The following is a 57,671-nucleotide window of genomic DNA, read 5'->3' as shown; positions in this document are numbered from 1 at the left end:
AGTTCCGTACCCCGGGTTTAAATACAAATATCAGCGCCATAGATCCAGATAATGCCAGCGCTGCTCAAGCCTTTAAATGGGATAACTTCAAAGATTTCTCTAACCAATTACAGTCTCAACCCCATGGTGTAATGCACTGTGCAGTAGGTAAAAACTGTGTGCTACCAGATATGGGATTTGTACCTATTGCAGGCTTAGACCCCGTATTTTATATGCACCATGCAAATATAGATCGCTTGTGGCAATGCTGGTTAAATAAAAAAGCAAATGGGCAACCGATTACACTTGAGTGGGCCAAGAAAAATTTAGGTATGCCAGATAGTTGGTATGACACTCGATATACATTTGCAGATGAAAACGGCAACAAAGTCACCATGACCATTGCTGATGTATTCACCCCTGGTAAAATCCCAGTTCGATATACCAATGAAAATGCTTGTAAAGTTCAAGCACCAGTTATGAGTAGTAAAGGTGCTGAAAAAGCAAACCTATTTAAAATGAATCATAAACCAGTCAGCAGTAATAAAACCATTAAACTTATGGGTGTAACCCAAAAAGTAGCCTTAGCCCCTCAAACTGCAAGTTTCTTAGAGAACTCAAGTCAACTTACTCAAACAACGCTTTCATCAGGACAAACCTATTTAATATTAGATAATGTCCAAATGATTGGTAATCCAAATCTAACCTATAAGATTTATCTATCTCCAAAAAATAAACCTGACCAAAAAATTTATGTTGCCACAATTAACTACTTCGGTGTGTTAGATCATGACCACGGCGGGCACCCAGGTCATATTGGTCAATTGGTCTACCAAGTCAGCGATCAGGTTAAGCAATTAGGCATGCCTGCTGAAGACTTAGAAGTTCAGTTTGTTGCTACTGATTTAACGCTTGATCAAGTTAAAGAAAAAGTAAGCTCTCAAGGACTCAGTATTTCTCAGGTTCGCTTAGAAACTTCAAAATAATAATTTAAGGGAGAGGCCTGATTTTTTCAGGCCTATATTCATTATGAAAATAGCTCATTTAATATTGTGCACGCCTCTAACTTTGCTTAGTTGGTCTGCATCAGCAAATGATTCTTCTGAACGTGTATTAGAAGATCCACCCGATATGGCTGTTGCGCGTAATCATGTCGCATTACTTGCTGCACCGAATCCTACAAAATCATTAACAAATGCACCGCAAATGCAATCTTCAAATGAAGCATTGTTTACTTGGGAAGTTAAAAAAACGAGGAACAGACTTTGGAACCCAGCGACAAATCGTTATGACGAAGTCCTTTTACGTAGTTATCAAGGTACAAATACGCAACCCAATACGCCTTATATTGCTCCGAAGATTGAAGTATTTCCCGGAGAAACTGTACGGGCAAATTTAGATAATCAACTTGATATAGATCCGATTACTCACAAAAAATTTCCTAAAGATCCAAGTTGTACTGGCGATCATTTTGATGTGAATAAACCGCATTGTTTTGATGGCACGAACATGCACACTCACGGTTTATGGATTAACCCAGCAGGAAATAGTGATAACGTTTTAATTTCGATTAATCCGGGTGTTAATTTTCAATATGAATACAACATTCCATCCGATCATCCCGCGGGAACATTTTGGTATCACCCACATCGACATGGTTCAACTGCTATTCAAGTTGCAAGTGGCATGGCAGGTGCGTTAATTATTCGCGGATATCGCCAGCCTACCCCAAATAAGTCAGGTGATTTAGATTTACTCACCTATGGTTTCAAAGAAAGAACTCTGGTTTTTCAGCAAATCCAATATGCTTGCTACGATGCTAACGGAAAAATCGAAACCGATCAAAATGGCAACTATATTTGCCAAAACAATCAAATTGGTGAAATTAGAGATTATCAAGGTTTTGGCCCTGGCGATTGGGGAAAATCAGGACGATATACGAGCATCAATGGAGAAGTTCAACCCTTCATCAGTCAAGCGGTTGCAGGACAAGTTGAGCGTTGGCGAATGGTACATGCTGGTGTCCGCGACAGTATCAACCTGAGCGTTCGTCAAATGCAGAATATTCCATCCAAACTCAATTTGACACCAATGGGTGAAAAGAAATTATTAAGTGAAAGTTGTACAGGACCTATTGTAAGTCAACACATCATCGCAGCCGACGGTCTAACCCTCAAACAAGTTATGGACAAAACAGTTACCGTCTTTCAACCAGGTTATCGTTACGACGCATTAATTCAATTCCCTCAAGAAGGTCGTTATTGTTTAATTGATGAAGCGGCGTCAGCTTCGGCTAACGTAGACCGTACATTTTCGCAAAGACGCTTACTGGGTATCATTCAAGTTAATAAAGCCACTTCAACACCTCAGTCTTTAACAACGGCATTAAGCAATAATGCAGCACGCAATATTGCCCCAGATATGCGTCCTGCTGTGCTTCAAGATTTACAACAAAATCTGAAATTTAGTCACTTTGTTCCTCATCAGGACTTACCAGCTACACCGTTTAAACAATTTCTAGAATTTAATATTGATACAAATGCTGATCCAGTTCAGTTTCAGGTGAATGGAAAACCATATCAACCAGATCGAATTGACCGTACGCTCGAGTTAGGCAAAACCGATGAATGGATACTCACCTCTAAATTAGCCAGTCACCCTTTTCATATTCATGTAAACCCATTTCAAGTCGTGGCAGTGTATGACCCTAACGGTAAAGATGTCAGTGATATAAACGCCGTGGATGACTATGACAAAACAGCTGCCCCTGACCCACAATATCGCGGTCTAAAAGGGACATGGAAAGATACTATCTGGGTTAAAAACGTACAAGGAGCCAGTTATAAAGTCATTGTTAGAACCAAGTACGAACGCTACATCGGTGACTTTGTATTGCACTGCCATATTTTAGATCATGAAGATCAAGGCATGATGCAAAATATTCGAATTAGTCTTTCAGATGGGAATGGTGGTATTTCCCAAGGCCATCATTAATTTGGGACTGTATACAATTTTATTCTAATAAAACCGCTTATCCTAAAATAAGCGGTTTTTTAAATATTAATTGATATTTGGATATCATCCGTTCTTTTAGAGAAACACACTATATGAATCAAGATTATTTTAAATAATAAGTTATGCAATTATTAAATATGCTTTGTAAATAAGATCTTAAAGAGCACATAAAAAATATATAATTTACCAAGTAATAAAAACTGTCTAATTAATGGACCCAACCGTATACCTAAGCACTACTCAAATAATTTAATAGCGCTTACAACTCAATCAACATCAAAAGAAATAAGTCGTTATAATCCAGCCCAAAATCTGACAAACATTCTCTTCTGATGCTGACCCAATCATCCTTCTGGCGTAGTCTTTACCGTTTAATTCATATTTATGCTGGTATTTTTATTGCGCCATTTATCTTGTTCGCAGCAGTCACTGGTTTACTCTATGCCATTACGCCTCAAATAGAGCAAGCGATTTATAAAGATGTTCTATATGTTGAGCCACTGAAGCAACCGCCACATATGCTAAGCCAGCAAATTGAAGCCGCAAAGCAAGTCATGCCTAAGTCCGCACAGGTGATTGAAGTTAGACCAGCCCCAAGTGCTGACCAAACAACTCGTGTAATTTTTTCAGATCCTCTACATCATTTTACCAGCGAAGCCGTTTTTATTGATCCTTTTACGCTTCAAGCCAAAGGTCATCTAGCTGTCTATGGTACCAGTGGGGTTCTGCCGTTTCGAACGATGCTCGATCAATTACATAGCAATTTATTACTCGGAAAATGGGGTCGCTTTTATAGCGAACTGGCAGCAAGCTGGTTAGCCATTTGGACTTTAACCGGACTGTATAATTGGTGGAAACGTCGTCAAAATCTTAAAATTAGGCAAACACAAAAAAATAGATTATTGAAATGGCATAGCACGTTGGGTTTAGCGTTATTCCCTCTCCTATTAATAATCGCGATTACGGGGCTTACATGGTCTGAGTGGGCCGGAGATAATATTCGGGTTGCTCGTCAATGGCTTAACTGGCAAACCCCAACATTGGCAACTTCTCTTCAAGAAGATAATTTACCTACAGTGATGCACCATGAACATCACGACATGCCACACAGTGAAAACCTTAATTTAAATATTTTTCCAAGTGAATTTGATAGCGTTCTTTCAATAGCCAGAGCACATGGCATTGACGCGGCACAAATACAAATCAAACCACCTACCAGTGGTAATCAAGCTTGGGAAGTCGCCGAAATTCAGCGTAAATGGCCAACTCAAGCAGACAGTATCGCAATTGATATGGAACACCACAAAGTCATCGATCAACTTGCGTTTAAAGACTACTCGCTGGTGGCAAAGCTTACTCGTTGGGGAGTAGATGCCCATATTGGGATTTTATTTGGCTGGATTAATCAATTAGTTCTCGCACTTTATGCGCTTGCACTTTGTACGATGATTATTTATGCATATAAAGCTGCGTTTAAAAACTCGAACTTAAAGCACATGACAACTCACTTTGTTGGGCAAAGCCTATTAGTTTGGAGTCGTGCAACTGGCTCACAAAAATTATCATTAACATTGGTGAGCCTCGTGTTAGGGCTAAGCCTACCTGTTTTTGGATTTAGTATGTTATTTACGCTATTTATCTTTGCTCTGCGTAAATACATACCTTCTAAATCGTAAACCTTAATAAGGAGCTAGGCTTAAAATTTGCCTAACTCCTTATTCATCAGAAGTTCCAAGTCAAAGATAAAGTTGCCTTCAGCGGCTCTCCGGGTTGCACCCATTCATCTGTATAACTCGAAACGTAATAGTCCTTATCGAACACGTTATCAATATTCAATTGTGCCCGTAAATCAGGACGAACTTGTACATAGCCTCCAATATTCACCACCGTAAATTCCGGTAAACTGGTTCCATTGTCTATGTAGTTAGCACTACGCTTGCCAAAATAGTTGATTGTGCCGACCAAGCCAGCCGCTCTTCCTAATAACTCAAACTGGTAGTCCGTATTTAAGTTTGCCGTATGCTTCGGAATATTTTTAAGACGAGCACCTTTTGTATCAACTTCACTTTCAATCACCGATGCTTTTGTAAAAGTATAATTTGCTCCTACACGAAGATGATCATTAAATTGATGTTTTAATTCGACCTCTAGCCCATGACTCTGTACACGTCCACTGTCGACATAGGTGTCTGTTATACCTTCGGTCAGTAGATGTTGTTTATCTAAATCAAAATAGGTGAGTCCAAACCAGCTTTGTGGTAGATATTCGTATTTTGCTCCAATTTCCCAACTTTGAGTTTTCTCTGGGTCGTAAAGTTGATTCTCTTTATTGAGACCTGTATTTAACTCAAAAGATTTGCCCCAATTGCTATACAAAGCAAGCTTTGTCGTTGGTTGATAATTCACTCCAACGCGTGGACTAAACGGGGTAAATTCCTGTTGAGCCGTTAGGCCTGTCTTGTAATCATCAATTTGTTGATCCAGACGATTAAAACGCCCACCTATTAATACATTCCATTGATTATTCAAGAAAATCTGGTCTTGTAAATTCACTCCCAGCATATTTTGAATTTCTTTCGTATTTTTTGTTGTTCTAGCCAGCGCTAAAATATTTTGACCATATACGGGATGATAAATATTAATCGGGCTTGATGTGCCAACTGCGTTACGAAACTGAATTTGATCGATCGTATAGTGTCCAGCTTCGACATTTGCAACAAGTTCGTGCTTTAGCAATCCTGTATTAAATTTACCCCGAAGAATCGATTGGAACTGAACTGTCTCTGTTTCAAATTGACGGTAGCGCCTAAAACGGTTTGCAGTTTGCCCATCAGCAGCAATGCTCGAAATTTCAGTGGAGGTTCCTGCCCGCTCCCCATGACCATAGCTTAAAGCTGTAGTGTTATTCCAGTTTTCATTAAATTGGTGATTCAATCGTAATTGATACATCTGATCTTTGACGTTAATGTCACCATCCGATGGTTCACCTAAAAAGGTCTTTTTATTGACAACAAACTGCCCATTAACCATCGGAATACCACGGTCAAATACACCCTGATGTTCTGAAAATTCACTATCCAGATTGAGCTGTGTTTGATCCGAGATTTTCCATGTAAGCTGAGGAGCAATAAAGTAATGCTGACTATCGACATGGTCTCTAAAACTCTGGCTATTTTCATAAGCCAGCCCAAGTCTATAAGCCACCGCATCGTTAAATGCACCTGTACTATCTAGAGAAGCCCGATATTCTTCTAATGTGCTACCACTTAAACTCACCTGATTTTTTTGCGTCCACTCGGGTTGTTTCGTTGTAATGTTCATAATGCCACCAATAGCACCTTGCCCATACATAGCCGCCATTGGCCCTTTTAAGAAATCAATTGCCTGAATATTTGCCATATCCCTTGGGGTGTGAATCCCACTTAAAGCGCTCAAACCATTACGCAAATAGCTTGTGCCCATATTGGGATCTGTACTAAAACCACGAAACGAGTAGTTATCCCAAAAACCTCCACCGTAGCTGTCCTGATAAACCACACCATTCACCAGTGACAATGCATCACTCACACGCTGAATATTATTATTTTGGATATCTTGAGCTGACACATGTGACTTGGTAAATGGAACACTCAATAAACCATGTTCAAATTGAGTTAATGCTGTTGAAGAAATAGAGGTCTCTGTAGCATCTTCCGCTTTGATCGTAATTTTTTCTAACACCGCAACCTGTTGATCAGTTTGGCTTTGTGCCATTGCAGACATAGAAAATTGAGCAAACAAGATACTCCACGCCAGTGGATTAAGTAAAAATTTAGACATGACAAACTCTGTTTAGTAATGAAATAGGAACAGATACGGACCTAGTAACAAATTAAGCAAAACAAAGTTGTTGAGGTGGAGCTCGTCCTTGCGGTGAGAGGAATAAGCGCCGTAAATAAAATAATATATAGCTGATTGTTGCCAACATACTTAAGCGAACAATCACACCCACTTCAAATAAAGATAATTTGAAGCCATCAATTGTTGCAATATGGCTATATAGATAACAAAAATGACAACCTGTGTTTGAATCGTGGTGAGTGCTTTTTTCTAGAAGCTTTTTATTAGAATCGTTTTTAAGATGATGAGATGAATGTTGCTCAGAATTCATTTTTGAATGATTCATCACTTCTATAATTTGTACACATACCGCTTGCTGATGCATTTCATTGGGTAATAGGCTTTGCCAGAACACTAAGTTCTGTAGCAATATTGCTAGCAAGCCGATTATGGTCCCAAACCGATACATGAAAAATCATTCTCATCAACGTCGACTGAAAAATAACATAATTCAGCTTAGAGAATTAGCGTTTTTTATTTGAACCTACACTCAAGCAAGAAATGATCAATATCACTATGCAAATACAATCAAAGACTTACATAGTCTGTGCCAAAAAATAATCTAGTAACCTTTTCCTGTCATCCACACTATTTGAATCTAAAAGCTGAACCATTGCCCCATCAATCACAAATAAAAACATGTGCGCATCTTGTTTTGAAGCATTCGTGTTGGTTGTTAAAAACAGTTTATAAATTTCATTGATCAACCAATTTCTATAATCAATTACGAGCTGATAAGCCTGTGGATGTGTTTTCGCAATTTCAAATATGGCTTTAAACGGTAAGTGGTAAAGCCCATCTAAGTCTGCATGTAGAAAGTAAATCTTACGAAGCTTTTCAGTTACGCTTAAGTCTTTTTGGACATAGATAATCGAGATGACTTCTTGTGTAAGGCCATCTCTCTGAAAAGTTAGACTCATTTTAATAAGACGTTCTTTTGAATGAAAATAGTTATAAAAAGTCGCTTTTGGGATTTTTGCCGAGTCAATAATTCGGTCTACACCGACATTATGAAAGCCAAAGTTATTAAAAAGATAGCGTGAGGTATGTAATACACTTAAAGCACGTATTGGAAGATCTGAATATGGCATAGTTTTACCGTTATAAAAAAATTATTGTTGTATATAAATGAGATATAAAAACTGCTGCCTTTTTAGGGAGAAACAAAAGGCATAGCAAAGCCGTAAAGACTGTGCCAGCACATCTCAAGTTTTAATTGTCTAAGTTTTAAGTAATAACGAGCTAAAGCCTGAAAAAGCCTTACGGCGATCAAGCTGCGTTAAATGTTTTAAGCTGTGTTGTTATAGCTTTTGGCAATGGTTGCCAAGAAATAATGGATATGCAAAGCCAACTCCTTATATATGGAGTTCTGCCAAGACATTAGAATTATGGTGGCAGAACGAGCAAGGGTTCGCAGACTGATAGTAAAGAATCAGCACACCCGAAGGTGTCCCTCACTCGTCCTACCGCAACAAGCGAGGGACGATCGATATACACAAGAATACTCCTCAGAAGGAATAATCTGATGCACTTTACTAGACGGTCTGCGACGACCGACTGGCAATGTAGGCCAGCCCGCAAATGGTAATCTTGAATATTTAAGGTGTCAATGTGATATTGGCTAGAAAATATTTAAATAATTATTGTTTTTCATTTAATTACATAATTAAGAAAATTCTTAAATATCAGCTTAATAATATTGTCTTGTTTAGAGAGTTTTTGAGCTGTGCACCCTAATGACAGAATGCACAGCAAAGTTCAAACAAAATTAATGATCAGATAAAGTTTTCATATCAATCACAAAACGATACTTAACGTCACTCTTTAACATACGCTCAAAAGCTTCATTGATATTTTTCATATCAATCATTTCTACTTCAGAAACGATGTTATGTTCACCACAGAAATCAAGTAACTCTTGTGTTTCTTTAATTCCACCAATCACCGAACCAGCAATTGACTTTCTACCCAAAATCATAGGCACTGAATTTGCGCTAATTTCACCTAAATATCCAACCAGCACAATCGTTCCATTTAGAGCTAGTGTTGGAATATAAGGCTTCAAGTCATGGTTATAAGGCACAGTATCAATAATTAAATCAAATTGATTTAACACTGATTTCATTTGAGTTTCATCTATTGATAACACAACATGATGCGCACCGAGGTGTTTTGCATCTTGCTCTTTATTAGCTGAGCGGGTAAATAATGTCACTTCAGCACCTAGAGCATTGGCAAGTTTAATTGCCATGTGCCCTAAACCACCTAAACCGACGACCGCGACTTTACTGCCCTTTCCAATATTCCAATGGCGAAGCGGCGACCATGTGGTAATGCCTGCACAAAGTAACGGCGGTACAGCTTGAGCATCCAGATTTTCAGGCACTTTTAATACGAAATCTTGGCTACACGTAATGCTTTTAGAATATCCGCCATAGGTTGGTCGTTGATCATGACGATCTACGCCACCATAAGTCTGAATATTACCTTCTTCACAATATTGCTCTAGTCCTGAATGACAAGCAGAACAAGTACGGCATGAATCGACCATACAGCCAATACCGACTAAATCACCGACCTTATATTTTGTGACTTTAGGACCGATTGAGGTGACACGCCCGACAATTTCATGGCCCGGAACTAATGGATAAGCACTAAATCCCCAATCATTTTTAGCTTGATGTAAATCTGAATGGCACACACCACAATATTCAATTTGAATGACAACATCATCTTCACGTGGGGTTCTACGTTCAAACTTAAAAGGAACTAAAGGAGTTTCTGATGACAGCGCGGCATAACCTAAAACTTCAATTGTCATATTTTTTCTCTCATGTTTAATGTGTAAATAAAGACGATTTCTTTGCTGGACATTCATTGATGGCGATTAGTTTTGAAAGCACATGAATACATTTTTGAAAACGATGACCCAGCAGACTTTAAGCAATCGACTTTTTGCCATGTTCATCAGTATAAAAATGAAAGTTGTAAGCTGTTGTTCTATTCCTCTTGCAGATTTGCCCAATCCTCCGAATTGTTGCACTTCTCTCTATTTTTCTGATTTGAAATGCCTACAATAAAAACACAAACGGTAATCGGTGGAATCTGAATGGCGAATAGGTCTCTAAACCATAATCAAGAATTAGTTCAACTTGTCGATCAATGGACCCGAGAAAAAGGTACATTCGAAACATCTATTATGGGGCTGACTTTATATCGTGCAGAAACATTGACCCAACCAAGTAGCAGCATGATGGATGCAAGTCTATGTATGATTGCTCAAGGGAAAAAACAGGTAATTCTTAGCGAAGAAACCTACACCTACGACTCTAACCATTTCCTTTTTACAGCAATTGACCTGCCTGTCATTGCTCAAGTACTTGAAGCTTCAGTTGAACGACCTTATCTTTCAATAGTGCTACGACTAGATCCCTATATTCTTGCCCAAATCATGCTTGAAGCCCATATTCCTTTTAAAGACGTAAACACTGAAAAAAAAGGAATGGCTGTTGGAGTAGTCAATTCTGAGCTGAATGATGCTTTTATACGATTAATAAAACTACTCGATACGCCACAAGACATCCCCATCTTGTCTCCCCTTATTATTAAGGAAATTTTTTATCGTTTATTAATGAGTCCGCAAGGTGACCGACTTAAACGCATTGTGGCGGCAGGAACTACAGGCCATCGAATTGTGAAAGCGATTGAATGGCTGAAAACAAATTTTGCAAAATCCTTTAGTGTTGAAGAGCTAGCAAGCACAATGGGTATGAGTGCTTCTAGTTTTCATCAACATTTTAGGGATATAACCTCGATGAGTCCCTTACAGTATCAAAAGAGAATGAGGTTAACTGAAGCACGGCGTTTATTGATGACCGAAGAATGTGATATTTCAACGACTAGTATTCAGGTTGGTTACGAAAGTTTGTCTCAATTTTCCAGAGAATATAAGCGTTTTTTTGGAGCACCACCTTCAGTGGATATAAAAACTATATAAATAAAAAAGCCCTGAATATTCAGGGCTTTTTTATTTATCGCTTATTACTCAGGAATAATATTCACAGCACTTGGACCTTTTTGTCCTTGAGTGATATTAAATGTTACTTTCTGACCTTCATGTAAAGTTTTGAAGCCAGAAGACGCGATTTCTTTGAAATGAGCAAATACATCTGGACCAGATTCTTGTTGAATAAAACCGAAACCTTTAGTTTCGTTAAACCACTTTACTGTACCAGCATTTGTATTAGACATAATATATCCTTGAATCTTAATCAGTTGAGTCATTTTAAAATGACAAATATAACTTGAAAAAATGGTAACGAATTGAGCTTAATATCTGAAAAAACGAAGGATTATGACTAAAACTACGATACTTAAAGAAGATTTACTACAAGTCTTTTTTCTAGTTAACTTAAGCATACATGAAACCCACATTAATTCAAGATTTTCGTATGTAATATTTATTTTTTTATAATAAAGAGAGATACATCACCTACTTAGTAAAGATAAATATCTTTACTCCTCCATAACATTTCTCTTTTACTGTCTGCTCAAGCTAAACAAGAGACCAATTCATACCCTATTTTTAATATCTATATTTTTCATAAACAAATCAACCATATACTCAACCCAAGAACTAATTTCACTATCAGAAATTGTATAATTAGGATGTGTTAAACATTTTAAATGGGCATCACTTCGTAATAATGCCAAAAATATATTTGCTGCTATGTCGGCAGAGGAATTTAACTCAATTTCACCATTTTTAGCTGATTTTTCTAAATAACCCGCAATAATATTTGCAAGACGCTGTGGGCCAACTTGAAAGAACTTTTCAGATAACTCGGGAAATCTGACCGCTTCTGCAATACAAACTCTAAAAAATGCCAAACCTGAATGCGACAATATAAAACACAAATAAGTTTTTCCAATCTCGGTTAAAGCTGACCGTAAGTTTTCGGCTTTTGTCTCGACTAAAATAATTTGCTCTTGCATGTTCGTGCACTGGCGCTCAATGACCGCAGCGAACATCACTTCTTTATTCTTATAGCAGCCATACATGGTGGCTTTTGAAACACCCGCCTCTTTTTGGATCATGTCTGTTGTTGTGCCACTAAAACCATGAGTCAAAAAAAACTTGGTTGCTGCATCCAGAATTTTTTGATCTTTTTCATTGGCTTTAGTTGTGACAGACATAGTGACCTTATAAAAATTTTAGCGATTTCGTTCTAAGTGTAACTCATCGAAAAGTTCAAAATCGAGAATTGACCTAAATTTAATTAGAGAGTACAGTACCGATCGGTACAGTATAGTAAATATCCGCTCCGTGCAATGAATTGATGTTTAAGATTTAAGGTAAAAAATGAATACAAAGCCACTCATCGGTTTAGCAGGTGCAATATTTGCTGCAATGACTGTTGAATTTAATAATCGAATTACAAGTATTGCCTTAGTCGACATTCGTGGTGCGATGGGAATTAGTGTTGACTCGGGTTATTGGTTCAACAGTATTTACGCGAGTGCTATGATTATTGGCATGATTCTGTCCACGAGTTGGGCAGTCATTTTTTCTATGCGCAGAGTTCTTCTTTTTACCATCGGACTTTGCCTCTTTTCTAGCGTTTTAATTCCTTTTAGTCCAAATATCGAAATATTTTACTTATTACGTGCCCTACAAGGTCTTGCTAATGGTTTAACTATTCCTTTGCTCATGGCCTGTGCACTTAGATTTTTAGGGCCAGATATTCGGCTATGGGGCTTAGCCTGCTATGCATTAACTGCAACATTCTTTCCCAACTTAAGTGCCGCACTCTCTGCCTTTTATTTAGATGTGATTGGCTGGAAAATGATATTTTTCCAAACCATTCCTTTTTGTGCGCTAAGTGCTGCTCTGGTTTATTTTGGTATTCCCCAAGACCCATTGAATTATTCAAGAATAAAAACTTACGATTGGATGGGTGCCATTTTAGCGATTGTTAGCTTAGCGAGCCTGAGCACCATGTTGTTGCATGGCAACCATTTAGACTGGTTCCACTCTCAATTAATTTGTGTATTGGCTTTAATTAGTGCGATTACTTTACCTTGGTTTTTCATACATGAATGGCGTTATCCTTCACCATTAATTAAACCGCAAATGCTCGAAATCCGAAATTTTGCTTATGCTGTTTTTGCCCTCTTTTGCTTTGTCATTATTGGTATGTCCACCAGCACATTACCACTGAATTACCTTAGTGCTGTGCATGGCTATAAACCCACTCAGACTATGTGGATTGGCCTACAAATTGCGGCATTGCAATTTATCTATATTCCTATTGTTGTGAAGCTTTTAAATCAAGCTTGGGTGGATAGCCGATATGTGCATGGGTTTGGTTTACTTCTAGTCATTGCTGGTTGCCTAGGTGCAAGCCAACTTGATACCACATGGAATCAAGATCAGTTTTATTTTTGGCATGCAATCTCATGTTTAGGACAAACCTGTGTCGTGCTCTCGCTCTTAATGATGGGAACAAACAGCGTTCACCCAACCATGGCAATTTATGCATCACCAATGATTAATACTCCGCGTGCTATTAGCGGTGTACTAGGTGTATGTATTTTAGATTGGATCAATCGAGTGCGCGGTGAATACCATTCAACACGATTAATTGAAAATACCGCCCAACATGTTTTCCAAAATATTCAAGGCCCTGTCATTAATCCGCTTACTCCCCCTGTGCTCACTGCAAATGGTGCAGATCGTGTTTCAGGTGGTTTATCTGCCCTAAATTCTGCGATCCAAGCACAACAATCTGTTTTAGTTATTAGTGATCAATATCTCATCTTAGCTGGCCTTACCGCTATTTTATTCATTGTGATGTTGATTTTGCCAGTTCGAACTTATCCGCCACGTATTGCTCTCATTAAGTTAATAAATAGTCATAACTCAGGAAAATCTTTATGAGTACTCTCGAAGCCCAAGATACCACCCCCACTGAACCACCTAAGTTAACAAAGGTGCAATATCTCAAAAAGCATTGGGTTATGGTTGTTGCGTTCATTATTGTCTTAGCATCTATTTTGTGGGTTTTAAAAATTATATTTTTGCCATCTTCGATTATTGAAACAGACGATGCGCGTGTGGATGTAGAGTACTCAACCATTGCCCCTAAAGTATCTGGCAATATTGAAGAAATTTATATTGAAGATCATCAGACTGTAAAAAAAGGCCAACTTTTAGCAAAGATTGATGCACGTGATTATCAAGCTGCTTTAGCTGAAGCTGAATCGAATTATGCAAAAGCACAAGCTGACGTGAGTGAAGCAATGCTGGCAGTTGATAGACAGCCGACTGTTATTCGAGAAACTGAAGCACAGCTGAGAAAAGTAGAAGCTGGAATCAAACTTACAAAAGATAATACAGCGCGTTATGAGCAACTACAGGCACTTGGGGCCGAGTCTAGATTAATTACACAGCAATCTAAGACTACATTGACTGAACAATATGCCGACTTAGACAGCAGTAAAGAAAAAGTGATTGATGCACAGTATCAGCTCAACCAATATAAGATTCAGGTACAAGCCAAACAAGCGGCTCTTAAACAAGCACAAGCGGCACTTGATAAAGCAAAATTGAATTTGAGTTATACAGAAGTTCGTGCGCCTATTGATGGCATGATTGGTCAAAAGTCAGCTAACGTAGGTAACTTTGTGAGCGCTGGTAATCCACTCATGGTGGTTGTGCCTTTAGACCAAGTCTATGTAGAAGCAAACTTCCGTGAAATTGAGTTAAAACAAATAAAAATTGGACAATCTGTTAATGTCTATGTAGATGCTTATAACGTTGAACTAAAAGGCGTAGTAGACAGCTTCTCTCCCTCTACTGGCGCATTTTTCTCACCAATTTCTGCGACCAATGCGACTGGTAACTTTACCAAGATTGTTCAGCGTCTTCCTTTACGGATCAAGCTCATTGAAAATCAAAAAGATGTTAAATTATTACGTCCTGGTTTATCGGTTTTAGTATCAATAGATACGAATAAATAAATAGTCTAGATTTCAAAATATGAGAGAAAAAGAGACCATTTACGGTCTCTTTTCTAATGATGAGTTTTAAAAAGTCTTTAAAACTTTTTGGTATAGTTTACAAACAAGCGATCTTCACCAAAGTCATTACCATGTTTAACGTTGTAATCAATACGAATATATTGCAGGGCAACGCCTTTTAAGAACGGCTGCTGAAACGCATAATTTAAAATCACATTCGACTCGGTTTCATGATTCTTTTCACCACTGGCTGCTTTAAAGTCATGGCCGTAAACATATTTCACCATCGCATTTAGGCCTAGTACATAGTCTTTAAAGTCGTAGCCATACATCACATGGTAAGACTTTTCGTCTTCTTTAAAGAATCCAGTGGTATTCCAGTTAATGAAGTAGGTCTCTGGTAAAAAACCATCTGGTAGAGGGTAAGCGGACTCACCCATAATTTGTTGATAACCTAAACCAAAGGTATGATTTTTTACTTTTAGAGTCTCTAGCACCCCAATGTTTTGCGCATCAATATCAAAAGTATTGCCATCATCTTTTGCATTGAAATATTTAAACTTAGAGGTAAGAGCAAAATTAGGTTGTTTCCAATTATGCTCAAGTCCAGCATAGTGTTTGTTGTAGAGGTCTTCCAAATTACCGAAGTAGTATTCACCCTTGAGTGACGGCGTAAATTGATAACGCAGGTCAATATAGTTCAGGCCATCAGATTCTTTGGTAATTCCATTTGCCGTGAACGAAAACTTTTTAAAGTCCTCTTCATTTCTTGGCGACACTTTTTCAACCCGACCAATTTCAGCATAGAGCTGATCTGAAATTTGCGACTTAAGATTGGTTCCCCAATAAGAGGCAAGCAATTGTCGGCTTGCATCCACAGCCGTTACGGGTAAATCTAGCCTGAGTTCACCGACACTTAAAAGGGTTTTGTCATAGCCTAGTTTTAAAGTGACGCCGTATTTTAAAAAGTCGGATGCTTGAGATTGCGTTTCCTTGTTAAAAGGCAAAACCGTGTCCGCAACATGTTTATCTGAACTCAAGCGCACGGCGTATTGAACAGAAGCATCAGCCCCAATCGTAATGGGCTTATCTGCAATTTGCAGCGGTGTTTCATGCATTTTCGATTTATAAAATAGCGATGCTGCCTGAGACCAACTACCCGTATCTTTGAGTGCATCATTATCAAAATTACGATTAATATAGGCATTCTTTAGCGTAAATTTCCATTCATTTTCGCCTTGTTGAGCTGTATCTGCTGCCCACAACAATGAATGACCACTACACATAAATAAAAGAGTAGAAAACTTTAAATATTCGTTTTTTAAACATTTCATGAAACAAATCATCCTTTAATTATTGTCTGCACCATCCTTTGGCGCAGACATATATTTGTTCGGTGCGATAGCCTTATCTCAATTTGAAGCGACTAAAACTTGAGACTGATTTTTCTTTAAACGTTTAATAAGTAACAACGAAACCGCGGCACAAAATGCAGGTATCGCTAAAATACTTAAAATTTCAAAACTGGAGAGATTTAATGACATTAACCAGCCGCCCATAATTGATCCTACAATCGACCCTGAGCGCCCTACTGCATTGGCCCAACTTACCCCTGTTGCACGACAATGTGTTGGATAAAAACTAGATGCAAAAGCATTTGCTCCTACTTGCGAACCACTAATTCCTGCACCTACCCCAAACATGGCAAACATCAATAAAGCTGTATTTGCCTGTTCAATTCCAAACCCTAAACAAATCAGGAAAAAACCACCAAAAACATAAGCCGTACTTAAAATTTTGGTTGCATCCATCTTATCCATTAGCAGGCCTAAGACAATGGCACCAATGGTTCCACCTATTTGAAAAATTGAAGTAAGCCATGACGCATTGGATAAATTAAAACCCTCATTGGTTAATAAAGTAGGCATCCAACTTGAAATCATATAAATAATGAGAAGGCTCATAAAAAAGGTAAACCAAATCAAAAAAGTGCCCAAAGCAAAGCCTTTATTAAACAAATCTTTCAAACTTGATTTTTCGACTTCATTGACTGTTGGAACCAATGTAGGAGTGCTATTTAAATGCGGTGCGATACGGTGAATAATCTTTTTAATTTTCTCGGTGCTCTTCTTTTTAAGTACTAAAAATCGGATAGATTCAGGTAATAAAAAATATAAGAAAGGTACGGTCGCTAAAGGCAATACGCCCCCAATGAGCAAAATACCGTGCCAACCAATATGAGGAAGTAGCTGAGCCGAAAAAATACCACCAAGAGCAGAACCCACTGTAAAGCCACAGAACATCATGGTTACAAGATTAGAGCGACGAGATGTAGGCGCATATTCAGAGGTTAAAGTAATTGCATTGGGTAAAGCCCCACCTAGACCCAAACCAGTGAGAAATCTCCAAATAATCAGGGTTTGTAAATCTGCTGAAAAAGAGGCAAAAACACTGGCAATTCCAAACATAATGACCGAACCAATTAAAATCGGTTTACGGCCTAATTTATCGGATAACGGTCCGAAAATGAGTGCACCTGCCATCAGTCCAAATAAGCCAGCACCAAATAAAGGTGCCAAATCGGTTGCTTGCAATCCCCATTCTGCCTTTAAAGCAGGTGCAATAAACCCAACAGCCGCGGTATCGAAACCATCAATCGCAACAATCAAAAAACACAACCACATGATTAATTTTTGCAAAGACGATAGCGGTATTTCATCAATGAAACTTTGTACGTCTATAGAATTTTGAGACATGAGAGCTCCTTTCGCCAATACATTGGCGTATATGCAATCCTTAGCAAAGGTGCCCAACTGTATTTTTTATTTAGGTTGAGCACCTATTTCAATAAATCAGATCAATTTGATTTATTTCACATTCACCGTAATTCCAGTCAGTCCGGTAATTTCTGCACGCATAACATCACCTTTCACTACAGCACCCACACCTTCTGGAGTTCCTGTAAAAATCAAATCACCTGCTTTTAGTTCAAATAACGTAGATAAATTGGCAATCGTTTCGGCCACAGACCAAATCAGGTGACTGACATCGCTGTGCTGTTCGGTTTTACCATTTACCGTTAAATGAATATCGGCATTATTGATTTCACCCGTTTGAGTAATCGGATGAATTGGGCCAACTGGTGCAGAAAAATCAAAAGCCTTACCGATTTCCCACGGTCGACCTTTTTCACGCATTGCCATCTGTAAGTCACGGCGTGTCATATCTAAACCAACGGCATAGCCATAGATATAGTTCACTGCATCCTCAACCGAGACATTTTTGGCATCTTTACCAATTGCAACCACCAACTCAATTTCATAATGAAAATTTGAAGTTTCAGATGGATATGGAATATCAACCGCATCTGTATTTACCGGAACAACCGATTCAAGGTCATTTGGCTTACAAAAGAAAAATGGTGGTTCACGGTCTGGGTCAAAACCCATTTCACGTGCATGAGCAGCATAGTTACGGCCGACACAATACACACGGCGTACTGGAAATTTATGCGCTGAGCCGTGAATAAATAGACCCGCAGTGGTCATTGGTTCAAAAATAAATGACATGTTAAATTCCTTCTATTAAGTTAATCACGACTCAAAATGCATCAGCCTGCTGTTCAGGTGCTGCTTTTTGAAATGCTTCTAAAGTCATGCAATGTTGGTAAATTTCATTAATGTTTGGATAAGCCGATAAATCGACTTTAAAACGCTCAGCAGAAACGACTTGTGGAACTAAATAGGCATCTGCAATGGTCGGTTGATTGCCATAGCAGAACTTTTCGCGATTCTGGTCTTGTTCCAAAATATGCTCTAAAGCAGCAAATCCATCCTGAATCCACTTGGCACACCATGCGTTGATTTGTGCATCATCCAGCCCCAAGTTCTGGCGTAAATATTCAAGAACACGCTTGTTGTTTAAAGGGTGAACATCGCATCCAACTAAAGCCGCAATGGCACGGACTTTTTCACGACCTAATGCATCTGTAGGTAATAAAGCAGGTTCTGGATATTGTTCTTCTAGCCATTCGATAATGGCTGGACTTTGCAACAAATTTCCCGCTTCAGTTTCAAGTACTGGTACAAATCCTTGCGGATTTAAAGCTTTAAAAGCAGCTTGATGGTGTTCGTTTTTAGCGAGCGAGATATAAGCCGCTTCATAAGCCAAACCCTTTAGGTTCAACACAATGCGAGTTCGATGCGATGTACCGCTACGGAAAAAGCTATAGAGTTTCATGCCACATTCCCTTGATAGTTTTTCACTGCATCAAGGCAGTTATTAACATTCCAGCCATATAACCATTCCATTGCATCATAAAAACGTTCAGTAGGACGTCCACGCCACAAATCATTGCGAACCAAGCGTTGCACACCTTTGGCATGGTAAATTTTGCCCATTTCACGTGAAGACAAAACAATACGTGCTGTACGTGCCACACGTGCTTTTTGGTAAATATCAAAAGCTTTTAAAATCTCATGGTCGGTAACACGTAACGCTTCACCTAAAGTTACGGCGTCTTCCATCGCCATACATGCACCTTGCGCCATATATTGCGTGGTTGGATGTGCTGCATCGCCAAGTAATGTCACACGGCCAAAAGTCCATGTTTCAATCGGTTCACGGTCTGCGGTTGCCCAGCGGCGCCAGCTTTTAGGTAACTCAATCAATTGGCGAGCTTTCGGGCAAATTCCTTGAAAATAAGACAGCACTTCTTCTTTAGAGCCATCAGTTACGCCCCACTGTTCTTGCTCACGGCTATGGAACGTCACCACAACGTTATATTCCTTTCCACCGCGCAGTGGATAATGCACAAGGTGGCAATTTGGTCCTACCCAAATACTGGCTGCATTCCATTTCAAGTCTTCAGGAAATTCGCTTTCAGGTACAACAGCACGGTAAACCACATGACCTGTAACCAATGCAGGGTCACCCACATAGGTGTCACGCACAACAGATTTAACACCGTCAGCACCAATAAGTGCCTGACCATGATATTGCGTACCGTTTTGATCAGTAATCGTTACGCCAGCATCATCTTGTTCAACTTTTTGAATATGACAATTAGTGATAATCTCCAAATGGCCATATTGTTTTGCACCTTCTACCAATGAACCATGAATATCAGCACGGTGAATCACCGCATATGGGTTACCAAAACGTTCACGGAATTTTTCATCGGTTGGAATTTTGCCGACCTGATATTCATCAATCGCATCATGCATAACCATATAGTCGGTATAAACTGCTTTACTACGAGCAATTTCACCAATTCCTAGCGCATCAAAGGCATGAAATGCGTTTGGCCCTAGTTGAATTCCTGCGCCGATCTCACCAATTTCAGGGGCTTGTTCAAAAACCTGTACCTTAAAACCTTGTTTTGCCAAAGCGAGTGCAGCTGCAAACCCACCAATGCCGCCACCAGCAATTAATATCGGTTGTTGAGTATTTGACATGATTTATATCCTTATAAAATATTCTATTTACTGGCGCTCACGCACAGAGTACAAACCCAGTTTCCGTTGCAAGGGCGCTTCATCTGCAATAAACAAATAACATGGTTGATCTGAGGTATTGATTAAATCAATATGAGAAAAACATGGTGCACATGCCGTATCAGCTTTATTTAAATTGAAATCTTTCTGATCAATTTTGACTTGGAGCTGACCGTCAATCACATGAAAAATTTGGGCAGTAGAGCGCGGTTGGAGCTGTAAAGTTTCATTTGGTCTGAGCATTAAAGCCGAATAACCAATAATATTTTGACAGTCATCACCGGTTTCAGGATTGATGTAAGTCACCTGAATTGGAGCTTGATGGTTTTTATCATCTGCAAGCGCATGCAAAACTTTTTTGGTTTCTTTCCAAGAGTAGCGCATGATCGGATACGAGGCATTTTCACGGCTAAAATGTGCTGTTGGTACAATACCCGTTCCATAATGATGAGCATTTCCGGCACTAGTCACTTTTTGGATTTCGCCTGGTTGTACATAAGAAGCTTCCATGTAATAAACCAAAGGTAAATCCAGCACATCTAACCAGATGACAGGCTCATCGCCATCATGTCCATGTTCATGCCAAAGCCCTGATGGTGTAAGGATTAAATCTCCATGCTCCATCATGCATTTTTGACCTTCAACAGTCGTATAAGCCCCATCACCTTCAACAATCAGACGTACCGCATTTGGGGTATGTCGATGTGATGGCGCCCACTCTTTTGGCAATAAAAGTTGCATGCCAAGATACATGACCGAACTTGCTTTCATATTTTCCAGACCATGTCCGGGATTTGCTAAAACCAATACACGGCGTTCAGCTTTTTCAATTGGTGTTAACTCACCTGCTTCGAGCAATAAAGGTTTAATATTCTGAAAATACCAAGCGGTTGCTACGGTCTGCGGCATCGGTTTATGCGGAGGTAATACATTGCGTAAACTTGGCCATAAAGGGACTAAATTTGATTCTTCAAGTTGACCAAGATAACGTTTCGGCAAGTCATCTAGTGTTGCTAACTGTTCCATTTCAGATCCTCTATTTAAGGCCAATTGGTACAAGAATGCTTTGTACTTTTACGGCCTATTCTTCCTTGATCATCAATGTAACAATCGAAAATTGTTGAATCCATGCACAAAAAGCAATAGTCTGTATTGATAAAATCAATACAAGGAAGTTAAAGTGTTTGATCTTGATACTCGGCTTTTACAAATTTTCTTTGAAATTTATAAACATAGCAGTGTGTCTAAAGCTGCTGAACAGCTTGAAATCGGACAACCGACTTTAAGTATTGCGTTAAATAAATTACGTGAGCATTTTCAGGACCCACTTTTTGTTCGTATTGAAAATAAGATGCAACCTACTGAGTTATCTAAACAAATATATCCGCTGGTTGTAGAAATTCTGAACCGACTAAAACTGGTTCAAAACTACAATATTGAATTTGATCCACAGACTTCAAATTATCAATTTAAAATCAGCATGACTGATATTAGCCATCTGGTTTTATTACCTAAACTGATCAATTATTTACGTGCCCATGCCCCCAATATTCGCCTAGAAATTGTCCCCATTGATGCCAATACACCAGTGATGATGTCAAATGGAGACATTGATTTAGCAATTGGTTTTTTGCCTCAACTTGAAGCAGGTTTTTATCAGCAAACACTTTTCCAGCAACGTTATATTTGTATTGCCAGTAAAGAACACCCGAGGCTTACAGGCACAACGCTTTCAGACCAAGAATTTCGCCAAGAGCTACATGTCGATATTTTTGCAACGGGTGGACATTACGTGCTGGAGCATGAGTTACAAAAACTGGGAGTGAACCGAAATATTCTAGTTCGTTTACCAAGCTATTTAGGGGTTGGCTTGGTTGTTCAAGACACAGACGCGATTGCGACTATTCCTCATTATTTAAGTCAGGTGCTTTTAGTTAGAGGTGGTCTAAAAGTTTTAGAACCCCCTTATCATTTTCCGACTTATAGCGTAAAGCAGCATTGGCATGCACGAGTTCATCAAACGCCAAGCAACCAATGGTTAAGAAGAGTGTGTTTTGAACTTTTTTCTGAATAGAATATTTAAATAGACACCATTAAAAATCTAATAAAAACAAAAAGACTTTGCATAGATGAATAAAATCTCACTACACAAAGTCTTTATAAACTCTTTTTTAATTAGTCTAAATTCATGGCAACCGATCGGGTTGCTTTACGCTTTCGCGTGACAAACAACCCGCAAACAACCACCAGTAAAGTTACGCCTAAAGATAAAGTGGTTTCATAACTATAGGTGGGTGATAAGAACATATAACCTAAAACAGTCATAATCACTAAAATCACAAACCACGTTAACCATGGGAACATCCACATTTTAAAAGATATAGCTGCGCCCTCTTTTTCCCATTTATATCTTAAACGCAATTGTGAAAATGCGATCACAAGGTAAACAAGTAAAGCAATTGAGCCTGTGGTAGAGAGCAAGAATCCGAAGACTTGACCTGGAAACATATAGTTCACCGCACAGCAAATAACACCAACCAAAGTTGATAAAAATACAGCAGAAGTCGGCACACCTGCTCCATTAATTTTTGTCACCACACTCGGTGCTTCGTGGCGTGTACCTAAGGCAAATAACATCCGAGAAGAAGTATAAACTGCGGCATTCATACAGCTTGCAACCGCAATAAAAACGACTGCATCCATAATCAATTTAGTTTCAGGTACATTTAAACTCATTAACACAAATTGAAAGGTCCCGAATTTTTGTAAGTCTGGCGAACGCCAATCGACCAAAGCAACGGCAAGAAAAATCGACACAACAAAGAATAATATAATTCGATAAAGCACTAAATTCGTTGCACGTTTAATTTTTTCTTCTGGATTTTTAGATTCTGCCGCTGCAATAGAAAGAATTTCTATTCCAAAAAATGAAAATGCCGAGATTAAAATGGCTGACAAAACACCGCCCATTCCGTGTGGCATAAAACCACCATTTGAAAATAGGTTGCCAACACCACTCACATTTGTTGCTAAAGGCCACATCCCAAATACAGCCATTGCTCCAATGATAATGAATACTACAATCGCAATGACTTTAATCAGTGCAAACCAAAACTCAAACTCACCAAAACTTTTGGTACTAAAAAAATTGGCTAAGCTGAGTAAAATAATAAAGGCGAACGCATAAATAGCACTGGAAATTTGCGGGAACCAAGCATGCAAAATTTCAGCCCCAGCAATGGCTTCAATGGGAATAACCAGTACCCAAAACCACCAATATAACCATCCGATGGTAAACCCAGCCCAAGGGCCGATTGCTTTACGGGCATATGTAGAAAATGAACCTGTATCAGGTTGTGCTACGGCCATTTCGCCCAGCATGCGCATGACCAGAAAAACTAAAATACTTGTAATTATATAAGCGAGTACGGCGGCTGGGCCTGCTTTTGCAATTGCCGCAGAAGAGCCTACAAATAAACCCGCACCAATAACGCCACCAATACTGATCATGGTGACATGTCGATTAGAAAGTCCTTCACCTAATTTTGTTGTTTTATCATTGTTCATATTCGATTCCTTCAAATTGACAAACTGATTTTAAAACCGTCTTAAAAATGTACTTCTCCAACTTGTACGAAACAAAAAAGGGAAAATCAGAGTTTTCCCTTTTATTCATCAATTTAATGTAGGCATAGCGAACTGTTTGGATTCACGGACTTGCGTCGAAGGCCAACGCTGGGTAATGGTTTTACGGCGTGTATAAAAACGTACACCATCTGGACCATAGGCATATAGATCACCAAACAATGAACGTTTCCATCCACCAAAACTGTGGTATGCAACTGGCACAGGTAATGGCACATTGACCCCGACCATCCCGACTTGAATATTGCTGGTAAAATAGCGTGCTGCTTCGCCATCACGAGTATAAATACACGTTCCATTACCATATTCATGGTCATTAATCAGTTGCATTGCATCTTGCATCGTTTGTACACGAATGACCTGTAAAACAGGGCCAAATATTTCTTGCTGGTAACTTGTCATGTCTGGTAAAACTTGGTCAATTAAAGTCGGCCCAACAAAAAAACCTTTCTCATAACCTGCGGGTTTTGCATCACGACCATCCACAACAATTTTAGCACCTTGTTGCTCGGCACTTTGAATAAAAGCTTGTACTTTGTCTTTATGTGCTTGCGTAATAAGCGGTCCGAAGTCATTACGCTCATCTGCATAGTGACCAAACTTCAATTGCTTCATTTCTTGTTTTAATTTTTCAATCACAACATCTGCAACTTCATCTCCAATGGCAACAGCAACGGACAGTGCCATACAACGTTCGCCAGATGAACCAAAAGCCGCGCCTAACAAGGAAGTCACCACATTATCAATATCTGCATCTGGCATAATAATGGCGTGATTTTTGGCTCCGCCTAATGCTTGACAACGCTTACCACTCGCCGTTGCAGTCCGGTATATATACTCCGCAATAGGCGTTGAACCGACAAAACTAACCGCTTGAATTTTTGGATGAAGCAATAACGCATCAACAGCGTCTTTATCACCATTTACAACATTGAAAACACCATCAGGCAATCCAGCTTGTTTTAATAGTTCAGCTAGAAATAACGCAGCCGACGGCGCTTTTTCTGAAGGCTTTAAAATAAAGCAGTTACCGCAAACAATCGCCATTGGGAACATCCACAACGGAACCATTGCTGGGAAATTAAAAGGAGTAATCCCAGCAACCACACCTAATGGTTGAAATTCGCTCCATGAATCAATATCTGGACCCACATTTTTCGAATATTCACCTTTTAAAAACTCAGGTGCACCACATGCATATTCGACATTTTCGATACCACGTTGTAATTCACCTTTTGCATCGTGACAAATTTTTCCGTGTTCTTCACCAATCAGCTCGCAAAGCTTGTCCGCATTTTCTTCGAGTAATTGCTTAAATTTAAACATCACACGTGCACGTTTAATCACGGGTGTATCACGCCATGCTGGAAAAGCCTGCTCTGCAATTTGAACCACTTGATTCACTAACTCGGCATCTGCAAGTGCAACTTCTTTGGTGATTTCACCTGTCGCAGGGTTATAAACAGGCTGTTTCTTGATGGTTTTAGTTACGAGTCCACCATCAATAAAATGCCCTACTACTTTAACGGTTTGCTGACTTGAATCTGTGTCTGTGTTGGCAATCGCGTTGCTGTCAAAATTCTCTAAAGTGTTCATCTTTATTCCTTGTGTCTATTCATCTTGTCCAATTAAGTTTTAAGTCGATCTGTGTTATTTGACTTGATAAATTGCCTCACCCACGGCATTCATGAGTCGTTGTAACTCTGCCTCTGTGCTATTAAACATTGGGCCAAACTGAAGCGTGTCGCCGCCAAAACGGACATAGAAACCTGCTTTCCAAAGTTGCATACCAATTTCAAAACCACGAATCGTCGCATCGCCATCACGCGGTGCTAATTGCACAGCACCAATAAGCCCACAGTTGCGTATATCCAGAATGTTTGGAGCACCTTTTAACTCATGTAAAAGTTTTTCAAAGCTTGGAGCTAGAGCAGCCGATTGATGGATTAAATTTTTCTTTTCTAAAACATCGAGCGTTGCTAAAGCAGCCGCACAAGCTACTGGATGCGCCGAATAGGTATAACCATGGGTAAATTCAACCGCATGTTCTGGCAAATCTTGCTGCATAAAGGCATCATAAATTTCATGGCTTGCCACCACACCACCAAGTGGAATAGCGCCGTTGGTAATTTGTTTGGCAAAATTTAAAATATCTGGCGTGACATCAAAATATTCTGAAGCTGTCCATTTCCCCATCCGCCCAAAACCAGTAATAACTTCATCGAAAATCAGCAAGATATCGTGTTGATCGCAGATTTCTCTCAAGCGTTTTAAATAGCCAGTCGGTGGCACAATGCATCCTGCCGAACCAGAAACTGGTTCTACAATGACTGCGGCAATATTCGATGCATCATGTAGCTCAATTAACTTAAGCATTTCATTGGCAAGCTCTACACCACCTGTTTCAGCACAGCCTTTGGTAAAACTTAAATCTGGCTGTAGGGTATGCGGTAAATGGTCTACATCCATGAGCTGACCAAACATTTTACGGTTACCGCCGATACCGCCAAGACTTGTCCCTGCTACGTTTACACCATGGTAGCCACGTGCGCGCCCAATCAGCTTGGTTTTGCTTGGTTTGCCTTTAATTCGCCAATAGGCACGAGCCATTTTGATTGCGGTATCGGCAGACTCTGAGCCTGAGTCGGTAAAGAACACATGCTGCAATTTTTCAGGCATGTGCTGAATAATTCGTTCAGCCAATTGAAATGACAATGGATGACCAAACTGAAATGCCGGAGAGTAATCCAACTTTTCCAACTGAGTACTTACGGCTTGCTGAATTTCTGGAAGCGTATGTCCTGCACCACAAGTCCAAAGGCCCGACAAAGAGTCATAGACTTCGCGGCCTGCACTATCAATTAAATAAGATCCTTTAGCACCAACAATCATGCGCGGATCTTTATGAAAATTACGATTTGCAGAAAATGGCATCCAATGCGCTTGATAATTTAAGCTCATCTGAGCATTTGATTGAACGGTTTCCGATGCAGAATCACCATCAGTTAATTTGTCGATATCAAACATAATTACTCTTCTTGTTTTGAGGCTATTTTTTGAGTGTACATAGCGATATAGTTTTGATAAATTCAAATTATCTTGAGTTTAGATTTAAAAAAACAAAATTAAATGAAACCTAAAAAATTAAATCAAGTCACTGATTTTGATATTAAATTACTTAAAATATTTAAAACAGTTTGTGACTGCCATAGTTTTACGTCTGCCGAAAGTATTCTTGGTATTAGCCGCTCTGCGATTAGTTTGCATATGAGCGATTTAGAAAATCGTTTGGGCATTCGACTATGCCAGCGTGGACGCGCAGGGTTTGCATTGACTGATGAAGGACGGGAAATTTTAGAATATATAGAAATGCTCACCGCATCTATCGAAGACTTTCGCTCTAAAGTTAATCAAATGCATAACCGTCTAAAGGGTGAATTTAATATAGGTATTATTAACAACCTTGTGACCATGCCAAGTGGCTACATTACCAATACGCTGGCACAACTCGCCGAAGAACATTCTGAAGTGATCATTAACATTAGTATGAGCACACTTTCAGATATTGAATGCCGTGTGCTAGATAACCGTTTACACGCTGGAGCAATTCCCCTTGTTACCCCTTTGTCTGGTCTAGATTATTTTGATTTATATAGTGAAAGCTCATTTTTGTATTGCGGTAAAAACCATCCACTGTTCAACCAATGTAGCAACCTCAATTTAGATGAGTTAAAAACCTGGCAAGCCGTACTCCCCAATTACGCCATCACTCCAGAAGCAGCGAAGTTGCACCAGCTTTTAGAGTGTAAAGCGACTGCAAGTGACCGTGAAGGAATTGCATTTCTGATTTTAACTGGAAAGTTTTTGGGTTTTTTACCCGATCACTACGCAAAGAAATGGGTTGAAGATGGTTTCATGCAAGCTGTTTCAAAAGAAAAAATGCATTACAGTACCCCAATTTGCTTAATTACTCACAAAGGCAAAAACCACAACATTATTTTAAAAACTTTTATGGAAATGCTTGAGAAGCGAGTCCTTGGGAATTAAAACTTTTTTATATTAATAGAATTTTTTATTAACTAATAAAAGCATAATATAAAAATCACTAGGAATAAGTTACTATTTTATAGGAAAAATCCCATTTAAAATGGGCCATCTTTAATTAGAGTAAGATATATATTAATACATCTACAGTTTCGAAAGTTAAGAGTAAAGGTATTTTGAATGAAGTACTGAAGCAGCATTTAAAATGATGTTCAAAAACATAATAACTTATTCAAAATACCAATTCTAAAATAGATCTAGAGATCGTTAAATTTAAACGATCTCTACGAGTTACAAAATCTCACTCTATGTATTAACTTTGAATACATTTATTTGTTCTATGACATGGTCACAATAAGTGTCTGAATATTCAACTAAATAGTCAGTTTTCAATGCTACACCTTTAATTAAAACAGGTTCCTCTTCATCACTATCACTATCACTATCACTATCACTATCACTATCACTATCTATTAAATAATGCATATCGGCATAAAAGAAAAATTTAAATTTCTCATGAAGCTTACTTAAGCTATCACCAATATAAAATTCTTTAAAAAGTGCACCTTTATAGCCTGGATATAACTGGATGGACTCTAGCTCAGAATTATCTCCATTAAAGACTAATACTACTGAATCCTGCCAATAACAATAGTTAAAGTTATACTGAATTTGAGTGATTTCATTAAATACTCTTTGTTCATAGATCCTCCAGATACTATCAGAATGCATTTCGTTCAGATAATCATTAATAAATAGATGTTCAGTTTGCTCTAAGAAATCAATATAACGCATCCCTAAGCTAAAGCCAGCAGCACCTTTATTTGGATTAATTGGTGCATATAGATCAAGAATTAATTTCATTTCCAAATTTCCCATTTACCATTCTGATATTTCAATTTTTGCCCATTTGGATTTAGATAAATCTGATTTGATGTGATAGTTCTCGGGTTAAAAGCACTTTTTGGATCAATAATTCTAAACTGGGTTCCATCATTCATAACTATTTTATAATACATATCCCCACTTTTGGAATGTTCGCCACCACCAGGATGATATTCAAATTCCTTGATACCCGTTGCACTATTTTTAACACTATAGACTTGGGCTAACCCAGAAGTACCTGATTTAGGAGGTGATAAGGTGAGCACTGCACCATCCATTTCAAATGAATATTTAATATCCTGAATAGTTTTTCCCCATATATTTGCTGGTTGAATTTCCATATTGCGAGGTATATTTGCTAATTTAGCTAAATCTTCTCTCAACCCTAATCTTGCAGTAGCAGATGCTGCTGAAGCTGGGGCAACTGCTCTAATTCCTTTTAAAAGATCATTACCTTTACCAATTGCTTTCCCTGCTCCAGGGATGACGTCTAAAATATTTGTGGGAAATAAAGTTTCATTCAAAGCATATAAGGTACCAAATGTAACCATTTCTGCTTGTGACAATCCACCAGAATCTGCTTTTTTTAATAAATATTCGGCTATTTGAGTTTGGGCATTTTTTAAAGCATTTATGTCACCTTTAGCAATTCCTCTACTAACTGCATCTAACGCTTGTCCACCCTTTTCTCCCATATATCCTTTTGCTTGGTCTAATAGCTCTTTAACTTTCTTTTCGTTAAAAGCATTATTTGTTAGAGCTATATTTGCAGAGTTAGATGCAACATTTACGTCATATCCAGCATAAGCAGCGATAATGCCTGAGGTTAGTTGTCCAACCATTAAGATTTTTTGTTTTTCTTCTTCTGTATACAGCAAACCACTTGAAGGAGGGGTAAAACCTGCAACAATTTCACCAACAGCTCCGCCAATAGCACCAGCTTGGCATTGTCCTTGAATTGCTCCTGCAATACAGCCTGCTAAAGCATGCGCTAACTTATGAGCAATGTAATTAATATCTTCTAGCCCTTTAATATTTTGTGCCATCTGTCCTTGTAATGCACCAGCTAAACCAGATAATAAAGCAACTTTAAGGTTTTCCTCTAAGTCTCCTCCATTAATAGCAGTTTGCACTAATGTAGAACCGACTGAACTTGTGAAGTTGTTTACTAGACGATCTGATAAAATTGTACTGTCAGGTTTTAAATTTAACGCTGTGCTAACTTGACTCATTAATCCAGCTGTCACCACTGCTGTTGCTAGATTTTTAACCGTATCTTTAGAACCAAGGTCTTTTAATGTCTGTGTAACATTTCCTTTATTATTTACTAAACCAATAGAAGCTTGAGTTGCTAGAGAGGTTAAAGCTGCATTAACCATTATTCCTGTGGTGGTATAAGTCGTTACACCCGCTGCTGTAGTAGTTGCTAAAGTCATCCCACCAAATGTTGTAATTGTTCCTCCTCCAGCTGCAGCAGCGGTTGTTGTACCCACTGCTGCTGTGGTCGTTCCTGCACCAGCTGCAGTAGTAGTTCCAATCAATGCTGTTCCTGCTCCATAAGTCAAGACTGCAACAATAATTACAATAATTGCAGCACCAGCACCTGTTAAACCTTGTGACTTATAATCCCAATCTTTTTGAGCAAGAAGTACTTGCTGCCAATCTACATCTTTACGATTAACTAACTCTTTTAAGTAAGCGTTCCCAGGCTGATTTGCCAGTTTTAAAATTTCATCTCTTAATTCAACTTTATTAACATCTTTTTCACTAATTGGAACTTGTACACTTAAACCACCCACAGCTTTAAAAGTAGGTAAAACTGGTCCATTAAAACTTGGTAATAGAGCTGTTTCAGTAATAGAGCCTTTATCCTGCATGGACTGCCAGACTACAGAATTTTTTTCTTTTTTTAGTAACTCTGTAACAGAGGTTTTAGCAGCAATTAACTCCAATGTTCCACCTGTTTTTATTGTTACATCTTTTAAATAATCAAATTCAGTTCCAACTAATCGCGTTCCCCCAACAGATTGCGTTCCGATATAATCTGCTGTTAAGGTTGCAGGTAATTCACTAACTTGAGTACGTGTTGCATTTGTTTTAGACGTGTTATATTTAATACCAGCAAACGATGATTTTTTCGTAATATCTATATCACTACTAGAATTCTCCTCTACTGTATAGAAATTAAGATTACCACCAGAGTTAATCGAAATTTTTCCGCCCTCAGCAGTAAATCGCCCAGAATAAATATCAATATTATTATCTGGGGTTTTAGCATCTATAGATGGATCTAGTTTCTTCGTTTCAATAGAAATATTTTTTCCATAAATATCAACTGATGCCGCATTTGTTTCATTATTTTCAGAAACTGTCGTAATATATTTTTTCTTTAAACCACCCCATGATTTTTTCTTTTCAGTAGTTGTTGAGCGGTCATAACTTTGCTCAATGGCTGCATCAAATAAAATACTTTTATTTGATTCTATTTTCACATCACCATTTTTTGAAGTAATACCTGTAGCTTGTAAAACCAAATTATCATCTTTAGTTTTACCTATAGTTCTGATGTTAACCCCTTTATCACCATTAATAATAGTAGGGCTGACTAATGTTCGGAAACTATAGTTATCATCATTTTCACTGCCTTTATCATAAAAGTCAGTATGGCCATCAATAATAATACTTGCATTTAATATTCTTGGCTGTGGATTAGTATTTGTAGTGGTTGTAGATTTATACTGTTCGGCTAAAACACCACTTGCCTCCAAATTAACTTGGCCCAATTGAGAAGAAATATTTCCTCCACTAACGGATAAACCTTTAGCAGAATTAATATTAATATTTCCTGATTTTGAATTTAATTTAGCTTCAGTATGTTCTGAGCCATTTACTCCTTTAGTTAATAATTCTTTTGATTTTATTTCCGATTGTTTTTCACTCTCAAGTTTAGAAATTAATTTTTCTAAATCTTTAATCTTCTCGCTTCCATTCAAATTTTTATATTTTTTAATCTCTGCTTTATAAGAATTAAGGAAAGGGGTTATTTTATAATCCCCCCATGGCAATCCAGCATATATAGCTTCATTGTTTTCTAATGGTATAACTAAGTAGATACTATCACTACCACCTTCTGTTGAATTTGTTTTTATATAAGCATTTTCATAGAAAAAAATATCACTAACATTTACATTATATAAAATACCAGAACTATATTCTCCATTTGATGCATCAAACACATATGGCATAGCTGCTTCAAGACTATTTTTTATTTTTTTTACGTTATCAATAAGTGTATTTCTCTCCTGAAATTCTTTACTATTAGATAAAATATTTATATTTTTATCAATTTCATTAATATTATTTTCGATATTAAGTATATTTTTTGAATCAGCAGAACTATTTTTTAATGTATTTTTTAGCCCATCAACTAGCACATCATCTTTACTTGAAACGATCTTAATATCTTTTTGTGCTGTTAATTGTGAACCTTGAATATCAACTTTAGCGCCTTCTAAATTGATACCACCATTTGCTGTATCCAACTTAACAACTTGTTCCGATCCATTCCCCGCAGTTCCACCATAACCTTTTAAAGTCAAAGTACCAGTTTTAGAAACAAGTTCAATATCACCTACCGCCTTTAGGCTATAAACTTTTGGGTCAATGGTTAAATTAGAATTGGTTTGAATTGTTAAGTCACCATTCAGGCTATTTAACTTTGTGTCATTCTTAAGTAAATCACTTCCGACTGCATTTAAGTTCAATCCAGTCTGACCTAAAATAAAACCGCCCGCTTCTAATAAAACAGCTCCGCCGGTTAAATTTGTATTTTGTAATACTTGGTTTCCTGTAGCCGTTACAGAGGTCACACCCTTAGATGTCAAGTTTGTTACTTTATCCGCAATCCATTTGGTCGCTGGCGTATACTCAGCATTGCTATAAACTGTACGACCAGAGCTTACCGATAGATGCTGGTCTGATGTAGCATTTACCCCTTGTAACGTCAGTAAATCTTTTGCATAGAGTTCCGTATTACCTTTTGACGTTAATACGCTATCGATAATTGTACTCATACCTGCTCTACTATTGATCGCAAGTTTACCAACCGTAGAGCCTAGATCTGTATTTTGGATTTTAATATCGGATTTATTATTTTCTATCGAAACAGTTTGTCCCTTTAGAACATTATTTACCGTTTTAAATTGGCCCTTATTTCCAGTAACAACTACATCATTATTAGCTTTTAAATTTATTCCATTATTACTTGAAACTAATATATCGCCCTGACTTGCATTAACTTGTATTGATTGTAAGTTAACAGTGCCATCACCAATCGAACCAAGCGTTACCCCTTTTAAACCACTAATAACAGTCTGATCAGTCGTTAGTTCATCTTTATCAGCCGCAGGCATCGCTTTGCTTGTCTGGGTCGAGTTTAAATTTATATTTTTATTCGCGAGTATAGAAATCTTTCCAGCCGAAGATGTGGCCTTTAAGCTATTTGTAGTAACTCCACCAGCAAGTGCGGTTAAATTAATATCACCTTGAGCCTTGAGTGCCTGACTTAAAACAAGATCAGCAATTTCAGAACTCACATCAATATTTTTTTGTGACGTCAGTGCACTATTGAGTGTTATTTGATTGGCATGGAGTTGAATGCTGTCTTTATTGGAAATTTCTTTTGCTGTAACGGTTAAATTATTGGCTGCATCCAGCTGAACCATACCAGTAATAAGTGGAAGCGCCTTGTCAGCATTATTCCAGACCAGATCACGTCCACTGTAGGCTTTAATGTTTTTAACTCTGGTTGCAGCGTTTTCAAGTGAAAATCCAAGATTCTTTAGATTCAGATCTCCTGAACTATAGAGGTTGAGATCTTTACCTGCATAAATTGTTCCCCCTTGGAGATCAATCAAGTTTTGGATATTAGCCGAATTTGCTTGTAGATTGATTGAACCTAATGATGCCTGTATATGGTTCTCTGTAAGTGATAATTTACCGTTACTTAAAACATTTAAATCTTGGGCAGCAATCAGTTTTGCGCCTTTTGCTGCAACCAAGTCTTTTTGTACCTGTATGGTTGCTGTACCACGGTTACTTTTGAGTTCTGATCCAGCGGCAAGATTGATATTCGCTGCATCAATATAGACATCTCCACCTTGTGAGTCATCCATAATGCGGGTATCAGCAGCCAGATTGATATTACCTTTGGCATTAACGATTAAAGGTGAAGAAGCCAAGCTACCATTATTAATAATAATTTCTTTAGCATTTACATTCAGGTTATTACCTGAATCGATATTTAGCATGCTATTACTGTTAATACTGCCTGATGAGTTGATATCGGCAGCTGCATCAGTACCCGTTGTTTGTATGTTCACTAAACCTTGGGTTTTACTGGTCGAACTGATTGTGCCACTGTGTTCAATTTTTCCAGCACTGGTAACCACCAGATTGTTTACTGCCTGAATCGTCCCTGCGTTAGTCACGCCCAAACCTTTTTCAGTTCCCATCAAATAGATATTATTGGCGTACATCCCACCCAAAGCTTTAACATCTACAGCCAATGTCGGTGCAGTTCCTATACCTGTCTTAGCTGTTGTTGACTCTAAATCTGCACTAATATCATTTGCACCAGTAATTACCTGAATATCATTTTTGGCACGAAGCTCTGCACTGATTTCTAATGCACGTGCATAGATGTCTACATAATTTGCATCGTTATTATTTCCGCCCAATCCCAATTTAGAATTGGGGTTCGCTGTAACCGTAATTTTTCCTTGATCAACCGTAAACTGCTTGATACTGCCATCAGCATTTAACTGAGGTTTACCTGTGGTAAAAATTGCCTTATTGGCATTAATAAAGCCACCACCTTTAATGTTGATACCAGACGGGTTAGCAATAATGACATCAGCCATTTGACCAGCAACTTCCAGATTTCCCTCAAAGCGTGAAGCAGTTGCCGAATTTACTTCATTTAAAATAATCCGTGCTTCACCTGTGGCTAAAAATGGGTTGGCAGACACATTGCCTGCTGTTTGAGTAGCAGCGCCTTGACGGCTGTTGTTCAATACAGCACCTTCAGCCAATACGTCAAACTGTTTATAAATATTATGAGATACACCGTTTTTAGGCGTTTGAATATTGACTACAGGAACGACTGTACCTGCTGTGTTCTTACCCGCAGCAATCACTGCCCTGTTCGCAGCATTTGCTGCACTATCCGCTATAATATCAGCATATACTGGTGCTAAAGGCATCCATAAACTCATACTGGCAACCAGTGCTTTCACTTGCCAGAGCTGATGAAATGCCTGAGATTCAGTGTTATTAATGTTGCTCTGGGCACTTGCTTCACTTTGACCAGAAGTCTTGGTTTGGCTTCGTACATTTTCAGCCACAGCCACAAAAATTTGACGTGCTTTGCTATAAATAATGCGATAACTATTCTTGTTCATGAATAAAGTCTTTTCTAAAGTAAATTAATAAGAAAGGTTGATACTAAAACCGGTAACCCAGTCTTTTTTTATGCTGTCAGGTGCAATTAGCCCTCGACCTGTAAAGGCATCCAGATAAAAACTATTTTGATAGGTGCGTAGACCCAAAACACTCCCGAGTAAATAACGCTGACCCGGTATGCTATTACGCCCATTGACCCAGCCCTGATCGACCGCCATATAAAACTGGGTATTTGGAATTGGTGCATTTAAACTGATTTCTTGCTGTACATACTGCCCGTTATCTCCGGAAAGCATGAGCTCACCATCAAAACCCCGCACGCTATAGCGACCACCAATATAGAAGCGGTCATTCGGTACTAAAATTTTCGGTGCATATTGTCCACGCCAGTTAAGGCGATACTGAGCTGGTTTTTCAAGCAAGAGGAATGGCGTACTAAAACGCAAATCGGCGCTCCAAAGCGGAGCACGGGAGTAACCTTCAACAGGAAGATGTTTTCCCTCAACATTGGTAATATTTTCTTCTGGTGCAGTTCGGGCTTCTATCCCCATACCTCGACGGTAATCGATGCTGCCGTCTAATACCGCATTTCCTAAATATTGACGGTGTTGGAACCCTAAATTCCAGCCCGAAGTTTTACGGTGTAATACGTCAATTTCAATATCATTCATAAAGCTTTGGCTTTCTTTATGATAAATCTTCCCGTAAATACTGGTTTTATGTTGTCCACTACGACTAATGACACGAGATAGGTTTAAATTGGCTTGTTGACTGTTACCATCATAAATAACGGGGTATTTAGATTTAGGTGCCACCGTTCCCTGTCTATAATAATAATCATTATAGCTAACACCTAAATCATAGTAGCCAACAGGTAGCTGATAACTAATGAAGTAACTTCGATTTAAACCTTCATGAAAGTCATCTAATGAATGGCCCACGTTTAACGATAAAATATCATTTAAATGAAACGGGTTATTAACACCTACTCCTATATTGCCCATATAGGTACCAGTTTCCTGATTACCCGAGTCATCTACACTTAAATTGAAATTAACTTTTTGTAGTGGTTGAAGTTTGAGTATTAAATCGCTATAGCCTGTTAATTCTTTATCTTGGGCACTTGCTGCGACAATTTGCATGTCTACCGCATAGACACGTTTTATGTTTTCCAGACCCTGATCGAGTCTTTTTAGATTCACAATGTCGCCCGTTTTAAATGGCAACCCAGTCTTAAGCTGTAATGACGAAATTTTCCCTTCTTGAATTATGATTTTATTCAGGCGACCGATTTGCACACTCAGGTTTAAATTACCCTGATTTAAGTCTTGTGGACTTACGACAATCTGACTGGTAATAAAACCTTTTTTTAGAAGTTCGTTTTGAGCGAAATTCACAATGTTATGTAAGCTTTGGGTGCCAATACACTTGCCCAGAATACTCTGCGGATGCTTTTTTATAGCTTTAACCACAAAGTTAAATTGCTGCACGTCAGACTCAGACTGACCACTTAAGGGTACAAGACTAATTTTTTTAACTGCTACGCATGGACTCTCTTTAACAACTAAATGTTTAAAGTCCTGTAATGGCTTGGTACTTTGATAAGGAGTTTGCTGAGCAATTTGGTCTTGTAATTGCTGATTTAGCTCTTTGAGTCGTTGATCTTGCAATACCTGACTCGGTAAAGAAACGTCTTCGATGGCATAGACATATTGGTTAAACCCCGTAAAAAAAATAATAGAAGTAGTTATAAAGCTTTTAATTAACATCTCATATACAGAAAAGTACGTATAATCACATTATTTTACATAAAAAAACATAATATTCAATTTTTCTTTATGTTCAAATAGATTGAAATTTATAAAAATTTAGTAATCACCTACTTCCATCCAGTTTATTTGTATCGAAAATCTGAATTCTTTTAAAAACTTTTATGGAGATGCTTGAGAAGCGAGTCATTGGGAATTAAGAAATTATTTAACAGGTCATATCTTCAGATAAAAAAGAGCACCTAAGTGCTCTCTTGATCTTATTGATTTTTGGATAAGGCAAAATTTATTGCCCTGTCATATGCGTGTTCTTGTAGCTCAGTATATACATAGAAATCCTGTTCTGCCTTGGTAACAGGATTAATGAGTTTCATTGCTTCATAACTATGAGTATTTAAATCATTGGGATCAACATCAAAAGCTTCTAATTGCTGCTCTCTCCACTCACCACTTAGAACACCACCCACACAAAGCCATTTTGTTGAATTGTCTGACATATATAATCCTTATTATTGGAGGTGCTCTTATACCATATCACGACCACATTTAAGTCAGTTTAATTTTTCATCCCAACAAAAGAAAAAGCCCCGTGTTTAGGAGCTTTGTAGCTAAGTTTTTTAGTTCATCTTGGCGACTAAATTTAATGTGCTTTAAATTCAATACATTTTTAAAGCTTTTCCAAAACTGACGGTACCATTGGAGCACTCATCATGCTTTTAGCAGAATGCACATAAACTATCTTTTTAAATATTTACCCAATTTGCATGAAAACCTAAAGGCACTCGTACAGGTAAATCAATAGTAGCTTGGGGTTCTTGCCCAATTTTTTTAGAATCGAGTATTACTACTTTACTTGGCTTTATCCCGTCTAAAGTATGGATATACGAAATTAACCAACCATCACCCTCTTCACTCTCAGATTGTTTTGGTAAAAAAATCACTTCCCCAGTGAAGTAATCATCACCATATGAATGCTTATAGGATTCACCTTTGAGTAAATCATGGACCAATAAATAATTTGCTTTTAAATTAATATTATCTACTGGCTCACCCTCATCTCCAACAGAAATTGAATAAGCAAAGCGATAAGGTTTCCCAACAAAACGTTCATCTAGACGAGGAAATTCTTGAGGAATTTTTGAAATTACTTTCCGTTTTAGAGTTTGAGTACCAAATTGCAAAGTCCATCTTTCAAACTGGATAAGCTGCTTATCTACTGGTCCCTGAATAGAGTCAGTAAAGGTCTTGGTGTGAACACAAGCATCAAAAATGATATCGCCATTTTCAAGATCATATGCATTAAATGAATGAAAAATAATACATGGATCTACATCAAACCATTTTATATCCTGTGCATCACCATTTTTTGGTAAGACACCTATTCGCGCAGGGTGTTTTTCATTCCATGAATAGGGTAATTGCATCCCTTGTAACATTCTCTCGATTGAAAAAGTTACAGGGAAATCCAGAACTAGCATTTTAGTTTTTGTCATACCGCAATCATGCATCATTGGCCCATGCTTAACAGGGATACTGACCCGCTTCTTAACTTGGCCCGATTGATCAATCACCTGATAATAGACTTGCATTGGCAGTAAAACATCATAGCAAATCGCATGTAACTCTCCCGTATCTGGGTCTACATGAGGATGAGCTGTAAAAGGATAATTATCTTTACTGTTGAATAAACCATATTTAAGGCTATTTAATTCATGATCTAAAGCGACTGGAAACGGCCCTGATTCTGTTATTGTCCAGATTTTTCCTGCATGACCAATAATATTCGTATTTGCAACATCAACTGGACCTCGAGGCTCACCTTTTATTTTCTCTCGCCCTAATTTTTTATGTATGTGATGCGTCCCTACATATCGGTTTTTATACCATAATGCTTGACCATCTTTTAACCTTAGACCATGTACCATCCCATCGCCCATAAACCAATTATAGTTTGCAGGGTTTTCAACTTCTAATGGATTTGGACCCATTCTTAAAAAAATGCCATTTAATGAAGATGGTATTTCTCCATGTACAACCAAATCACTTGAAAAAACCTCTTCAGTAACTGGCGCAAAGGGACCTACAAGAAAAGGATTATCTGGGCTATAGGGAACTCGGCTTTGATGGAAACTCAGAAACTTCCCTACTACGGAAGAAACCAGCTTATTGTTAACAATTTCATTACGGATACTTGTCCTGTTCATTCGATTACATCCTACCTGTTGATTAATTTTTTGTATAATTCCAGTATGTATCAACAAATGTATACACTGTATACATAATTAAAACTACACGAGGATGTGTATAGTGTCAACATCGAACACAAATCCAGCTTCTAGCTATCATCATGGTAATTTAAGAGAAGCTTTACTTATTAATGGCTTACAATTATTAGAATCTAGTCAGGGTATTGATTTTAGTATGCGAGAACTGACCCGCATGATTGGTGTATCGCCAAATGCGGTTTACAGACATTTTGCAAATAAGGAAGAACTACTGACAGCTTTAGCTATATATGGATTTGAAGAATTAATAGAAGCTCAGGCGCATGCTATTCATAATGCAACCCACCCCAAAGACGGTTTTTTAAATTCAGGAAAAGAATACATATATTTTGCTATTAAAAATCCATCATTATTTAGACTGATGTATAGCCAGTTTACTGTCGCTCAAGATGATGAAAAATTAAAATCTATGACAAATTTATTCTATACAGGAATGGTATACGCAGCGGCAACAGCATTTGATGCCCCCGTCGATGCTGCCCAGAGTCAAACCATGGCAAGGTTAGCTTGGGGAATGGTTCATGGTCTAAGCTATTTAATTATTGACGGACAATTTAGTCATTTGAGTAATGATGAACTCAATATCATGATCGATAATGTGCTAAAAACAGCGATAGCTGTATCAGGAAACTAGCTGCCTTTAAGTTAAAAAACTATCGATAAAGGATAAGTTAAATTACTACAGTATGTTCATTCAAAAATATTCATTTCTATTTAGTTTAAATAGCTAGATAAATACATTATTTCAATTACTTAGATTGCGCATGCGTTTTATATCTCTGAGCGGAGGTTCCCCAAACATTCGGGCATATTCCCTATTAAACTGACTAACACTCTCATAGCCAACGCGTATAGCAGCACTACCAGCATCCATATCCTCATAAAGCATCCAATGCCGTGCATCTTGCAAACGCAAATTTTTTAAATATTGCAAGGGGCTTAATCCAGTAAGAGTACGGAAATGCTGTCTAAAAGTAGATGAACTCATATGCGCTTTGGCTGCTAATTCATCTATTAAAATAGTATTTGTGTAGTTTAACTTCATCCAAGCAATTACTTGAGAAATTTGCTGACTTGGAGAGCCTACAGCAGCAAGATGCTGGAGCATTGGACCATGCTCACCGTCCAGTAACCGAATGATAATTTCTCGCTGAATTAAGGGTGCAATAAATGGAATTTTGTTAGGTTCATTTAAAAGTTTAATTAAACGCATTAAGGCATCAAGTAACCCATCATCTAATGCTATAACAGACATCGCTCTTGAAGGTCCACCTTTGTAAATTCTGGAAGCATTCATTTCCGTAGCAATTTGTACAATTAAATTTGCATCCAGATCTAAGCGTAATCCTAAATAAGGTTCTGTTATTGTGGCCTGGGTTACATAAGAGACAACTGGTAAATCAATCGTATTAATAAGTGCTTGTCCAGAACCATAATCAAAAACATCTTCTCCAAGTGTTACGCGCTTTCTGCCTTGTAGTGTGACACCTAAACCCAAGCCAAATACACATGGCATCGGATCAGTAACTGTACTGCGACGATAAATAGATAATACAGGAATTTCTGTAGGATAGTCCCCATCGTTTTGAGCAATATCTTCAACTAAAGAAAGGAGGAAATTATCTACACTAGACCGATTCATTTTAGCCCGCTCCTCACAAAATCAGGATATCAATATACTGTTTAAGATTAACAGATTAAAATTTTATTAGTTATGCTTTTGCCACTTCTCATCATATTAGGCAAGAATTAAAGCAAATTTGGCAATCTAATTCTTCGTCTCCAGTGCAAACTAATATCCTCAATAGGCAAATAAAACTTAGGGTATATATGATGAAAAAAGTATTAATTATTAATACACATCAATTCTATGAAGGTATTTCTACTGGCACATTAAATAGCTCAATAGTTGAAATTATTAAAGAAACAATGCTCGGTCTAGATTGTGAAATCCAGCTTACCGAGGTTGAAAAAGGCTATGATATCAATGAAGAAGTGAATAAACACTTATGGGCTGACTTAATCATCACTCAGTCTCCCGTGTATTGGTTTGGCTCTCCATGGATCTATAAAAAATATATTGATGAAGTTTTTACTGAAGGTATGAAACAGGGAAGTTTTTTTAACTGGTGATGGACGTACTCGACAGGATCCAATCAAGCAATACGGTACAGGCGGAAAGCTTTTCGGTAAAAAGTACATGTTATCCCTAACATGGAATGCTCCTCGAGAAGCATTTAATGATTCTAATCAAAAATTATTTGAAGGTAGATCTGTTGATGATGCATTTATTCACAACACAGCAAACTACAAATTTTGTGGTGTTGAAATATTACCAACATTTTCATTTTTCGATGTCATGAAAAATCCACAGATTAACAATGATATCGAGTCTCTAAAACAACAACTATCCCAAATTTTTGACTAATTTTGAATAAGGCTCATAGCATGAAAAATGACATTTCTAATATCCTTAATACAAGACTAGTAACTGATAAATTCAAATCACACAGTCTTGTTAAAAAAGGATTTTTAATTTCAACACTAACATTTGTAACCATGGTTTTTACTGCTCAATCCACTCTTGCAGCAGAAATAAAAACGAAGATCAGCACAGAGATCAGTCAAAAAAATATGCGACATGTAACTTTCAAAAATGGTCAAATCATAATGGCTGGTAATTTGTATTTACCAGATAACTTCAATGAGAAAAAACAATATCCTACAATTATTGTGACTCATCCTGGTGGTGGTGTAAAAGAACAAACCGCAGGCTTATATGCGCAAAAGCTGGCTAAAAAAGGATTTATCACCTTAGCATTTGATGCCTCTCACCAAGGTGAAAGTGGCGGTGAACCTAGATTTTTAGAGAATCCAACTGAACGTGTAGAAGATATTCGAAGTGGTATTGATTATCTCACTACATTGAAATTCGTTGATAAAAATCGTATTGCTGCACTTGGCATTTGTGCTGGTGGTGGATATAGCATTAATGCAGCAATGACAGAACATCGTATTAAAGCAGTGGGTACTGTGAGTGGTTTTGATATTGGTTTGGGATTCCGTAAAGGCTGGCATGGTGACGGAACTTTATCAGATCAATTAAAATTATTGGATCAAGTTGCTCAGCAAAGAACCCGAGAAGCAAATGGTGCAGAACCTGTATATATCAACTATGTGCCTGAAAAACCTGATGCGAATACACCACATGATTTACGAGAAGCGACTGAATATTATAGAACTTCTCGGGGACAACATAAAAATTCCCAGAATAAATTGTTATTTTCAAGTGTAGATAAAATTATTGCATTTGATGCTACAGAGAATATTCAAGAATTACTTAAGCAGCCACTACTATTAATAGCGGGGAGTGATGCTGAATCATTGTGGCACAGTAAACATTTCTATGATTTAGCCAAAACTAAAAAAGAACTATTTCTTGTTGATCATGCAACACATATGACCATGTATGATCAACCCGATCATGTTGATCAAGCAGTAGACAAATTGGCTTCTTTCTATAATACAAATCTTTAATATCTCAGTTAGTACTCTGATAAGCTTTTAAGTATATTTAGATTAAAAACTACTTATTTAAGTCTTTACTTAATTCTTATTAGGACTTGAAAGCTGATTTTATTTTTCATAAATTTCACCCATTAAAAAACCCTCCATTAGAGGGTTTGGGTCAAAGCTAATTAAGTAAATTTACAATATTGGTCCACCCCATTTTATGAGCCAAATCTAAAGGAGTCACTGATTGATTATTCACTTCTAACTTATTAGTATTCAACCTTAAAAGTTCTTGAACAAATAAATAATTACCGGCTATAACTTCACGATGTAATAATTGATTACCACTTTCATCTTTTTCAGTAATGATTGTAGGATCTGTATTTGTAATATTTATGAACTCATCCAAAATACTCTTACACATGGGATGTTCATCTAGATTTTCGGGATAATTTTTCTGGTCATAAACTAGAAAAATTTCATCAGGATTGCCAAAATCAATCCCCCACGCCTCATCATATTCTTTACGATTTACTGCATCTAAAGTTTTACGATATTCTTGAATCGTAAACCCACCATGAACAGTGTCATTAGACAAAAACATCCAATCAACTATGGACTCAAATTGAAGCCTTACGGTCTCACCAGCTTGCACATTATCAATAATATAAGGTTCGTTTAACAAAGTTCCTGAAATTGTACTCCCATCAAAATCAACTTGATCAATCCACATATACTCAATCAAAGGTTGATTTTTATCCTCAAGGTTTTCTTGGGTAAATGCACATTTCACATAAGCCAGTTCTAGAGCAGGAACAATTCGTCGATATTCCCAATAAAGTTCACGCCAAAAATATTTAAATGTACTTATAGCTTTCTCAAAAGCTAGAATCATTTCTGGAGATTCATTCTTATGCAATTTATTCATATAACCCATATTACAGTTAATTAATATTAAACTTGCTTATATTAACACTATGATAAATTTAAAAATCTTAAAATTTCTCAACTGTGAACAAGAATTTTCAAAAAAGAAAAGCCCACTAAGACCAAATCAAAGCTGGCTTCCTGTACCGTAATTTCCTAGGCGAGTTAAAAATAAAACCTGCCACTTGGGTGGTTTAATTTATTTTAAAAGCTTTTCGACAAAATCACTTAATTCCTGTTCATCCTCAAAATTAAGCTTAAGATTAAATCCAGCTCCACCTTCTTTTGACTTTCCTTCAAAAAAGATTGTTAGTGAGGTCTCATTCGTCCCAATCTTTAGATAATTAATTTGATCTGTATTTATGATGTATTCATCATGCTGAATAAACATTGCTCTTCCTCTTGTTATGATTAAAGAAAAAACAATATATATCTGGTCAATGATTAATCCAACATATACTTAAAATCATTAGGCATTTATAAATAACACCCCAGTTTCAAGCTAAAGGTATAAATATCGTTTAAGTATTCATTGAATTAAGCTGTGCTTGCATCAGTAGTACTCATCAGCTCTCATACTAAGCAGGTATAAGGAACCACAAGTCTCTTTGATCATTAGTCATATTTGGTGTGGCATACACTTGGTGACACCCCCATTTGTCTTTAGCCACGCCTGATTTTAAATAGTAAGCACTCCCATAATAAGAATCATCACTTACTATAATATAGTAACTTAATGGAACAGGTGGAGCTCCATGCTCAATTGGTTTATGATGCAAACCAAATTGGCTTCGTTTCTTTCTATCATCATGCCATTTCGATTCACCATAAATCGTATAATCGCCCTGATCTCTATCAGCCCCTCGAAATAAATAGAATTCGTTACCAGGATCACGTTCATTTTTGAAGTAATACCCATCATCATCTTCAGTTATTTTCCAGATACAAGTTTTGTCATCTATGCACTCTTCAAGCTCATTGGGTTCATAAACAACTGCTATTACATCCCCAGCTGAATCTAAACCAGTTCCTAATTTCAAAAATCCAGAGTATTGACAATTAATAATTAAACATTCACCGTTAAATTTATTAATGATTTCATCAATTGATGTTGAGCGAGATATAATATTGTCAGTCATAATTAATTCCTATTTAGTATATTTTAAAGTGATAATTTCTTTGTTGCTTTTTTTCTTAAGCAATCTAATATATCAAATAAAATTTATGAAAAAAAATCTTTTTGTTTTTAAATATTCTTCTTCAGGCAAAGTTTTTGTGCTTCTTAAAATTATCTCTCACTAATATCTAGCTTGTATTTACATTGCAAAAAATCCCATCTTTTGATGAGCTTTTAATATCTTATGTGATCTTCATGTAAACTTCGTTCACTATAACGCAATCCTAGTGTTTACCTTATACAGGGTCAAGTTCTCAATAAAAGATAAAAAAGGAAGCTTCTAGTTAGTAATTTTAAAGTCGCTTATAAGACTTGATCTTAACTAATACGAAGTAATAAATACTTTATCTAGAAATATCTCAAGAATTAGGTTGCTGATAATAGAAAATTGATTTTAGAAGACATTCAAGTGAACTCCTCTATTAAAATTTGACTAATCATATCTGTGGTTGGGTTTTGTTTGGAATATAAATAAAGCATAAATCTAATATTTGGTAGCTCTGGTAAGTTATAGCTTGAATTAATAACCCCAATATTGTCATTTAAAGCAGATTTATTTAGACAAGATATTCCTAGTCCAGCTTCAACTGCTGCCGTGATACCTTTTACACCAGTAGCTGTATGGGCAATATAGAATGGAATTTTATTTTGAATAAGGCTCTGTTCTGTAAAATCTTTCAATAAGCAACTAGATGACATAGTTATAACAGGCAAAGGACTATTATCTATTTCTAACTCATGGGATTTGACCCAAAATAGAGGCTCTTCCAATAATTTAATGGGTTGATTATCTCCTTCTATTACATCTTCAAATTCCATATAAATTGCTAAATCATAATTATTTGAAAAAAGATTATTTTTTATATCCTCACTTTTTACAACTGAAATATGAAGTTTTAAGAAAGGAAATTTTTTTTGGATTCTTTTTAAAATTTTAGTTAAGTCATTAGGCCTAAAATAGTCGGTTATTGCTATTCTGAATTCACCAGCTATATTTATTCCTCTAATTTTATTCAAAGCAAGAGAACATGACATTAGAATATTCTCAGCTTCTATTAAAAGTAACTGACCTTCTGCTGTTAGAGATGTTCCTCTCCTATCTCTAATCATTAATTTTTTTCCTACAAAATCTTCTAACTTTGATAATTGTTCACTTATTGTTGAATTTGTCAGATTTAGTTTTGGCGATGCTGAAGAAATAGTTCCTGAATTAGCGACAACAACAAATGTGGAGAGCAACGTCGTATCAAAATATTTCATGTTCGGAAAAACCGTACTTATTATTCATTAAAATTTGATTTTACCATATACAGCATTAACTTATTATTAGAAAAAATATTGTGGAGATCAAAAAATGCCAGCTATCAAATTATTGTTGTCTGGAGAACGAGCTGATTATGATGTCGTCTCTATCATAGAAAATCTTACGGAAATGACTTGTAGAATTTTAATAAAAGAGAAAAGTAAAACAATGATTATTGTCGAATTTATTCAAAGAGATTTATGGTTTATTGGCTCTAATTCATTGGAGAGTTTAGGAAAAAATTCATTCAAAATTGATGTAACTGTCACAGATGAAACTTGTACTAAAGATCAAAAGGCCTCTTATATTAAAGAAGGATTTATTTTATTAAACCGTTATGTAAATCAATTGCATGAACACTCAAATATCCATGTAATTGATTGTAGAGGCGGAGCTTATGGATATGGGGGTAAAACTCAAGATTATCTGTATTATCACAAATGATCTTTAAGATCATGGTATCAATAGTATGAGCAGTGGCCCCATGATCATTCTTACCTATAAAAAGTACAAGAAACTTATTTTTAAAGATTATAAAAAGGTCATTTATTATGACCTTTTTCATTTTTTATCCCAACCTCACCAAAAAATACTCAAGCAATCTCTCCCTTTCATCTGGTTTCTTAGGGTCTAAAAGCTGAACCATCGCACCATCAATCACAAATAAAAACATGTGTGCATCTTGTTTTGAAGCATTTGCATTGGTGGTTAAAAGCAACTTATAGATTTCATTGATCAACCAGTTTCGGTATTCAATCACGACCTGATACGCCTTTGGGTGTGTTTTCGCAATTTCAAAAATAGCCTTAAATAGCAAATGATAAAGCCCTTCTAAATCGGCATGTAAGAAGTAAATTTTTCGAAGTTTTTCAATAAGCGATAATTCTTTTTGAATATAAATGATTGAAATTACCTTTTCTTTAAGGCCATCTTTTTGAAAAGTCAGGCTCATTTCAATGAGACGTTCTTTTGAATGAAAGTAGTTATAAAAAGTAGCTTTTGGCACTTTTGCCGACTCGATAATTCGGTCTACTCCGACGTTATGAAAGCCGTATTTATTAAAGAGAAATCTTGAAGTGTGAAGCACGCTTAAAGCACGAAATGGGAGATCTGAATGTGGCATAATTTTACCTTTTTAAAATAAATTCTTGTTGTATATAAATGAGATAAAAATGCTTTCGCTTTTTTGAGCAAATAAAAGGCATAGCAAAGCCATAAAGACTGTGCTTGGCACATCTCAAGTTTTATTGTTGCTAAGTTTTTAAACGAAATGATTTAAAGTCCGATAAGCCTATAGCTCATCAAACTGTTTTAAAGACGAATCAAGTTGTGTCGTTATAGAATTTGGCAATGGCTGCCAAGAAATAATGAATGTACAAAGCCAACTCCTTTTTATTTGGAGTTCTGCCAAAGCATTATAATTTATGGTGGCAGAACGGAAGCGGGTTGACGGACTGGTTTCAACTCCAGCACACTCGAAAGTGTCCCACTCCCGTCCTACCGCTACGGGAGGGAACGAGGTGTGCACACAAAACTATTCCTCAGAAGAAATAATCCTGATGTGGTTGAAATAACGGTCCGTCAAAACCGACTGGCGATGTAGGCCAGCCCGCAAATGGTAATCTTCAAAAATTAAGGTGTCAATGTGAAATTGGCTAGAAATTATTTAATTAATTATTGTTTTTCATTTAATTACACAATTAAGAAAAACCTTAAATATTGGCTTAACAATTTAAATTCTACTTTTACAACATCAATATAAAGTCCTCTCTATAACTTTTACCAAGCTAGATATATTTTTAAATAAAAAGATAATGATTAGAATGATATGTACTATAAAAATGGGCAAAATTAAAACAGGCATGTCCATCCCTTTTCTTTAATAGTTTTAATGGGTAATCTATGATTTTCAGAATAACTTATTAAAAATATGAAAAAGGGATTTAGTGTTCATAAGTATGTTGTTTCCAACAATAGAAAAGGTTTTTATCTTTGGGCAATCAAAAATGATAAAAAAGAGCTTTTTGAATCAATTTCTAAAGATTGGGTTGCATTAGAAACTTTCTCAGGGGACCGAGTTCCACTCGAAATAATCAGTCAAGAAATAAGAAACATGGCAACTCTTGCCAATGAACCGAATCTAGGTCTTAAAGTGATCGACAGTGGTGATATTAAACTTTCACCTTTTTATAAGATTATCAGCTTAAGCTTAGGGCCAGCCTTAAGTAAAAAAATAGATTTACCTTTTATTTTTATTGTGCGATTAATTGTTCATTATTTCAGTACCTTAACAGAGGTTGTCTCTATTGATTTACAAGAATCCGGCAACAGTATCAATATCAAATTTAAGCCCAACTTACCTGAACTCTTTAGTTACCATCAAATTGAAGGATCTATGCTTGCAGTTACACGACTTATAGCCCATTTGCAAAACTTTTGGCCGGATCAAATCGAATTTCAACATAAGCCAGATGTTGTCCATTTAGATATTTACTTAAAAATGTTTAAAGCATACCCACTATTTTCAAAAGAAAAAAACCAATTAATTTATGATTCGACTAAACATATCTCGTTAGATTCACCAATAATTATCAATCCTTTCATAAACTCAATCGAGCAACAGTTTCCAGAAATTTCTTATAAAGAAAAAGTAAGTTTGGTGCTTTGTACGACATTAGGTTTTCTATTACCTAATATTAAAGATATAGCCACATCAATGAATATTAGTATCAAAACACTGCAAAGACGATTAAACAATGAAAGTACGACTTTTAATGACATTCTCTTAGAAATACGAAAAAAAAGAGTCATTGAATATCTAGAAACTGAACAGTTTACCTCTCAACAAATAAGTACCTTGTTGGGCTATAAAGCAAAAAGCCAATTCCTAAAAGCATTTCAAATTTGGTTTGGGATGACTCCAAAAGAATATAAGGCGAGAATATTTCATCTCGCCCCATAATATTTATTTCATTAGAAATTTAATTTTTGGTATGCATTACATCCTAGAGCTTCAAACTCTGCTTTCGTGAAGTATTGCGCTTGTGGTAAGTACTCGCCTAGTACAGTACTTTCGTCTCCTGGGGTTTTCGTATTTTGAACTGCATTATGGAAATTGCTCGATGGCAACATATTACGGATAACAATTCTCGCATCATTTTTATTGTCTGTACGACCTTGAGCAATCGAGAATCCATCTCCATTTTCAGACCATTTCAAAAAGTCTACACCACACTCTTTGGTTGCATTGCTTGGGCGATCACTACTAAGTCCCGTAACAATTGTATATTTCCCATCTGGATTAATTGTAATATTTTCATCAAATAAACAATCAGTTACTTTCTGAGAGTAATATTCATTCTGACACATTGACCAGTAACGGAGTTGTGCATTTTTACTATCAAAGCGATCCTCGCCATTAAATGTTTTTGGTACTTGTGGAATTTTGCCACGAATAACAACAATTGGTTTAATACTACGATCTAAGAATGTGCCTATGTACTGATTATCCAAATTTGCATAAAAAGCTACGCTTCGAACAGGGTTAGTATCGCATTTCCCACCAAAATCACATTGGAGTGAAAAGGCGGTGTTATAACTAGAACGCCATATAGGAACATCTTTAGCAGGATTGTTTTTACGAACTTGAGCATATGTTTCTGCTGGAATAAATGGAATACTAAGTATCTTATTATCACTATTCAATGCATTACAGGCTGCTTGTCCAGTTAATACTTGTCCTTGCCGTGTGGTTAACTCAATTTTTGGTAGGCTTACACCACCTAATAAGTTTTTCCCTTTATTTGGTATGTATACTCGATAAAGCAGTACAGCTGCTGCTCCATCTTTAGCGTAATCATACATCGTATTTGCAGCCCGACTTGCAGGGGCTTCGCCAGCCGCAACGGTTAAGGTGTATGACCGATTTGAATTGTTTCTAGCACTACCATCAACAAATGGATTAACGCCATTATTATTAGGAATAATTGTACTATCACTAATAGCATCAGCAGGTGAAGTATCAGCTTTATAACTATTCATAGACATATATCGAGCGTAAGGGAAATCTCCTTTTAGTCGAAGTACAGCACCTTCAGGTAAGCTATATTTAGCGCTCCAATATGCGCTGCCAGTATCAGGAAAAGCAAAGTTAGTGGCCGGATTTTCTTTTACATAGGGGCCTTGCCAAAAACAATCACTTGTTTCAACTGGTGGAGTGATTGTGACGTTTTCTTCACTCGAATTATCTCCGCATGCACTCAACCCAACTGTAATTAAACAAAGACTCGCGATAAAATTAATTGCTTTATACATATGTCCTCCTAACATTTTGTTATTAGCAATACCAATAATGATAGACAAAATATTTTTATAGATAAGTCGCTATGAAGGACATTTTTCTCTAAAGAGGTCGCATTTAGCGACAAAAGAATATTTCTAAACTACTTCTTTGAAATGAAGTGGTAGCCAATACCCTTTTACTGATTTTTCCTCCCCCTTAATTGAAGATCTGTATCAACTGCTGCAAACCGAATATGCGTTGAATCATGCGCTTGATCCTATTACTTGGTTGAAAACAGCCTCTTGCCAATTGACACCAATCCTTAAAGTTAAATCCACAAAAAAAAGATCCTTTAATTTTGAATTAAAGGATCTTTTTTTGAAGTCGTTTTAGTTTTAGTTTTAGGTAGTAGTTGATATTTGTGCCATCTCTTTCTTTTCTAGACGATTTAGCAAGGTGCCAAAGATTGCTGCAACAATGTACATAAATAATGAATAAACTGCTGCTGGCATAGCGGCCGTACTGCTTGCCATTACTGTAAAAGCAATGGTCATGGCTAAGGTACTGTTATGAATCCCAATTTCAAACGCACAAGCTTTTGCCTGAAAGCTATTTACACCGAATAATCGTGGAACAAAATAGCCAACCATTAAACTACATACGCAGAACAGCAAAGTTGCCAATCCAATTTGCCCAATATACGTCATCAGATTTTGGTAATCCCGCGCAATTGCCAATATGATGATGGATACGAGAAAAACAATAGCAAAAATACGCACAGGTTTATTAAGCTTTTCAGCCATATGCGGTGAAAAATGACGGACTAACATCCCAATACCCACGGGCACTAAAATAATGAGAAAAACTTGTATGATTTTAGAGAATTGCAAACCTACATTTTGTCCATTTTCCATAAAGTGTTGTATTGCAAAATTCACAATTAATGGAAGTGTAAAGGCAGCAATCACCGAATTTATAGCCGTTAAAGTAATATTTAAAGCGATATCACCTTTATAGAGATAACTAAATAAATTAGCAGTTGGCCCGCCCGGTGACGCAGAAAGTAGCATTAATCCCACAGCAAGCATTGGTGGTAAAGCAAGAATCTTACAAATAATAAAAGCAATACTGACTAAAATAACCAGTTGGCAAAATAATGCGATAAAGACTGCTTTGGGGTGTTGTCGTACACGTTTGAAGTCATTTACGGTCAGCTCTAGACCTAAACCAGCCATAATAATTGCAAGTGCAATTGGTAAAAATACGGTAATTAATCCTGAACCCATAATCTCATTCCTTTTTTTCCATTTATTGATGGACCTTCTAGTCCCATACGCTTATGTTTTTAATTAAAAAATTAAAAATTCTTATTAAACCTTTAGTTCTTTTCTTAAAATTTTACCCACATTCGACTTAGGTAATTCATTAATAAATTGAATATAGCGTGGTTGTTTGTAGCCTGTCAGGTTTTCTTTTGCATAGGTCTGGATTTCTTCAACCGATAAAGAATCATCTTTTTTAACAATAAAGGCTTTGGGCACTTCACCCGATTTTTCATCTGCAATGCCGACCACAGCGACTTCCAAAATTTTTGGGTGTTGAGCCAAAACTTCTTCAATTTCATTTGGAAAAACATTAAAACCTGAAACTAAAATCATGTCTTTCTTACGGTCAATAATTTTGGTATAGCCTTTTTCATTCATGAAACCAATATCACCGGTTCTAAAGAAACCATCATCCGTCATGACCGCTTTAGTTTCTTCAGGCAAATTCCAGTAACCTTTCATGACCTGCGGGCCACGAATTGCAATTTCTCCAGTTTCACCGGGTGCTAATTGATGACCTTCATTATCCAAAATAGCAATATCCGTACTCGGTACAGGAATACCGATCGTGCCACTAAACAGATTAGAGATTGGTGGGTTAAAAGTAGCAACTGGTGAGGTTTCTGATAAGCCATATCCCTCACGAATAATACGTCCTGTCAGTTTTTCCCATCCATCGGCGGTGGATTTTAAAATTGCCATACCGCCGCCTGTGGTAATTTCTAAACGGCTGTGGTCCAATTTATTAAAGCCTTCATGATTAAGCAGTGCATTAAATAAAGTATTTACAGCAGGAAAAACTGTAGGACGATATTTTTCAAAACAATGCACGAGAGCATCTAAATCACGCGGATTTGGAACTAAAACAGTGGCATAACCTTTATTCATTGCACTGTGCAATAAACAGACAGTAAAACCAAAAATATGATAAAGCGGTAAAGCACAGATCGCTATTTCATCTTCAAGAGCATCTCGGTCACCAAAGTAGCTTTTAAAAACCACATTATTTTGTAATAAATTGGCGACAATATTTTTATGGGTTAATTCCGCACCCTTTGATATACCTGTTGTTCCACCCGTATATTGCAAAAGCACAGTATCATCTAGAACAAGTTCAGGACGTATATAGTCTTGGGCATTTACCTTTAATAAGATTTGCTTAAAACTATAGTTTTTTGAATCTGATGCGTCTAATTCAACAGGTTGTTCGACTAACATTTCAGTCATCGTGGTGGTAATAATCTGCTCAACCGCCACTTGCTCTTTGATAGCCTCATAAACAGGTAAAAACTGTTCCAATATAAATAAGACTTTTGCGCCTGCATCATTTAATTGATGCTTTAATTCACGTGCGGTATAGAGTGGATTAATATTGACCAGAATGTAACCTGCGCGAATCACGGCAAGTGAAATAATCGGATATTGAATAATATTGGGCATCATTACGGCAACACGTGTACCTTTTTCTAGCCCTAAACTTTGCAAGAATGTTGCTACTTGTCGGCTATATAAATCGATTTCATCATAAGAAAAAAATTTATCTGCAAATATGAACGCATTTCTTTGCTGGAACTTATTAAAACTGTTGTCCCAAAAATCGAGAAGTGAAGTTTGTTCATCAGGCAAAGTAATTGTACTTTCAATATTCCATTGCTTATATTCATCTAACCAGATCTGATTTGTCATCTTATCGTCCTTTATGATAGAGAGGAATTTCGATTTTCTTCTGTGTCATCTATGTCATTATTGTTAAGTTAAAATTTATAACCAATTTTCAAACCATAACCAATTGAATAGTTATTTTTATATTCACCGACATAATATTCACTGCCTGCCTGAGCACCAAGCTGACCTTTGGCATCACCGAGCCATAGATACTTCATTCCACCTGAAATAAAGTATTTTGAAGTTGGACTATATTGCGCACCAAGACCAACACTGTAATAACCTTTCGCTGGCCCGCCTGTAGATACACGCTCACCTGCACCAGAATCCCAACCAACAGAAACTGAACCTGACCATTTGTCACTTAGACGTTGCCCAATTCCAAGATTGGCAGACCATTGATCGTCATAATAGCGAACCAGATTAAAACCATTTGGACGACTTGGTGTTGATAAAACCCCAACAACTTCTGAGATTTCGCCAAAACGATATGGTTTAAACTCAAAATCATTCCAGTGAACCCAACGCACATTACCAAACAATAAAGTACCTTTGCGTAATCCGGTCTGAAATTCCAAATTCACTGACTCAGGTGCTCTAAATTTAGTTGGACCTGACGTTCCTGCATCTGGTAAGCCAGCAACAATACGATTGAGTGCTTCTTTACGTGATTCAGTGAGTTGTCCAATAGAAACCATATACGCCAAATGCTGATCAAGAAAATCACGACCTTGCTGCGTACTTAGCATATCAACCATGGGCACATGTTCATTGGCAGTCACTTCATGCATAATTTCTGAACGATAGGTCAATGAGGCTTTAATGGCTTTTTCGGGGATTTGATAAGCCAATCCTGCCGTCCACCCCCAATCTCCAACTTCTTTGGCGTCAAAGTCATAGCCATTATATAAACTGAAAACTTGACCTCTTAAATTGATGTTACTTTTAAAAGTCTGATAAACAGGGCCTGCATAAAAATTCCAGTTTTTATTCGGTTGATAACCAAAAATCAGACTAAAATTTTGCATAACAAAATTCGATTTGGTGTTCCCTGTTATGACTTTTCCACCTGTCTTTTGGGCAAGTGTTGCAGAATTAATGCCTGGTACTAAAACCGTATCGTTCGGATTAGCAACAAAGCTGTTCTTTCCATAATATTCTGAGTCGGATGTAAATGGCTGATCATAAAGAAAGCCAAATGAAAACTGCGGGGCTAACTGTAATTTCAAAGCTGCACTGGGACGATAATCAGAATTTGCAATATCAGAAATAGCATTACGCGTTGGGTTTGTACCCGCTTCTTGTCCTTCTAACGAAGTGTCTGAAACAGATAAACTTGCCTCAAAATAATTATCAGGTTGTAGAAATGCAGAAATTGATTGTCCTGTTCGATCAAATGCTGCTGCATAGATTGGGCTCGTACAAAATGAAGCCATTACCATGACTAAAGTTTTCTTTTCCATCTTTTAATCCGTCCTAGATTTTTTATTTTTACTTATTAGGGCGCTCTTATACCGAACGCCCGAAGTTTGTTTCTACATGGTGGTTCTTATTAGGTAACTTCAAATAAACTGGCTGATTCCACATCTCCCATTGATACCGCGACATAACACATCTTCAATAAACTTAGGTCCTTCCCCTGCCTATTCAACGGCAGGTTTAAGGAATGGTTCTTACTAGAACCATTCTTCCGACATAGTGAGTGGAGTCGTCTCTACCGGATCAAGTACCGCTAACCAACTTATAATTTTTGGCATTTCCCAACCAAAGAAATAATCACAAGCTGCAAGCTTCCCATGCAGAAAATCAGGGTCTGTTGAATTTGGCATGAGTTTATGAATGACTACTGCTTGATCAAGCCATAACCACCCCACCACAAGATGCCCAAAGGCTTCCAGATAATTGGCGGCATTTGCCAGTTGGAGTTCTACATCGGTTAAGGCATGTAATTTCACTGTTACATTTTGGATGAGTTGCCACTTTTGAGCTAAGTGATCTGCATGATCCTTTAAAGAAGGCTCTGCTTTGGCGTGTGCAATGGTATTCATGATTTTTTCATGTAATAGTTTCATCGACAGCCCCTGATTAAGACGAGTTTTACGTCCTAATAAATCGAGTGCCTGAATACCAAATGTTCCTTCATGGATTGGATTGAGTCGATTGTCCCGATAAAACTGTTCAACGTTATATTCACGGGTATAACCGTAACCACCATGAACTTGAATTGCTAAATCATTTGCTACAAGTCCCCATTCAGAAGACCAACTTTTCACCACCGGAGTTAATAGATCAAGTAATTGATTGGCTTGATTACGCTGCTCGGCATCTTCAAGTGAGTGGATATCATCGGTTAAGCGGGCTGCATATAGGCACAGTGCCAATGCACCTGAGACATATGCTTTTTGCGCCAACAGCATACGGCGGACATCTGCATGTTGAATGAGCGGGATTTGTGGAGAACTTGGATTACGTTCGCTACGAGAGCGACCTTGTACTCGGGTTTTTGCATAATCTAAAGCATGCAGATAACCTGTATATCCCAATGCTGCCGCCCCAAGTCCAACCGAAATTCGGGCTTCATTCATCATATGGAACATATAGGCCAGCCCTTTACCAGCTTCGCCGACTAGCTCGCCAATTGCACCGGCTTCTCCTTCGGGTGTGAAACGACCTTCCCCAAAATTCAGCACGCAGTTGACTGTTCCCCGATAGCCCATTTTATGGTTAATCCCAGCCAACACTACATCGTTGCGTTCGCTTGGCTGTCCATTTTCATCGAGTAATTTACGCGGTACGGTAAACAAAGAAATGCCTTGCACACCTGCTGGTAATTGTCCATTTTCATCTGGAATTTTTGCCAAAACTAAATGAACAATATTGTCAGAGATATCGTGCTCGCCACCTGAAATCCACATTTTGTTTCCAAACAAGCGATAACGACCCTCTTCTGTTTTAATCGCACGTGTACGAATATCAGCCAGACTTGAACCTGCTTGTGGTTCAGATAAACACATCGTTCCGAAGCATTTACCTTCCATCATGGCGTTGACATAGGGTTTAACTTTTTTAGGTTCACCATGGGCCATTAATAAATTTGCATTACCAATGGTTAAAAAGGCATAGCCTGCTGTTCCTGAATTGGCACCGAGTAGATATGCCATACCTGCACGCTCAATGGTATTGGGTAAGTTCATACCATTCCAATCTGATGGAAAAGCTGCACTCATCAAACCCGCATCAGCAAAGGCTTTAAGCGCGACTCCGACTTCAGGATTGACAGTCACACGTTCACCATCAAAAACAGGTTCGTTACTGTCATTTTTTTTATTATGAGGAGCAAATAAATCAGTTGCCAAAGCCTCGTAAACGTTTAAAACAGACGTATATTCAAAACGGTCCTGTCCTGCAAAAGAATTGCGTTGACTAAGTTCTTCAACTTTTAGCCAATCGAATAGCAAAAAATCTACATCACGGCGAGAGAGAATTAATTCATTGCTCATGGTTTATTCCTATACGTTCACAAGTGTAAGCCACTCTGTAACAAGTGCTGGCTTGGCTTGGTTTTCAATTTCAATCGTGACTTCCATGATCAATTGATAAACTCCCTTATTTTTTTCAGAAACATTTTTTAAGTGAAAATGTCCGCGCACACGCTTACCGCTATGTACAGGGCTGATAAAACGCAAATTATTGATGCCATAATTCACGGCAGATTGCTGCCCTTGTACAGTAGGAATGACTTGGGCAGCCATAGCTGAAAGTAAAGATAGCGTTAAAAAACCATGTGCAATCGTGCCACCAAAGGGAGTTTGACGAGCAGCTTCTTCATCCACATGAATAAATTGATGATCCAGTGTTACATCAGCAAAGGTATTGATCATGGTTTGCTCTATTGCAATCCAGTCTGAGCTACCGAGTGTCTTGCCTTGTAACTCAAAGAGTTGCTCGATGCTTAATGTATTTTTTGTCAAAATTATTCTCCTGCCATTAATGAAGCCT

47 protein-coding genes (2 of these 47 cut by a window edge) are annotated in these 57,671 nt (G+C 37.4%); 14 read left to right on the top strand and 33 right to left on the bottom strand.

Annotation, left to right across the window (positions count from 1 at the left end; all coding sequences use genetic code 11):
- The 3 genes from FY048_RS05025 to FY048_RS05015 all read left to right on the top strand — a co-directional run.
- A protein-coding gene (locus FY048_RS05025; RefSeq protein ID WP_446090370.1) for a tyrosinase family protein crosses the window boundary here: on the top strand, positions 1 to 965 show its 3' portion. 583 nt of this gene lie to the left of the window's left edge; only the last 965 of its 1,548 coding nucleotides appear in the window; the start codon falls outside the window, past its left edge; the stop codon is at positions 963 to 965.
- 43 nt (positions 966 to 1,008) lie between these two features.
- On the top strand, positions 1,009 to 2,973 hold the full coding sequence (locus tag FY048_RS05020; protein WP_446090369.1) for a multicopper oxidase family protein: 1,965 nt from the start codon (positions 1,009 to 1,011) through the stop codon (positions 2,971 to 2,973).
- A gap of 353 nt (positions 2,974 to 3,326) precedes the next feature.
- Positions 3,327 to 4,670, top strand: a complete 1,344-nt coding sequence (locus FY048_RS05015) for a PepSY-associated TM helix domain-containing protein (protein ID WP_446090368.1) — start codon at positions 3,327 to 3,329, stop codon at positions 4,668 to 4,670.
- Positions 4,671 to 4,716: 46 nt separating this feature from the next.
- Here FY048_RS05015 and FY048_RS05010 read toward each other — a convergent pair whose 3' ends face one another.
- The 4 genes from FY048_RS05010 to FY048_RS04995 form a co-directional block, all read right to left on the bottom strand.
- A complete protein-coding gene (locus tag FY048_RS05010; protein ID WP_446090367.1) occupies positions 4,717 to 6,813 on the bottom strand; it encodes a TonB-dependent receptor in 2,097 nt (698 codons plus the stop codon).
- A 52-nt stretch (positions 6,814 to 6,865) separates the two neighbouring features.
- Positions 6,866 to 7,282 (bottom strand): DUF2946 domain-containing protein, encoded by a 417-nt coding sequence (locus tag FY048_RS05005; protein ID WP_446090366.1) that lies wholly within the window; start codon positions 7,280 to 7,282, stop codon positions 6,866 to 6,868.
- A gap of 127 nt (positions 7,283 to 7,409) precedes the next feature.
- Positions 7,410 to 7,964 carry a TetR/AcrR family transcriptional regulator gene (locus FY048_RS05000; protein WP_446090365.1) on the bottom strand — a complete coding sequence of 185 codons (555 nt, stop codon included), beginning with the start codon at positions 7,962 to 7,964 and terminating at the stop codon, positions 7,410 to 7,412.
- A 677-nt stretch (positions 7,965 to 8,641) separates the two neighbouring features.
- Positions 8,642 to 9,694 carry an NAD(P)-dependent alcohol dehydrogenase gene (locus FY048_RS04995; RefSeq protein ID WP_446090364.1) on the bottom strand — a complete coding sequence of 351 codons (1,053 nt, stop codon included), beginning with the start codon at positions 9,692 to 9,694 and terminating at the stop codon, positions 8,642 to 8,644.
- A gap of 288 nt (positions 9,695 to 9,982) precedes the next feature.
- Here FY048_RS04995 and FY048_RS04990 point away from each other — a divergent pair, with 288 nt between their 5' ends.
- Positions 9,983 to 10,870: an AraC family transcriptional regulator N-terminal domain-containing protein gene (locus tag FY048_RS04990; RefSeq protein WP_446090363.1), complete on the top strand. Its 888-nt coding sequence runs from the start codon at positions 9,983 to 9,985 to the stop codon at positions 10,868 to 10,870.
- A gap of 44 nt (positions 10,871 to 10,914) precedes the next feature.
- On the opposite strand, the gene FY048_RS04985 is transcribed toward FY048_RS04990, so the two are convergent.
- Both FY048_RS04985 and FY048_RS04980 read right to left on the bottom strand, forming a co-directional pair.
- Entirely contained in the window at positions 10,915 to 11,124 is a 210-nt protein-coding gene (locus FY048_RS04985) for a cold-shock protein (RefSeq protein WP_016138064.1), read from the bottom strand.
- Positions 11,125 to 11,445: 321 nt separating this feature from the next.
- Positions 11,446 to 12,069 carry a TetR/AcrR family transcriptional regulator gene (locus FY048_RS04980; RefSeq protein WP_446090362.1) on the bottom strand — a complete coding sequence of 208 codons (624 nt, stop codon included), beginning with the start codon at positions 12,067 to 12,069 and terminating at the stop codon, positions 11,446 to 11,448.
- 166 nt (positions 12,070 to 12,235) lie between these two features.
- Between FY048_RS04980 and FY048_RS04975 the strand changes: the two genes are divergently transcribed.
- Both FY048_RS04975 and FY048_RS04970 read left to right on the top strand, forming a co-directional pair.
- A complete protein-coding gene (locus FY048_RS04975; RefSeq protein WP_446090361.1) occupies positions 12,236 to 13,813 on the top strand; it encodes an MFS transporter in 1,578 nt (525 codons plus the stop codon).
- Complete coding sequence (locus tag FY048_RS04970; RefSeq protein ID WP_446090360.1) at positions 13,810 to 14,895, top strand: HlyD family secretion protein; 1,086 nt, start codon at positions 13,810 to 13,812, stop codon at positions 14,893 to 14,895. The genes FY048_RS04975 and FY048_RS04970 overlap by 4 nt, the downstream gene beginning before the upstream one ends.
- A 77-nt stretch (positions 14,896 to 14,972) precedes the next feature.
- Here the strand turns inward: FY048_RS04970 and FY048_RS04965 are convergent, their stop codons facing one another.
- From FY048_RS04965 to FY048_RS04940, 6 genes are all read right to left on the bottom strand, one after another.
- Positions 14,973 to 16,181 (bottom strand): OprD family outer membrane porin, encoded by a 1,209-nt coding sequence (locus FY048_RS04965; protein WP_446090720.1) that lies wholly within the window; start codon positions 16,179 to 16,181, stop codon positions 14,973 to 14,975.
- Between the two features lie 126 nt (positions 16,182 to 16,307).
- Positions 16,308 to 17,651: an MFS transporter gene (locus FY048_RS04960; RefSeq protein WP_446090359.1), complete on the bottom strand. Its 1,344-nt coding sequence runs from the start codon at positions 17,649 to 17,651 to the stop codon at positions 16,308 to 16,310.
- A gap of 111 nt (positions 17,652 to 17,762) precedes the next feature.
- Entirely contained in the window at positions 17,763 to 18,464 is a 702-nt protein-coding gene (locus tag FY048_RS04955) for a fumarylacetoacetate hydrolase family protein (RefSeq protein WP_446090358.1), read from the bottom strand.
- Between the two features lie 31 nt (positions 18,465 to 18,495).
- A complete protein-coding gene (gene maiA, locus FY048_RS04950) occupies positions 18,496 to 19,134 on the bottom strand; it encodes a maleylacetoacetate isomerase (RefSeq protein WP_446090357.1) in 639 nt (212 codons plus the stop codon).
- Positions 19,131 to 20,351, bottom strand: a complete 1,221-nt coding sequence (locus FY048_RS04945) for a 3-hydroxybenzoate 6-monooxygenase (RefSeq protein ID WP_446090356.1) — start codon at positions 20,349 to 20,351, stop codon at positions 19,131 to 19,133. The genes maiA and FY048_RS04945 overlap by 4 nt, the downstream gene beginning before the upstream one ends.
- 27 nt (positions 20,352 to 20,378) lie before the next feature.
- A complete protein-coding gene (locus FY048_RS04940; RefSeq protein ID WP_446090355.1) occupies positions 20,379 to 21,416 on the bottom strand; it encodes a cupin domain-containing protein in 1,038 nt (345 codons plus the stop codon).
- A gap of 154 nt (positions 21,417 to 21,570) precedes the next feature.
- On the opposite strand from FY048_RS04940, the gene FY048_RS04935 reads away from it, so the two are divergent.
- Positions 21,571 to 22,464: a LysR family transcriptional regulator gene (locus FY048_RS04935; RefSeq protein ID WP_013197793.1), complete on the top strand. Its 894-nt coding sequence runs from the start codon at positions 21,571 to 21,573 to the stop codon at positions 22,462 to 22,464.
- A gap of 101 nt (positions 22,465 to 22,565) precedes the next feature.
- Here FY048_RS04935 and FY048_RS04930 read toward each other — a convergent pair whose 3' ends face one another.
- From FY048_RS04930 to FY048_RS04920, 3 genes are all read right to left on the bottom strand, one after another.
- A complete protein-coding gene (locus FY048_RS04930; protein WP_446090354.1) occupies positions 22,566 to 23,957 on the bottom strand; it encodes an amino acid permease in 1,392 nt (463 codons plus the stop codon).
- A gap of 108 nt (positions 23,958 to 24,065) precedes the next feature.
- Positions 24,066 to 25,631 (bottom strand): CoA-acylating methylmalonate-semialdehyde dehydrogenase, encoded by a 1,566-nt coding sequence (locus FY048_RS04925; protein ID WP_446090353.1) that lies wholly within the window; start codon positions 25,629 to 25,631, stop codon positions 24,066 to 24,068.
- Between the two features lie 54 nt (positions 25,632 to 25,685).
- Complete coding sequence (locus FY048_RS04920) at positions 25,686 to 27,062, bottom strand: aminotransferase class III-fold pyridoxal phosphate-dependent enzyme (protein ID WP_446090352.1); 1,377 nt, start codon at positions 27,060 to 27,062, stop codon at positions 25,686 to 25,688.
- Positions 27,063 to 27,164: 102 nt separating this feature from the next.
- Here FY048_RS04920 and FY048_RS04915 point away from each other — a divergent pair, with 102 nt between their 5' ends.
- Positions 27,165 to 28,082 (top strand): LysR family transcriptional regulator, encoded by a 918-nt coding sequence (locus tag FY048_RS04915; protein ID WP_446090351.1) that lies wholly within the window; start codon positions 27,165 to 27,167, stop codon positions 28,080 to 28,082.
- A gap of 303 nt (positions 28,083 to 28,385) precedes the next feature.
- Here the strand turns inward: FY048_RS04915 and FY048_RS04910 are convergent, their stop codons facing one another.
- The 5 genes from FY048_RS04910 to FY048_RS04890 all read right to left on the bottom strand — a co-directional run bounded on the left by FY048_RS04910 (position 28,386) and on the right by FY048_RS04890 (position 39,399).
- Positions 28,386 to 28,943 (bottom strand): hypothetical protein, encoded by a 558-nt coding sequence (locus tag FY048_RS04910; RefSeq protein WP_446090350.1) that lies wholly within the window; start codon positions 28,941 to 28,943, stop codon positions 28,386 to 28,388.
- Entirely contained in the window at positions 28,940 to 35,425 is a 6,486-nt protein-coding gene (locus FY048_RS04905; RefSeq protein ID WP_446090349.1) for a two-partner secretion domain-containing protein, read from the bottom strand. The genes FY048_RS04910 and FY048_RS04905 overlap by 4 nt, the downstream gene beginning before the upstream one ends.
- Before the next feature lie 24 nt (positions 35,426 to 35,449).
- Positions 35,450 to 37,195, bottom strand: coding sequence for a ShlB/FhaC/HecB family hemolysin secretion/activation protein (locus FY048_RS04900; protein ID WP_446090348.1), 1,746 nt, complete (start codon positions 37,193 to 37,195; stop codon positions 35,450 to 35,452).
- A 260-nt stretch (positions 37,196 to 37,455) separates the two neighbouring features.
- Positions 37,456 to 37,692 carry a hypothetical protein gene (locus FY048_RS04895; RefSeq protein ID WP_004642900.1) on the bottom strand — a complete coding sequence of 79 codons (237 nt, stop codon included), beginning with the start codon at positions 37,690 to 37,692 and terminating at the stop codon, positions 37,456 to 37,458.
- Between the two features lie 246 nt (positions 37,693 to 37,938).
- A complete protein-coding gene (locus FY048_RS04890; protein ID WP_045431727.1) occupies positions 37,939 to 39,399 on the bottom strand; it encodes a carotenoid oxygenase family protein in 1,461 nt (486 codons plus the stop codon).
- A 103-nt stretch (positions 39,400 to 39,502) separates the two neighbouring features.
- On the opposite strand from FY048_RS04890, the gene FY048_RS04885 reads away from it, so the two are divergent.
- Positions 39,503 to 40,114: a TetR/AcrR family transcriptional regulator gene (locus FY048_RS04885; protein WP_151744934.1), complete on the top strand. Its 612-nt coding sequence runs from the start codon at positions 39,503 to 39,505 to the stop codon at positions 40,112 to 40,114.
- Between the two features lie 111 nt (positions 40,115 to 40,225).
- On the opposite strand, the gene FY048_RS04880 is transcribed toward FY048_RS04885, so the two are convergent.
- Complete coding sequence (locus FY048_RS04880) at positions 40,226 to 41,122, bottom strand: AraC family transcriptional regulator N-terminal domain-containing protein (protein WP_426454030.1); 897 nt, start codon at positions 41,120 to 41,122, stop codon at positions 40,226 to 40,228.
- Between the two features lie 191 nt (positions 41,123 to 41,313).
- On the opposite strand from FY048_RS04880, the gene FY048_RS04875 reads away from it, so the two are divergent.
- From FY048_RS04875 to FY048_RS04865, 3 genes are all read left to right on the top strand, one after another.
- Complete coding sequence (locus FY048_RS04875; RefSeq protein WP_446090347.1) at positions 41,314 to 41,613, top strand: NAD(P)H-dependent oxidoreductase; 300 nt, start codon at positions 41,314 to 41,316, stop codon at positions 41,611 to 41,613.
- A gap of 67 nt (positions 41,614 to 41,680) precedes the next feature.
- A complete protein-coding gene (locus tag FY048_RS04870; protein ID WP_446090346.1) occupies positions 41,681 to 41,908 on the top strand; it encodes a hypothetical protein in 228 nt (75 codons plus the stop codon).
- Between the two features lie 242 nt (positions 41,909 to 42,150).
- Complete coding sequence (locus FY048_RS04865) at positions 42,151 to 43,017, top strand: alpha/beta hydrolase (protein ID WP_427959341.1); 867 nt, start codon at positions 42,151 to 42,153, stop codon at positions 43,015 to 43,017.
- Positions 43,018 to 43,174: 157 nt separating this feature from the next.
- On the opposite strand, the gene FY048_RS04860 is transcribed toward FY048_RS04865, so the two are convergent.
- The 4 genes from FY048_RS04860 to FY048_RS04845 form a co-directional block, all read right to left on the bottom strand.
- Positions 43,175 to 43,888 carry a DUF2314 domain-containing protein gene (locus tag FY048_RS04860; RefSeq protein ID WP_446090719.1) on the bottom strand — a complete coding sequence of 238 codons (714 nt, stop codon included), beginning with the start codon at positions 43,886 to 43,888 and terminating at the stop codon, positions 43,175 to 43,177.
- Between the two features lie 231 nt (positions 43,889 to 44,119).
- Positions 44,120 to 44,311 carry a hypothetical protein gene (locus FY048_RS04855; RefSeq protein WP_446090345.1) on the bottom strand — a complete coding sequence of 64 codons (192 nt, stop codon included), beginning with the start codon at positions 44,309 to 44,311 and terminating at the stop codon, positions 44,120 to 44,122.
- 187 nt (positions 44,312 to 44,498) lie between these two features.
- Positions 44,499 to 45,059, bottom strand: coding sequence for a hypothetical protein (locus FY048_RS04850; RefSeq protein WP_348950687.1), 561 nt, complete (start codon positions 45,057 to 45,059; stop codon positions 44,499 to 44,501).
- A gap of 443 nt (positions 45,060 to 45,502) precedes the next feature.
- Entirely contained in the window at positions 45,503 to 46,357 is an 855-nt protein-coding gene (locus FY048_RS04845; RefSeq protein ID WP_446090344.1) for a LysR substrate-binding domain-containing protein, read from the bottom strand.
- 94 nt (positions 46,358 to 46,451) lie between these two features.
- Here FY048_RS04845 and FY048_RS04840 point away from each other — a divergent pair, with 94 nt between their 5' ends.
- On the top strand, positions 46,452 to 46,844 hold the full coding sequence (locus FY048_RS04840) for a tautomerase family protein (protein WP_017389709.1): 393 nt from the start codon (positions 46,452 to 46,454) through the stop codon (positions 46,842 to 46,844).
- Between the two features lie 124 nt (positions 46,845 to 46,968).
- Here the strand turns inward: FY048_RS04840 and FY048_RS04835 are convergent, their stop codons facing one another.
- Positions 46,969 to 47,523 carry a TetR/AcrR family transcriptional regulator gene (locus tag FY048_RS04835; protein ID WP_446090343.1) on the bottom strand — a complete coding sequence of 185 codons (555 nt, stop codon included), beginning with the start codon at positions 47,521 to 47,523 and terminating at the stop codon, positions 46,969 to 46,971.
- Between the two features lie 807 nt (positions 47,524 to 48,330).
- Between FY048_RS04835 and FY048_RS04830 the strand changes: the two genes are divergently transcribed.
- Positions 48,331 to 49,362, top strand: a complete 1,032-nt coding sequence (locus tag FY048_RS04830) for a helix-turn-helix domain-containing protein (protein ID WP_446090342.1) — start codon at positions 48,331 to 48,333, stop codon at positions 49,360 to 49,362.
- 11 nt (positions 49,363 to 49,373) lie between these two features.
- Here the strand turns inward: FY048_RS04830 and FY048_RS04825 are convergent, their stop codons facing one another.
- From FY048_RS04825 to FY048_RS04795, 7 genes are all read right to left on the bottom strand, one after another.
- A complete protein-coding gene (locus FY048_RS04825) occupies positions 49,374 to 50,714 on the bottom strand; it encodes a hypothetical protein (protein WP_348950679.1) in 1,341 nt (446 codons plus the stop codon).
- Between the two features lie 369 nt (positions 50,715 to 51,083).
- Positions 51,084 to 51,968, bottom strand: a complete 885-nt coding sequence (locus tag FY048_RS04820) for a bile acid:sodium symporter family protein (protein WP_446090341.1) — start codon at positions 51,966 to 51,968, stop codon at positions 51,084 to 51,086.
- Positions 51,969 to 52,052: 84 nt separating this feature from the next.
- Positions 52,053 to 53,693, bottom strand: a complete 1,641-nt coding sequence (locus tag FY048_RS04815; RefSeq protein ID WP_446090340.1) for an AMP-binding protein — start codon at positions 53,691 to 53,693, stop codon at positions 52,053 to 52,055.
- Between the two features lie 68 nt (positions 53,694 to 53,761).
- A complete protein-coding gene (locus tag FY048_RS04810) occupies positions 53,762 to 55,135 on the bottom strand; it encodes a long-chain fatty acid transporter (protein WP_446090339.1) in 1,374 nt (457 codons plus the stop codon).
- A gap of 213 nt (positions 55,136 to 55,348) precedes the next feature.
- Positions 55,349 to 57,172: an acyl-CoA dehydrogenase gene (locus FY048_RS04805; protein WP_446090338.1), complete on the bottom strand. Its 1,824-nt coding sequence runs from the start codon at positions 57,170 to 57,172 to the stop codon at positions 55,349 to 55,351.
- 9 nt (positions 57,173 to 57,181) lie between these two features.
- Complete coding sequence (locus tag FY048_RS04800; protein ID WP_446090337.1) at positions 57,182 to 57,643, bottom strand: MaoC family dehydratase; 462 nt, start codon at positions 57,641 to 57,643, stop codon at positions 57,182 to 57,184.
- A gap of 2 nt (positions 57,644 to 57,645) precedes the next feature.
- On the bottom strand, positions 57,646 to 57,671 hold the end of the coding sequence (locus FY048_RS04795) for an SDR family NAD(P)-dependent oxidoreductase (protein ID WP_446090336.1). Its footprint extends 886 nt past the window's final position; 26 of the gene's 912 nt are visible here — the last part of the coding sequence; the start codon falls outside the window, past its right edge; it ends in the stop codon at positions 57,646 to 57,648.

Source organism: Acinetobacter sp. 1124_18A (assembly GCF_052824995.1).
Note: the sequence above shows the minus strand (reverse complement) of the source record. Positions and strands in the feature narration are given on the sequence as shown.

Coding starts and splice junctions, on each gene's coding strand:
- FY048_RS05020 (WP_446090369.1), top strand. CDS start 1,009: ATGAAAATAGCTCATTTAATATTGTGCACGCCTCTAACTTTGCTTAGT.
- FY048_RS05015 (WP_446090368.1), top strand. CDS start 3,327: ATGCTGACCCAATCATCCTTCTGGCGTAGTCTTTACCGTTTAATTCAT.
- FY048_RS05010 (WP_446090367.1), bottom strand. CDS start 6,813: ATGTCTAAATTTTTACTTAATCCACTGGCGTGGAGTATCTTGTTTGCT.
- FY048_RS05005 (WP_446090366.1), bottom strand. CDS start 7,282: ATGTATCGGTTTGGGACCATAATCGGCTTGCTAGCAATATTGCTACAG.
- FY048_RS05000 (WP_446090365.1), bottom strand. CDS start 7,964: ATGCCATATTCAGATCTTCCAATACGTGCTTTAAGTGTATTACATACC.
- FY048_RS04995 (WP_446090364.1), bottom strand. CDS start 9,694: ATGACAATTGAAGTTTTAGGTTATGCCGCGCTGTCATCAGAAACTCCT.
- FY048_RS04990 (WP_446090363.1), top strand. CDS start 9,983: ATGGCGAATAGGTCTCTAAACCATAATCAAGAATTAGTTCAACTTGTC.
- FY048_RS04985 (WP_016138064.1), bottom strand. CDS start 11,124: ATGTCTAATACAAATGCTGGTACAGTAAAGTGGTTTAACGAAACTAAA.
- FY048_RS04980 (WP_446090362.1), bottom strand. CDS start 12,069: ATGTCTGTCACAACTAAAGCCAATGAAAAAGATCAAAAAATTCTGGAT.
- FY048_RS04975 (WP_446090361.1), top strand. CDS start 12,236: ATGAATACAAAGCCACTCATCGGTTTAGCAGGTGCAATATTTGCTGCA.
- FY048_RS04970 (WP_446090360.1), top strand. CDS start 13,810: ATGAGTACTCTCGAAGCCCAAGATACCACCCCCACTGAACCACCTAAG.
- FY048_RS04965 (WP_446090720.1), bottom strand. CDS start 16,181: ATGTGTAGTGGTCATTCATTGTTGTGGGCAGCAGATACAGCTCAACAA.
- FY048_RS04960 (WP_446090359.1), bottom strand. CDS start 17,651: ATGTCTCAAAATTCTATAGACGTACAAAGTTTCATTGATGAAATACCG.
- FY048_RS04955 (WP_446090358.1), bottom strand. CDS start 18,464: ATGTCATTTATTTTTGAACCAATGACCACTGCGGGTCTATTTATTCAC.
- maiA (WP_446090357.1), bottom strand. CDS start 19,134: ATGAAACTCTATAGCTTTTTCCGTAGCGGTACATCGCATCGAACTCGC.
- FY048_RS04945 (WP_446090356.1), bottom strand. CDS start 20,351: ATGTCAAATACTCAACAACCGATATTAATTGCTGGTGGCGGCATTGGT.
- FY048_RS04940 (WP_446090355.1), bottom strand. CDS start 21,416: ATGGAACAGTTAGCAACACTAGATGACTTGCCGAAACGTTATCTTGGT.
- FY048_RS04930 (WP_446090354.1), bottom strand. CDS start 23,957: ATGAACAATGATAAAACAACAAAATTAGGTGAAGGACTTTCTAATCGA.
- FY048_RS04925 (WP_446090353.1), bottom strand. CDS start 25,631: ATGAACACTTTAGAGAATTTTGACAGCAACGCGATTGCCAACACAGAC.
- FY048_RS04920 (WP_446090352.1), bottom strand. CDS start 27,062: ATGTTTGATATCGACAAATTAACTGATGGTGATTCTGCATCGGAAACC.
- FY048_RS04915 (WP_446090351.1), top strand. CDS start 27,165: ATGAAACCTAAAAAATTAAATCAAGTCACTGATTTTGATATTAAATTA.
- FY048_RS04910 (WP_446090350.1), bottom strand. CDS start 28,943: ATGAAATTAATTCTTGATCTATATGCACCAATTAATCCAAATAAAGGT.
- FY048_RS04905 (WP_446090349.1), bottom strand. CDS start 35,425: ATGAACAAGAATAGTTATCGCATTATTTATAGCAAAGCACGTCAAATT.
- FY048_RS04900 (WP_446090348.1), bottom strand. CDS start 37,195: ATGTTAATTAAAAGCTTTATAACTACTTCTATTATTTTTTTTACGGGG.
- FY048_RS04895 (WP_004642900.1), bottom strand. CDS start 37,692: ATGTCAGACAATTCAACAAAATGGCTTTGTGTGGGTGGTGTTCTAAGT.
- FY048_RS04890 (WP_045431727.1), bottom strand. CDS start 39,399: ATGAACAGGACAAGTATCCGTAATGAAATTGTTAACAATAAGCTGGTT.
- FY048_RS04880 (WP_426454030.1), bottom strand. CDS start 41,122: ATGAATCGGTCTAGTGTAGATAATTTCCTCCTTTCTTTAGTTGAAGAT.
- FY048_RS04875 (WP_446090347.1), top strand. CDS start 41,314: ATGAAAAAAGTATTAATTATTAATACACATCAATTCTATGAAGGTATT.
- FY048_RS04870 (WP_446090346.1), top strand. CDS start 41,681: ATGTTATCCCTAACATGGAATGCTCCTCGAGAAGCATTTAATGATTCT.
- FY048_RS04865 (WP_427959341.1), top strand. CDS start 42,151: ATGGCTGGTAATTTGTATTTACCAGATAACTTCAATGAGAAAAAACAA.
- FY048_RS04860 (WP_446090719.1), bottom strand. CDS start 43,888: ATGATTCTAGCTTTTGAGAAAGCTATAAGTACATTTAAATATTTTTGG.
- FY048_RS04855 (WP_446090345.1), bottom strand. CDS start 44,311: ATGTTTATTCAGCATGATGAATACATCATAAATACAGATCAAATTAAT.
- FY048_RS04850 (WP_348950687.1), bottom strand. CDS start 45,059: ATGACTGACAATATTATATCTCGCTCAACATCAATTGATGAAATCATT.
- FY048_RS04845 (WP_446090344.1), bottom strand. CDS start 46,357: ATGAAATATTTTGATACGACGTTGCTCTCCACATTTGTTGTTGTCGCT.
- FY048_RS04840 (WP_017389709.1), top strand. CDS start 46,452: ATGCCAGCTATCAAATTATTGTTGTCTGGAGAACGAGCTGATTATGAT.
- FY048_RS04835 (WP_446090343.1), bottom strand. CDS start 47,523: ATGCCACATTCAGATCTCCCATTTCGTGCTTTAAGCGTGCTTCACACT.
- FY048_RS04830 (WP_446090342.1), top strand. CDS start 48,331: ATGAAAAAGGGATTTAGTGTTCATAAGTATGTTGTTTCCAACAATAGA.
- FY048_RS04825 (WP_348950679.1), bottom strand. CDS start 50,714: ATGTATAAAGCAATTAATTTTATCGCGAGTCTTTGTTTAATTACAGTT.
- FY048_RS04820 (WP_446090341.1), bottom strand. CDS start 51,968: ATGGGTTCAGGATTAATTACCGTATTTTTACCAATTGCACTTGCAATT.
- FY048_RS04815 (WP_446090340.1), bottom strand. CDS start 53,693: ATGACAAATCAGATCTGGTTAGATGAATATAAGCAATGGAATATTGAA.
- FY048_RS04810 (WP_446090339.1), bottom strand. CDS start 55,135: ATGGAAAAGAAAACTTTAGTCATGGTAATGGCTTCATTTTGTACGAGC.
- FY048_RS04805 (WP_446090338.1), bottom strand. CDS start 57,172: ATGAGCAATGAATTAATTCTCTCTCGCCGTGATGTAGATTTTTTGCTA.